The sequence below is a fragment of the Paenibacillus residui genome (genome assembly GCF_042677205.1).
Classification (GTDB): domain Bacteria; phylum Bacillota; class Bacilli; order Paenibacillales; family NBRC-103111; genus Paenibacillus_L; species Paenibacillus_L residui.
The window spans coordinates 57,672-115,342 of sequence record NZ_JBHTIU010000074.1 but is presented as its reverse complement, the minus strand read 5'-3'; the positions used below and the strand labels follow the sequence as shown (position 1 = coordinate 115,342).

Genomic DNA, 57,671 nt, shown 5'->3' with positions numbered 1-57,671 from the left:
TGGACGGAATGCGGGAAGCTGTGGAGAGAATCCGCCGCGCTTTGGACCGCAAGGAATGGATTCGTATTTATGGAGATTATGACGCCGACGGAGTCAGCAGCACTTCTCTGATGGTACAATTAATGAGACAGTTGGGGGCCGGCTTTGACTATTATATCCCCCATCGGATTCATGAAGGTTATGGCTTGAACAAGAATGCCCTGGATCAAGCCAAGGAAAGCGGAGTCGGGTTGATAATAACGGTGGATACCGGGATCAGCGCCTGGCCGGAGGTGGAGTATGCGGCTTCTCTTGGAATAGATGTGATCGTTACTGATCACCATGAACCGCCAGAGAAGCTTCCTCCTGCTTATTCGGTCATTAATCCGAAGAAACCGGGCTGCCCTTATCCCTATAAGCAATTGGCCGGGGTAGGGGTGGCGTTCAAGCTGGCTCATGCCCTGTTGGGCCGTTTGCCTCAGGAGCTGTTGGAGATGGCGGCCTTGGGCACGGTGGCCGATCTGATGCCTCTAACTGATGAGAACCGCGTCCTGGTGAAGCTGGGCATAGAATCTATGCGATCTACGACAAATCCGGGGTTGTCGGCGTTGATGGATGCGGCCGGTGTTGACAAAAAGGAGCTGTCAGCCGGCCATATCGCTTTCTCGTTGGCCCCCAGAATCAATGCCAGCGGAAGACTCGAAAGCGCCGACGATGCGGTGCGGTTACTAACGACGAATGACCGGGAAGAAGCTGACCGCCTGGCTTTCGAGTTGGATCAATTAAACAAGGAACGGCAAAGAATAGTGGAGGAGATGACGGCAGAGGCATTGGCCATGCTGGAGAACACTCCCGACTTGGCCGGACATAAAGTGTTGGTGGTCTGGAAGGAGAACTGGAATGCCGGGGTAATCGGTATTGTTGCTTCCAAGCTGCTGGAGAAATACTATCGTCCCACCATCGTACTGGGCATCGACCCCGAAACCGGCTTGGCCAAAGGCTCAGCTCGTTCCATAACCGGATTCGACCTATATAAGGCGTTAAGCTCCTGCTCGGAATTGTTTGAGCATTACGGAGGACACCAAGCGGCAGCGGGAATGACCATCGCGAGTGAACGTATTCCTGAGCTTAAGCTCAGGCTGGAGGCATACGCAGCAGACTGTCTGACCGAACAGGATCTGATTCCGGAGATTCAGGTCGATTTCCACTGCGGCCTGGAGGATGCGACGTTAGAAGGTATCACGCAGTTGGAAAGGATGGCCCCTTTCGGAATGGGCAATCCATCCCCACGGATAGTCATTAATGAATTGGAACTGCAGGATTGCAAGAAAATAGGGCGAGAGAAACAGCATTTGAAGCTGACTCTGGTACAGGAACAAAGGCAAGTGCCGGCCATCGAAGCGGTCGGTTTCGGCAAAGGCTCTTTAGCCGAAAGAATCGCCCCCTCTGCATTGATAGATATATTGGGGGAGTTGTCTGTCAACGAATGGAACGGTATCCGCAAACCCCAAATCATCATTCACGACTTACGGGTACCTGAGCCACAAGTATTTGATTGGAGAGGAATACGCAGCACAGATTCCCGATGGGCGGAATTGTTTGCGGAAGGGGCTGCGGAACCCGATCTCGGTTCTTGCCAACGGAAAAAGGCTGTTGTTATATTTGGTGAGGAAGAGCTTGCCGGACTCCCCCCGGAATGGAAATCCGGAAGCAGCATTTGGTGCTTTAAAGACACGGGTCAATGGACAGATATACATAATGATCTGAAGCATTCGTATTCTGAAATTACGGACTTGATTCTTTATTCTATGCCTCCGGGGCAGAACCAGCTGGAGCTGGCGCTGCGCGAAGCCGCAGGGGTACAGAGGATATACAGCGTATTTCAGGAACCGTCTCCCGGAAGGAGGACGATACCGGGAAGGGAGCAGTTTAAGCAGGTGTATGCAGTGCTAATGCAGCGTGCACAGTCACCGGTCGAAGAAAATGTTTTGGTGGATTATATTAGCAGAAGATCTGGGTTGCCGCGAAGTACAATACAGTTTATTATGAAAGTATTTGAGGAATTGAGCTTTGTCGAACGCGACGGAACCGGATACCGGTGCGTAGCTTCTCCGGCCAAGAGAGAACTGTCATCCTCCAGGCTCTACAGCAATTATATAGACCGGCAGCGGGTTGAGGAAATGCTGATGTATTCCTCCGCGAAGGAACTGAGCCGTTGGATTGTTTCACGATTGCCGCAACAAAAATCAAATAATAGATAACGGAGGAACAATATGGATTTCAAGCAGCATATTCGGGTGATTCCCGATTTCCCTCAGCCGGGCATTCGCTTCAAGGATATTACAACGTTGCTCAAGAACGGGCTGGCTTACAAAGAGGCGATTGATGCACTGAAAGAAAAGGTTAGCCGCTACGAGATAGATTATGTAGCCGGCCCTGAGGCGAGAGGTTTTGTTATAGGTGCGCCGTTGGCCTATGCTTTGGGGGTTGGTTTTGTGCCTATCCGCAAGAGCGGCAAACTGCCTGGAGACTGTATTGAAGCCAGTTATGCGCTGGAATATGGCAAAGACAAGCTGGCTATGCATCGGGATGCCATACAGCCCGGCAGCAAGGTGTTGATTGCTGACGATTTGCTGGCTACCGGCGGAACGTTATCTACAACCATTGATTTAATTCAGCAACTGGGTGGAGAAATCGTGGCAGGGGCCTTCCTAATCGAGCTTACGTATTTGAATGGAAGAGAGAAGCTTGGAGGTCTGGAAGTCATCTCTCTTGTCCAATATTAGTTTTCCCGGGAAATATTTAGTTAAAACCGCGATCATTGGGTCGCGGTTTTTCATTTGCCCGATTCGCCTAGATATAGTTGGGCAATCGGAGATCCATTACTGATTTTGACTCTGTATCAGTGGCATAAAGGAGTAAATGGAAATATGTGGTTAATTTTTTTCTTAGGGCGAATAACGAAAACTACCTTGAAAATCCATCTATTTTCATTTTCTGCTGGTGCTCTTGCAAGCGGAATGGCGCCTCTAACTGTATTTTGTACAGGTAGATTCAAGCGAATGGGCGAAAATGATCAAACTAACTGGAAAAAATACTGTTAAAATGGGCAACTTTGGGGGAAAAGGCTCTTTTTGCGCGAACTAACTGTAGGTTTTCCATTTAGTATTCATATTTCTCCCGAATATAGAAATCTAACTGTATGAAATCCATTTAGTTCAAATTTCACACTAATGATATTCATCTAACTTCAATTTTCACACTAATGAAGCAATCTAACTTTATTTACCCTGTTTTGTACTCTAACTATAATGAAACGCTCGCTTCTGATCGGTGAAAAAAATCACATTGTACACTGAAATGAAAGTATGCTGTTTCCATTTACATGAAAATTTCATTATTTGGCAGTGCCGGGGTTGATAATAAATGCCTTCTTGGAAAAAAAGAACCTTTTTGCCGGCTAAATGCTTATATACTAAATTTCTCAGCTTGAAATCGGCAGACAAGCCTTGATTTAATTGGACAAAGCAGACTTCGTGGAACTCAGCAAGGATAAACCAAATTTCTTTTTGAATTCGGCATGATTCTAGAGTTTGAGGATTTTCAGTTCCTGAAAGCGGGTTTGATTTCTTATTGCAGTTGATCGAGTGTTTGCTTTTGTTCTATCCTATGAGGACTCTCTTCTGTGTGGTAGCGGAAGCTCGACACTCTCACTTTACCAAGCGAAATGGTGATGTCTATTCAGTCACGTTTACTCAACCGTCACCTATAAACACCCGCTTGAGCCCCTGATCAACAGAAATGGTATAATAATTACGAAAATAGTTATGACAGACTGCGTCTAAGAGATTGAAAATGGTATTGTTGACGAGGCTGAGGGGATAAAACGAGATGAACATATTGTGGGTCGAAGATGAAGTTAAAATGATTGAAAGAGTTGTTCCCTTCTTAAGCCAGGAGGGGTGCCGGGTCACCCATGCGTTAAGTGCAGAGGCGGCATTAGAACTGCTTCGAAAACAATCGTTTGACCTGCTCTTGATCGACTGGATGCTGCCGGGTCTATCCGGAACGGATTTGTGCAGGGAAGTTCAACGAGAACGCAAAGTTCCGGTTATTATGCTGACGGCCAAAACGGATGAGTGGGATAAAGTGATTGCGCTTGAGATCGGGGCCGATGATTATATCACCAAACCGTTTGGAATGAGAGAACTGCTAGCCAGGATCAAAGCGGTTCTGCGGAGAACCGGCTCTGCCGGCGTTGCGGAAGACAAGGTATTGCGGAGCGGATCACTGACGATTGATCCTCTTCGGCATGAAGTGAAGAAGAATGACAGACTAATCTCGCTGACACCTACCGAATTTGAACTCCTGGTCACTTTAGCCGAACAGCCTGGACGGGTTTTCAGCCGGCTGCAATTGATCGATCAAACGTTGGGTGAGGTATATTACGGTTACGAACGGACTATTGATTCTCATATCCGCAATCTTCGCCGCAAAATTGAAGATGATCCTGCCCAGCCGCAATATATCGTTACGGTTTATGGGGTCGGCTACAAGTTCGGCGGAGGAGCTTATTCGTGATGCCGCTAAGGAGAACAAGCAGAAACGATAACACGATACCCCAAAGCGGCTCCCTTCTGACAGCGATGACCCTCGCGGCTTTCTGTGCTTTGAGCCTCTACGCCGTGACCGCCTGGATCCAGATCAAAACAGAGGATCCATATAAACGGCAGCAAACGGTACAGACAAGCACGTACCTTAGTTCGCTCTACGAGCTGTTTGGGGATTGGGATCAGGTGATAGCAAAGCTGGAAACGGCACGGCAGGAGGAGCTGCCAACCCCATTAAATGATATAGGCGGGCATCTGCACATATGGTCTGCAGAGAACGAATTGGTTTGGCCTGCCGATTCATTGAATTCGGATCCTATTGGGAGCGAAAGGCAAATTTTACTGTTAGACCGGGAAGTGATCGGATATTATCAACTGTCTTTTCCGGCCGGAATCGCCGGGAGTCCTCAATTGGTCTATTTTTCCGTTATTTTCGGCCTGTTGATTTTCGTGGTCAGCTACCTGATGCTGCGAAAAAAAGATGAGGCCCAAGCTCAATTACTCCACCGTCTATCCGATCAATTGACACCGTTGGCTCAAACGCACCCGGAACACGTGACAAGCCAGACCCGTAATTCCGGGAAAATCACAATGCAAATGATAGATGCTGAGATCGCCAAAATCTCGCAGCGGCTGTATCGTCTGGAGACGATCCGCAAATCGATGGTCGCGGATATTGCCCATGAATTGCGAACACCTTTATCTGTGATGCGAACGCAATTAGACCATAGTTTAACCCAGCAAATCCCTCTGGATATGACGCAGGCAGCTTTGCTGCAGGATGAAATCTATCGCATGAGCAAGCTGCTGTCCGACCTGCAACAGCTGGCTCTGGCGGAATCCGGCCATCTGCCGCTTTATCCGACCTGGTTTTCGCTGCGAAATATAATTCATGAGCTTATCGAATTATTCGCCATTGACGCAGAAGAAACAGGCGGGATCAAGATTGGCCTGCAGGGGGAAGGCAGCTTTCGCATCTATGCCGACGAAACTCGCTTCAGACAAATTTTGATCAATTTGATCGGCAATGCATTAAGGTATGCGCGCTCTTCGGTGCTGATCCGAGTATCCTTCGATGCATCGATGTGTACGATTGCTGTAACAGACGATGGGATGGGCATGGAGGAGGAAGAACTCCCGCACGTATTTGAACGCTTTTATCGGGGAACGATGAAACGCCGTGAAGCGTCGAACGGGTCGTCAACCGGGCTTGGACTAGGACTTCCGATCGTTAAGCAGCTTGTCGAGCTGCATAAAGGAACCATTACCGTCACGAGCAAATGGAATATCGGAACGACCTTTCGAATCCAAATTCCTATCTTCCATGACCCTGAAGCATGAGACTGCGATCTGCACAACATCTTCATATTTCCTCCATCACTCTTTCATAATGGTTTGTTACATTATGACTTACATTCAATAAAGAGGTGTGAAGATGATTCAAGCAAACCGACTCACAAAAACATTCGGCTCCGGCGGTTCGATGGTACGAGCCCTTAAAGAAGTGGATCTATCGATCGCCAGAGGGGAGATGATCAGCATTGTCGGACCGTCCGGCTGCGGTAAAACGACCCTGCTCCATGTCCTCTCCGGGATAGAGCTTCCGACAGAAGGAACCGTCCTTATCGACGGATTTGATCTGTATGGAGCAGCAGAAAAAGTGCGCTCCGCTTTCCGTCTGAACAAGACCGGATTCGTGTTTCAATCCTTTCACTTAATTCCGGTATTGAACGCTCTGGAGAATGTGGCGCTCCCGCTGATCGGACAGGGAGTGCCGACAAAGAAAGCGAACGAAAAAGCAAAAATCGCCCTTACTCAAGTCGGTCTCGGCGACAAGTTAAACGCTCGCCCAACCGAATTGTCAGGAGGGCAAAACCAGCGAATTGCCATTGCTCGTGCCATCGTTTCCGACCCGGTTGTCCTCTGGGCCGATGAGCCAACCGGTGCGCTCGACAGCGAGACCTCCGAACAAATTGTCGGGCTGCTGCGGCACATTAACGAAACGATGGGTACCACAATCGTCATGGTCACCCATGATAAAAGCATCGCTGCCCAATCGGACCGGACGATCCGGATGGAAAACGGACGCATCATCGACCACGGGGAAGCGGGGGCGGAACGATGAGAAGCATGCTGACTCCTTCCCTCGTGTGGCGTATGGCGTGGCGGAACCTGTGGACCCAGCCCCGGCATACGCTGCTGACCGTGCTGGGCGGCTGCATCGGAGCTGCATTGATCATGGCAGCCGTTGTCTTTTTTCAATCGTTTGATGAAAGTGGAAACCGCTGGCTGAAACAGCATTATGGTCCGATTGATTGGGAATTGAAGCCTCCGGCAGGAACCCCTCATTTCACGCAAGAGGAAGTGCAGGCGATCGCCGAACGGATACAGCCATACAATGTACAGCTGCTGCCTGCTGCTATTTTTGAAACAAGCGTCAGCAAAGTCGACGGTCAGTTGCAGCCCGTACAGACAGGTTTACGCTACTTGGCCATAGGAGTTGACTTTGCTCAAGCCGCTGAATTTGATCCCGATCATCCGCTTTGGGAGCTGTCCTTGTCTGCCGATCAAGTTATACTATCCGAAGCGATTGCGAAGCCACTCGGTCTCGTCGAGGGCGATACGGTGGCGATCCCTGATAAACGCGGAAACTCTCAGCTTTTTCAAGTGAAGAAAATCGTCAAAGAAGAAGGCATAACCGGTTATAGGGGCCTATTCGCTGCCGAAGGAACCCTCATTATGGGAATCCGCCAAGCCCGAAATTTAAGCGCAGCTCCTGACGGAGCCTTCACCTCTATCCTGGCTGGCCGGGAAGATTATACATTAGCAGAACAATCGGCCGTACGCTTTCCGACCCCGCTGCCGTTGTTCGATCTGCATGAGCAGAAAGTAGCGGATGAAAACCAGGTAAACAAAATGAAACAGCGGCATGGGGCTATTTTTATCATTTGCAGCCTAACCGCTATTTTGGCCGGAGCCTTGCTGATGATCCAAATTCTGCAAATGCTGGTCTATTCACGCAAGGAATCCTTAGCTCTGCTGCGTGCGCTCGGCTTTCAAAACAGACAAGTAAGAGCCATTTTTTTCATCGAAACGACATTAATCAACTTATTAAGTACGGGCGTAGGTATTGTGCTGGGAATACCGCTGGGCTTCGGCGTCATTCGTCTGTTTGAATGGTTTAATCAGGACCTGCTCTACGCCTATGGTGCAAACTCAATTCCTATTATGCCTTATGTATCTTTGGGCGGTATCGCCCTGTCTTGCGCTGCGGTTCTCGGGTTATTAACAGTTATCTCATTCGTCGCTTGTTACCGGATGGGCAAAATGAACATCGTGCTTGCTTTGCGGGGAGATCAAGATCCGGAGAAGACAGGCGGCGGACAGTGGATTCGCAAGGGGCTGCGGATCGTGCTGACGGTTTGTGCTGCGATTATTGTATTCAGCCACTTTATTCAATTTTTCAGCGGGAAAAGTTTGGAGATCATGACTACCAATACAGGATTTGTACCACACCGATCGTTGTCTGTCTTAGCGTTATGGTTTGGGGCTTCAGTATCGATGCTGTATTTGGTCGTTCAGGGTCTGCCCTATATCCAAAAAGGGCTAAAACCGCTTTTATCCCGGATCGGTATAGGAGATGCAGCTCAACTATTGGCGTTCCGTTATCCGGCAGGAAATTATCGGCGCACGTTCATTGTCACGCTGTTATTTAGCTGCTGTTTCATGATCCTGGTACTAATCTTGATCGTCACCCAGCACAACTATCGGGATATCAGCCAGAAATCGTATTCGATTCTCGGTTATCCTGCCTATATCAAGTACTATAGCGAGCAGGAGAAGCAGCAGATCTTAGCTGGTTTACAGCAGGATCCCGAATTGGCAGAGGCCGCTCAAAATCCGCCGGTGATGGAACCATATATGCTTGGATTCGAGCCGAACGATGTCTTTCTGGATTTACAGCAGTTGAATTTGACGGTGCCGAGCGAGGCCTTTCTCGCGCATGGGGCGCCCAAGCTGTCACAGCGTTCCCCGGCATTCGCTTCTGATGAAGAAGCCTGGGCGGCTGTGCTAAATAACCCCCAGGCCGTTATTCTGGATCATAAATACAGCTACGAGATGAGTACCGCCCTCTCAAGGAAGTTGAACGTGGGCGATCATCTAACGCTTAACGTGTACAATAAACCGGCAGAACCTAACACTCCTGATTTCGGAAAGCCTCGAAAAGTTGTCGATACGATCGACATCGACATTATTGGCTTCGCCGATACTTCTACGGGGATGGAATTTTATAATGTCATGTTTGTCCATCCGCAAATTTACGACCAATTGAAAGGCATGGATATCGTTGGGAGTATTTAAAGGAATCAGGGTATGTTCTGTTGTCTTTGCCCTCTAACGATCTTCGCGATCTGCGCAAAATCGAACAGCGCCTCGCCGCACAAGGGATCAAAAGCTTCTATTCGCCTGGGATTTCCAAGGCCGGAGAAGACATGAATATGATCCAAATGCTGTGGATTTTCATCGGATTTATGACCCTGGTGACTTTGAATATCGGTTTAGCCGGATTAGCCATCCTTCAATATCGCGCAGTTCAGGAGCGAGCCAAAACCATAGCGATGATGCGCTGTATCGGGCTCAGCATCCGACTGATTCGACAAATGCTGCTGCTGGAAGGAACAACGATCAGCTGGCTGGGTCTCTTGAATGGCTGCCTGTTCGGCTCCATCGGCGGTTATACGATCGTAAGATTGGCCGAATTGACTAAGCCGCCTACCTCGCCGGCCCTGTCATTTGATTATCCATGGGAGATCATCCTGCCCATTATCGGCACTTTAATGCTGATCGCTCTTCTGCTGAATCTGGCTCCTTCAAGAAAGATCACACGCCTATCTCCGGGGGATGCCATTCGTTCGGCGAGCGATTAACGGTCACTGTACCGGGATGATCAAGTGATTCCTCCCCGGTTTTGGAGAAGAAGCCAACGAAAAAAGAAAAACGGACAGGAGCCGCGTGCCCCTGTCCGTTCATTTAATAATAGCTTTGCTTAGTTGATTTATATTACTTTTCCTGGTCGTTAGACAGCTTCAGAACTTCCAGCAAGCGGAGGAATAAGCTTAGCAGTATGGCCACGATAGTAGCAAGCGCCATGCCCTTCAGCTCGAAATTCCCCCAGCGGAAGGCCGCTCCGCTGATTCCGATAACGAGAACGATTGTAGTCAGAATCAGATTGGCCGGCTTCGAATAATCGACCTTGGACTCGACCAGCATCCGGATACCCGATGCACCGATAACTCCGAACAGCAGCAGGGAAATGCCGCCCATGACCGGTTCGGGGATGGTCATGATCAGTGTGGACAGCTTGCCCGAGAAGGACAGGATGATGGCGAATACCGCCGCACCGCCGATGACAAATACGGAATAGACGCGGGTCAGGGCGAGAACGCCGATATTTTCCCCATACGTCGTATTCGGGGTAGATCCCACAAAACCGGAAATGATGGTGGAAATGCCGTTGCCGAGCAGAGACCGGTCAAGTCCCGGATCCTTCGTCAAATCTTTGCCTACGATGTTGCCGGTAACAATCAAGTGACCGATGTGCTCGGCGATAACGACCAGCGATACGGGCAGGATAACCGCTATGCTGGCCCAATCCCACTTGGGGGTATAAAATGTAGGCGCAGCAATCAAGCTTGCCTCATGCACTGTAGCGAAATCGACAAGGCCTAGCCGGTAGGCTACGATATAGCCGACGACGATTCCGATCAGAATCGGAATAATCTTCAGGAAGCCGCGAAAGAGTACGTTGCCGAGCACGGCGACCAGCAGCGTCACCATTGAAGCGGTAACCACCTTGGGATCGATGCTCCATGCGGATGATGGAATATCCTCGGGCTTGATCAACCCGGCCATCCGGGCGGCTGTCGGAACAAGCTCCAGACCGATAACGGCCACAATCGCACCCATTGCGGCAGGGGGGAAGACCACATCGATCCAGCCGGTACCGACCTTGCGAATGAGAAGGGCGACAAGCGAGAAGATGACTCCGGTGATAATGAAGCCCCCCAGCGCCATTTCGTAAGACCCGTTGTTCAGAACTACGAATACAGGGGACAGGAAAGCAAAGCTGGAGCCCAGATAGGCTGGAATTTGTCCCTTGCAAATGAACAGATACAGCAGAGTGCCTATTCCGTTCATCAATAGAATGGTAGCCGGATCGACCTTGAACAGGATCGGCACGAGCACCGTAGAGCCGAACATAGCAAACAGATGCTGAAGGCTCAAGGGAATGCTTTTCAACAGAGGCGGACGCTCGTCCACCCGGATCATGTGCTGCTGCAAGAAACTTCCTCCTTGTTTATATAATCTTTTTCGTTTCCTAAAAAAGCCCATCGACTATATTATCAGAAAGAAGTCGGAAAGACATCAGTTTTTTTACCACATTAGAAAGTTTAAGTTCATTAAAGCATTAAAATGGAACAACTTTCTAATTGGCATAAAAAGCTTCCTTTAAAACCGGGTTATTCGTCTTCGAAGAGGCTCCGTTAGGAGCTTTTTTTATCCGGTTAAATCCCGCTTATGTTTCTTGCTGACCGGCCCACTTCATAGCATTGGCGATAAGGCGGCCCATCGTCGGATGAGCCCATGTCTCCGCTGTATGGCCGGGGGTCAGGACACAGACCTTGCCTTGTCCGTGGCGATGAGCCCAGGCGGCGGGAGCCGCTTCCCCTTCCTCTGAGATAAGCTCCGCCAAAATCAGGGGATCTCCATCCATATCGATAAAATATTGCTCGTCATTTATCTCCCAATCACTGACTCCGGCCGTTACCGGATGGTTAGCGGATGGAGAGGATTTAACGAGCAGCTTGCGGGTGCCCGGCGGATGATGGGTAAACGTCCCCTTGACCAGCTTACGGTACGTTCCCTCCTTCGGATATTGAGCCAGCCCGGAATGGATGGCAATCAAGCCTCCGCCTGCCGCAACGTAATCGGCAAGCTCCTGCTGGCGTCCTTCCGGACACCAGAGCTTGTCCGTCCGCACGCCGTTCTCCACGAGCAGGGCATCGCGGCCAATCACAATTCCGTCATAAGATTTGAGACGGTCCCACGGGAACTCCTCCGCCCGAGTCAAAATTTCCAAATCATATTCGATAGAACGGGATATAGCCTCGAGGCTGTGACGGGATCGTTCCGCAGGATGATAACGGTCTTCCAGAAGAGCCAACCATTTGACCATAAGACAACCTTCCTTCCTAAATATCATTTGAGAGCCCGTTGCTGCTACCTTGATTTCCGATCAAAGCGAGCAAAGGGATTTATTGCACATTTTATTACCGAAGATAAGCCGTTTTTCCAATGACTCCCACCCATAATACTACAAATTATAGATGGCGGGAACCCAATTCAGATTCGCCCAACGGGGAGTCTGCGGTACGCTTTGGGAATGGCTCGACATGAAAAACGGGACGATTCGACACGTTTCTTGACGGGATGCCCTGTTGAGGTTCATAATGAATAAAAATGATCAAACGGAAAGGATTTAGGAATGGGGATCGAGCTGTTACTTGAGAAGGCATCAACCTATTTAAAAGAGAACGACCTGAACAAGATACAAGAGGCCTATCTGTTTGCCGAACAGGCTCATCACGGTCAGGTAAGAAAATCGGGAGAGCCTTATATTCTGCATCCGGTCGCAGTAGCCGAAATAGTGGTTAAAATGCAGATGGATGCCACCTCGATCATCGCTGCTCTGCTGCATGACGTTGTGGAAGATACCAGCGTTTCTTTAGACATGCTGCGCGAACGGTTCGGGGATACCTGCGCGATGCTGGTGGACGGCTTGACGAAGCTGGAGAAAATCCAATTTAAATCGAAGCAGGAGCAGCAGAATGAGAATTATCGGAAGATGTTCGTCGCGATGGCTCAGGATATTCGGGTCATTCTTATCAAACTGGCGGACAGGCTTCATAACATGCGGACTCTTAAGTTTCAATCGGAAGAAGCCCAGCGCCGGATTGCCGATGAGACTCTGGAAATTTTCTGCCCGATTGCCCACCGGTTAGGGATATCTGCGATCAAATGGGAGATGGAGGATATCGCTCTCCGTTATCTAAATCCTCAGCAGTACTACCGGATTGCAAATCTGATGCAGAAGAAGAGAACCGAGCGGGAGCAATATATTCAGGATGTTATTGTGAAAATAAAGGAAAAAGTGTCCGAAATGGGGATCGAAAGCGACATATCGGGCCGGCCCAAGCATATCTACAGCATTTATAAGAAGATGACCTCGAGAGGCAAGCAGTTCAATGAAATTTATGATCTGCTGGCCATTCGGGTGATTGTGGACAATATCAAGGACTGCTACGCCACCCTCGGGATTATTCATACTTTATGGAAGCCTATGCCCGGCAGGTTTAAAGACTACATTGCCATGCCTAAGGCCAACATGTACCAATCCCTGCATACGACCGTGATCGGACCCAAGGGGGAGCCGCTGGAAGTGCAGATTCGGACCTGGGAAATGCACCGCACATCCGAATATGGTATCGCCGCCCACTGGGCGTATAAGGAAGGCTCGGCGGTTCCGTCCGGCAGCTTCAGCAAGAAGATGAACTGGTTCCGTGAAATTCTCGAGCTGCAGAACGAAACGCGGGATGCTTCGGAGTTCATGGAGTCGTTGAAGATGGACTTCTTTACCGACCTTGTCTTCGTGTTCACGCCCAAGGGTGAGGTCATTGAGCTTCCGGCGGGCTCGGTACCGCTTGACTTCGCGTACAGAATTCATACGGAGGTCGGGAACCGGACGATCGGGGCGAAGATCAACGGACGGATCGTCCCGCTGGATTACAAGCTGAACAACGGCGATATCGTTGAAATTCTGACCTCCAAGCATTCGTACGGCCCCAGCCAGGATTGGCTCAAGATTGCTCAATCCTCTCATACGAAGAGCAAGATCAAGCAGTGGTTCAAGAAGGAGAAGCGGGAAGAGAACATCATTAAAGGCCGGGAAGCCATCGAACGGGAGTTAAAGCGCCTGGCCATCGATCCGGCCCAATGGATGACGGATGACAAGCTGCAGGAGGTCGCATCCAAGTTTAATTTTAACGATATAGAGGATATGCTGTCCGCGATCGGCTTCGGGGGAATTACCGCCGCGCAGATTGTTACCCGGCTGACGGAGAAGCTTCGCAAGGAAGAGATCCCTCCGCTGCAGCTGACTAACGAAGTCAAGGAAGTGAAGTCCGCTCCGGAGAAGAAGAGCCGTCCCACCCATGGAGTCCGGGTCAAAGGAGTGGACAACCTGCTGGTCCGCTTCGCCCGCTGCTGCAATCCCGTTCCGGGAGACGATATCGTCGGCTATATTACGCGCGGCCGCGGAGTGTCGGTGCATCGTTCGGACTGCAGCAATATTCCGGCACCGGACGGTGAGGAAGGCAACCGGATTATTGAGATTGAATGGGCGGATTCGATAGAAGCGAATTACAGTGTCGAAATCGAAATAACAGGACATGACCGGCCGGGCTTGCTCAATGAAGTGCTGCAGGCCGTGTCGGAGAGCAAGACGATGATGTCCGCCGTCTCCGGCCGCTCCGACAAGAACAAGATGGCGTTGATTCATATGACGATCCTGATCCGCAATATCGATCATCTACATTCTGTCGTCGAGAAGATTAAACGAATTCAGGACGTCTATTCCGTGCAAAGAATCATGCAGTCATAAGACGGTATTGACTGGAAACGAGGGATAGGGTTGAGGATTGTAGTACAACGCAGTAAAGAAGCGAGTGTGACCATTAACGGAAGCCTGACGGGGAGCATCGAGCAGGGGCTCGTGCTGCTGGTCGGGGTCACCCACGAGGATACGGAAGAGGATGCCCGCTACTTGGCGGATAAAGTGGCCGGCTTGAGAATATTTGAGGATGATGGCGGCAAGATGAACCTGTCTGTTCAAGAAATAGGGGGTCAAATCTTGTCGGTTTCGCAATTTACTCTATATGGAGATTGCCGCAAGGGCAAGCGGCCCAATTTCATGGCGGCGGCGAGGCCGGAACTGGCAGAACCGCTGTACCACCGGTTTAACGAGCTGTTAAGAGAACGGGGACTAACCGTTGCGACTGGGCGGTTCGGCGAAATGATGGATGTTCGTCTGGTGAATTGGGGCCCTGTCACTCTCATTCTGGAGAGCAAATAAAGAAGGAAAAGGATTCGATGTCATCCATAAGAGCCTCGATCAGGTTAAAGTTCGGGACGAGCAGAATGTTGCGTATAGGCGAGGAAGGCTCCTCTATTTGGCAGATTATTAGTTTCGACGGAGGGAAATAATAGCAGGTAGACACCTTGCCTAAAGGAGATGTAGACGTGCACCGATCCGTCAAGGAGGAAACCGTCCTGCTTTCCCAGCAAATTTCTGCTCCGGCCTCTTACCATGAAGCGATCGCTTCCCTGACCCTGGACGGGTCAACGGAGGGCAAGCACAGCTTCGAATCGGAACGGGACGCGATGAAGAGAGTTCCGCGCAAAATCATTCGCTAACGATTATAATGAGATAACATAATAGCCACGGACGGACTCTCAGTCTGTCCTTTTTTTGTGTCTGGGAGGAAGGATTCAATTAATATAGACGGAGGATGCATGAAGGAAACCGCGGGTTCCTACGGCCGCACTAAATCTGCCGGAAATGTTTTATTCGGCGGGCATCTTATGTTACACTCTACAATAGGCTAATCATGCTTACGGAAATACACCTCGGAGGTGCGCACTTGTTAAATATTGCGATTCATCGGATTGGATTCGATGATTTTTCGACTGAAATTTATCATATTACCCGCTTGTTTTTTGAACAGCCCAATGTTCAGTGGGAGCCGCAGGAGAAGGATGCGGAGTGGCAAGCGGTCATAGAAATGCGGAAGAAGGAAGACACCCGTGAAATCTATGTGAAGACGGATTTATCGGCGGCAGATGGGGGAGAAGCTTGGTCTCATGAGCATACGATGCCCATTCCCGATTCCGGAGAGCGAGGGATAGTGAAGCGGGCGATTCTCTATTCCCTGCTTCAGGTGCTGCAGGATGCCACCGGGCTGGAGCAGCCATGGGGAATTCTCACGGGGGTCCGCCCGACCAAATTAATGCACAACATGATGAATAAACAGGATATAGAAACCTGTAAGCAAATATTGAGAGAGCAGTATTTGATCACCGAACCCAAGGTGAAGCTGCTTGCGGATGTGGCAGAGCGGCAGCTGAAGGTCATTCCCGATCTGTTCCGGCTGGATAAAGAGATAAGTATCTACATAGGAATACCGTTCTGTCCCACCAAATGTGCCTATTGCACGTTTCCGGCTTATGATATTCGGGGAAACAACGGGTCTGTTCAAGGTTTTCTGGAAGGACTGCATTATGAAATCCGCGAGATGGGCCGGTGGCTTCAGCAAGCCGGTCTGGGCATTACGACGATTTATTGGGGCGGCGGAACACCGACGAGCATCGAGGCGGATGAGATGGACGCCTTGTTCCAGACGATTCAACAATCATTCCCCGGATTGGACAAGGTTCGGGAGCTGACGGTTGAAGCCGGACGTCCGGATACGATTACCCCGGAGAAGATTGAGGTCTTGCAAAAGTGGAAGGTGGACCGGATCAGCATTAACCCGCAGAGCTTCACGCAATCGACGCTGGATACCATCGGACGCCACCATACGGTAACCGAAACATTGGAGAAATTTAAGCTGGCCCGTCAAATGGGCATGAATAATATCAATATGGACTTGATTATCGGCCTGCCTAATGAAGGGATAGAGCAGTTTCAGCAAACGCTGGACGAAACCGCCAAGCTGATGCCCGAATCGCTGACGGTCCATACCTTGTCCTTTAAGCGGGCATCCAAAATGACCAAAAACCGCAGCGAGTATGAAGTGGCTGAACGGGATGAAATCGCCGAAATGATGCAGATGGCTGCGGATTGGACCGAGCGGAACGGTTACCAGCCCTACTATCTGTATCGCCAGAAAAATATATTGGGCAATTTGGAAAATGTCGGTTACTCCCTGGAAGGAAGGGAAAGCCTGTATAACATTGTGATGATGGAAGAACGGCAAACGATTCTCGGACTTGGCTGCGGTGCGGTAAGCAAAATCGTTTACCCGGGAACGGAAGAGGATACCCAGCAGAAGATTGAACGTTTTCCCAACCCGAAAGAGCCTGCCGCTTACATTCAAAATTACAAGGAATACGTGGACAAAAAAATAAAGCTGCTGAATCAGGCGTACTTGTCCGAAGCGGGAATTTGACATTCGTTCATCCTTAATAGATTAATATATGGGGGGTCTACAGTGAAGAATAAATGGATTTTACTGATGGCCACTGCTATTATCCTGCTTGCGGCGGGAAGCAGCTGGATTTATTATATGGAAAAGTACGGCGGCGGTATCCGCTTTACAGCAGGGAACAAGCCGCAGGAGCTGGAGAAGGTGGAGGTTGTTGCACAGCCTGCGGATGATTATGACGTGATCGTGGTAGGAACCGATCCGGAAGGAATCGCGGCGGCGGTTTCCGCTTCCCGCAATGGGCTGCGAACGCTTATGGTGGACGGTCATGACCGCGAAATACTGGGCGGTTTGATGACCCTTGGCTGGCTCAATAGTATTGATATGAATTATGACGTGGAGAATAAATCGATCGTCCCCGGTGCCAAGATGCCGGTTCTGAACAAAGGGATTTTCTCGGAATGGTATGAGAAGGTCGAGGGGGATTCGTTCGACGTCACTACGGCGGCTAACGCTTTTAATAAAATAGTTCAGGGAGAGAAGAACCTCGATGTGCATCTGAAGGCGCGGGCGATTGAACCGATTCTCGCCAAAGGCCAAGAGGATCACATGGTTGTAGAGGGGATATCGCTTACGCGTGAGGACGGAACCGTCCAGCAAATTAAGGCCAGAGCGGTCATCGATGCGACTCAGGATGGCGATTTTGCCGCTGCCGCGGGAGTTCCGTTCACGATTGGCCGGGAAGATTTGGGCGATATGAAGTCCAAGATGGCCGTTACTCTCGTCTTTCGTCTGGGGAATGTGGACGATGAGGTTTGGAAGCAGGTCCGCAAACGGCTCAGCAATGACAACGATCCAAATACCGGTGCTACGGACATGTCGGCCTGGGGCTATGTCGAGATGCAGAAGTACCCGGCAGTCAATAAAGAACGGATGAAGATGCGCGGATTAAATATAGGCCGCCAGAACGACGGCACTATTCTGATTAATGCTCTGCAAATTTTCGGGGTGGATCCGTTCGATCCCAAATCGCGGGAAGAAGCCTTCGTGCTGGCCAAGGAAGAAATTCCGCATGTAGTGGAGCATATGAAGGAGCTGTATCCGGAGTTTGCCAATGTAGAATTTCTCGATACCGCGCCGGAGCTTTATGTGAGAGAAAGCCGGCACATGAAAGGAATGTACCGTCTGACGATACTGGACTTGCTGGAAAACCGCGATCATTGGGACCGCATTGCTTTCGGTTCCTATGCCGTTGATATTCAGCGCACAAGTCCGGCGGATGACGGTGCGGTCGTTCTTGATCCGCCGAAATACGCCATTCCTTTCCGCAGCATTGTTCCCCAGAAGGTAGATAATCTGCTGGTGGTTGGCCGTTCCGCAAGCTTCGATACGCTTCCGCATGGAAGCGCCCGGGTCATTCCGACCGGGATGGCAACCGGTGAAGCGGCCGGGGCAGCCGTCAAAATTGCCATGGATGGAGAGATGACCTTCCGGGAGCTGGCTGAATCCAAGGAAGAGATCAAGAAGCTTCAGGATCTCATCAACAGCAAGGGGATGGATGTCAAGCCATATACTCCGAAGGTACATCCTTACATGGAGCATCCTGCCTATCCGGGATTGAAGGTAGCTGTCTATCTGGGTATTGCCAACGGGGGCTACAATAACGATTTCCGTCTCGATGACACATCCAATCCGCAGAGATTGGTTAATCAATGGAATATAGCCAAGCGGGTATATCCGAATTCGTTCAAAGGAGATGCATCTGCTGCTATCGCAGGTATGGAAGAAGCAGCCAAGCAGCCGTTAACTCTGGAGCAAGCTTGCTATACGATAGCTAAAGCAGTGGAGCTGGATGTTCCGAAGGAGCAGGCTCAGAGCGAGCTGATCGACAAGGGGCTGCTGAAGCAGTCGACGATAGACATGATTAAGGATCAGGGACAATTGACCAATGGAGAGACGTTCATGATGCTTAAGGATACTCTGGAACGGATAGTCGGTGTGAAGTTTTAGAGCTCGAGGCATTATTCTTTGCTCAACGCGCGCCTATTCGGTGCGCGTTGAGGCGTTTCATCACAGCGATCTGTCTTCTAACAGGCATAGGTCCGATAGATGTAATCAAACTGTAATGTTAGGTTCATGCCTTTGTAATAATAAATGTCTATACTTAGAACTGACCCCTTTTGTAACATATATAACTAATTCAACCTGCAGCCGATGCCGCAGGTTCTTTTCTTTTTGGCCGGTTTTTCTATTCCGCAGTTTTCCACAGCTCAGGGGATTCGGAGTCTTCTAAGAAGGGTCATTTGTTCCAAGATGACACATCCGTTCTGGGATGACTTGACAATCCTAAGCCGGCGCATTACAATCAATACTAAATCTTACGACCCTCCGGTGATCGGCGCCTACCGCAACTAAGGACTTTATCACTGGAGAATATCGAAATCCGTTGAAGGGACCCAGTAATTCAACCCCACCTCTGCAGAGAGGGAAGCCGATGGCTGCAAGCTTCCTGAGGATGATTGAATGAATAACCTCCCGGAGGACGGGCCGTGACCCCCACAGCATGAAGATGCGGGTGGAAGTAGCGGCTTCGCGTAGTCGGGCGTTAACCGGAGAAGTGCGGAGCTTTCGTTCCTCTTACTTGACGGTAAGGGAAGAATGCCCCGAATGTGGGTGGTACCACGGGTGATTTGTATATAATCCCTCGTCCCTGGCTGTTATGGCCGGAGACGGGGGATTTTTTGTAAATATAAGAAAGTATAAGTTTTCATCTATACCTGTTCTTATATTTCATCGGTAAACGCGCCCGTCCTAAGGACGGCGATAGCCGTTTATCCTTGCGGAATGCCCGATGTGTCCCGATCCGCACTGCCCGAGTCTCTATATGAAATGCAGAAGGAGGAAGCGAAATGAGTTTTCAGAAGCCGAAAGGCACACAGGATTTGCTGCCCGGCATTGTGGAAAAGTGGCAGTACATCGAAGCGAAAGCAAGAGATTTGTGTCGCCGCTATCATTATAAAGAAATCCGCACGCCGATTTTCGAGCATACGGAGCTGTTTCAGCGCGGCGTTGGCGAGACGACCGATATCGTGGAGAAGGAGATGTATACTTTCCTCGACAAAGGCGGCCGTCATATAGCGCTTCGGCCCGAAGGGACGGCGGGCGTTGTGAGAGCCTACGCGGAGAACAAGCTCTACGCGGAACCGGACGTTACCAAGCTGTATTATATCGGGCCGATGTTCCGCTACGAGCAGCCGCAGGCGGGTCGTTACCGCCAGCTCCACCAGTTCGGCGTGGAAGCGTTCGGCTCGACCGATCCTGCTCTGGATGCGGAGGTCATCGCGCTGGGCTACAGCTTCTACAAGGAAGTTGGCATTCGCGACGTGACGGTTGAGATCAATTCCGTGGGTACCCCGGAAATTCGGGCCCGGTTCCGTCAGACGCTCCTGAACTTCCTTGAGCCGATGCGCAGCGAGCTGTGTAAAGACTGCCAGAACCGGATGGAGAAGAATCCCCTTCGCGTGCTGGACTGCAAAGTCGACCAGCATCGGTTCGCCGGGGCTCCCGAGCTGATCGATCACCTGGACGAGGAATGCGCGGCACACTTTGAGGCCGTCAAGCAGAGCCTGTCCGCCATGAATATTCCGTATCGGATCAACCCGCGGCTTGTCCGCGGCCTCGATTACTATACTCACACCGCTTTCGAGTATAAGGCGGAAGGCATCGGAGCCATCGATACGATCGGCGGGGGCGGACGCTATAACGGGCTCGTCGGAGAGATAGGCGGTCAGGATCAGCCGGGTGTCGGCCTCGGGCTAGGCCTTGAGAGAACTCTGCTCGTACTGGAATCCCAGCAGGCGGACGTTCCCGGCGCACAGCCGATCGACGTTTATCTGGTGCCGATGGGAGACCGGGCGGAGCGTGAAGCGGTGAAGCTGTTGTTCGAGCTTCGTTCGGCCGGGATAGCTGCCGAGAAGGATTATTTGCAGCGGAAGATGAAGGCGCAGTTGAAGGCGGCAGATCGCTCGCAGGCCCGCTATGTGGCGATTCTGGGCGAGGATGAGCTGGAGCAGGGCGTCATAGCGTTGAAGGAAATGGCTACGGGGGAACAGCAGTCCGTACCGCTTGGCGAGCTGCTGTCCTTCCTGAAATCGGCCCTCGGTTAAAAATTCGCATAGTTTGGCTGCGATAAACAGGAATACATTTAGGTTTCGAGTGAAGAGAAGAACGATGAAATCCCCATACTTTTAGAGGAGGAAAGAAAGATATGTCCATGTTAAAAACGCATCATTGTGGTCAGCTTGGCAAAGCTCACGTAGGAGAGACCGTTCAATTAAACGGATGGGTCCAAAGAAGACGGGACCTGGGCGGGGTATTGTTCATCGACCTTCGTGACCGGACAGGTATTGTGCAGATCGTGTTCAACCCGGACTTTTCCGGAGAAGCGCTGGAGATCGCAGACCGGGCGCGCAACGAGTATGTTCTGGCCGTTCGCGGCAAGGTGGTCGAACGGGCGGAAGAGACGAAGAACGCGAACCTGGCTACCGGTGAAATCGAGGTTCAGGTGTCGGAGATTGAAATTTTAAACGCGGCCAAGAATCCTCCGTTCTTCATCGAGGATGGTATCGAAATCGACGAGGCGCTGCGCTTGAAATATCGTTATCTCGACCTGCGCCGCCCGGAAATGCAGCGGACGCTCATGCTGCGCTCCAAAGCGGCCAAAATTTTCCGCGATTTCCTGGACGAGAAGGAATTCGTCGAAGTGGAAACGCCGATCTTAACAAGAAGCACGCCGGAAGGTGCGCGCGACTATCTCGTGCCGAGCCGCGTACATCCGGGAGAATTTTTCGCCTTGCCCCAATCTCCGCAGATTTTCAAGCAGCTGCTGATGGTCGGGGGGCTGGAGCGCTATTATCAAATCGCGCGATGCTTCCGGGATGAAGATCTGCGCGCGGACCGCCAGCCGGAATTTACCCAGGTGGACATCGAGACTTCCTTCCTGTCTCCGGAGCAGCTTCAGGAGATGATGGAGGAGCTGATGGCGAAGCTGTTTAAGGAAACGATCGGAGTAGACATTCCGCGTCCGTTCCAAAGATTGACTTATGCCGATGCTATGGGCAAATACGGTTCCGACAAGCCGGACCTGCGCTTCGGCCTGGAGCTGGTCGAGGTGTCCGATATTGTGGCGGGCAGCGGCGTCAAAGTGTTCTCGACGGTGGTCGGCAACGGCGGTCAGGTCAAGGCGCTGAATGCCAAAGGGTGCGCCTCCTGGAGCCGTAAAGAGCTGGACGATCTGCAGCCGTTCGCCGCACGTTACGGTGGCAAAGGGCTTGCCTGGATTCAGGTGAAGGACGGCGACTGGAAAGGACCGATCGTTAAATTTTTTACCGAGGAAGAGAAAGCGGCCCTCACCGAGCGTCTGCAGGTGGAAGAAGGAGACCTGCTCGTATTCTCGGCAGATAAGCCTAAGGTGGTTGCGGATGTGCTCGGCAATCTGCGCCTGAAGCTGGGCAAGGATTTGGGGCTCATTGATGAGAGCCAGTTCAAATTTGCCTGGATCGTCGATTTCCCATTGCTTGGCTACGACGAAGAAGAGAAGCGCTATGTCGCTGAGCATCACCCGTTCACACGGCCGAAGGAAGAGGATATTCATTACTTCGATACCGATCCGGGCAAAATTCGGGCACAGGCCTATGACCTGGTCTTGAACGGATACGAAGTAGGCGGCGGATCAATGAGGATCTACAAGCGCGATATCCAAGAGAAAATGTTCGCTGCTCTCGGCTTTTCCAAGGAAGAGGCTTGGGATAAGTTCGGCTATTTGCTGGAGGCCTTTGAGTACGGTACTCCACCGCACGGAGGAATTGCATTCGGGCTGGACCGTCTGGTTATGCTGTTGGCCGGACGCTCCAATCTTCGCGAAACGATTGCATTCCCTAAGACGGCAAGCGCCACTTGTCTGCTGATGGACGCTCCCGGCGAGGTGGACAGCCAGCAATTGGAGCAGCTCTCCATTCGAGTTGCGGTGAAGCAGCCTTCCTCCTCCCAATAAAACTGTCTGATTAAGCCTGTCAAAAGGAGGAAAAGCAATGCTGAATCAATTTTCGAGGACGGAGCTCGCCATTGGCCCGGAAGGGCTGGACGTGATGAAAAGAAGCACCGTAGCTGTGCTCGGCGTCGGCGGCGTCGGCTCTTTCGCGGTAGAAGCCTTGGCCCGCACCGGCGTTGGCCGCATCGTTATGATCGACAAGGATGTTGTCGATATAACGAATGTCAACCGGCAGCTGCATGCGCTGCTGTCGACCGTCGGCCGTCAGAAGACGGAGCTGATGAAGGAAAGAATCCGGGATATCAATCCGGATTGCGATGCCGTAGCGCTGCAGATGTTCTACACTGAGGAAACATACGAGAAGCTGTTCGAGTATCCGCTAGATTATGTCATTGACGCTTCCGATACGATCAGCTATAAGATTCATCTGATCAAGCAGTGCCTGCAGCGTAAAATTCCGCTTATTTCCAGTATGGGAGCGGCGAACAAAATGGATCCGACCCGCTTTCAGGTGGCGGACATCTCGAAGACAACGATGGACCCGATGGCCCGGGTCATTCGCCAGAAGCTGAGGAAAGAAGGGATTACCAAGGGGGTTAAGGTGGTCTTCTCCACCGAAGAACCGGTAAGGCCGAGGGAAGATGTTACGAAGCAGATCGTACCGGAGAATGCGCCCGAAATCCGCAAAGCTAAACAGCCGCCGGCCAGCAACGCGTTCGTTCCGCCGGTGGCGGGATTAATTATGGTAAGCGTGGCGGTGCGTGATCTGCTTAAGTCAGCCGGTCTTTAAGATTGCTGCAGGAGGGGGAGAGCGACGCTTTCTGCTGAAGTTAAAGCGCCCCTCTCACCGGGCTTGGCCGCTCGGCTCGTTGGGCCCGATTAATGCCCCAATAATTTTGGGTCCGAGCCGGGGGGACAGGGACGGTCACCGGCAAAATATATGGTATAATAGAGCATGTCGACCGGTAACCGGCGGCATGTTCTTTTTTCAACATATAAGCGTATAAGTTTGACCTTATCCCTGTTCTTATATTTCATCGGTGCGCCTGTCCAAAAGGCGGTGACAGCCGTTTATCCTTGGTCGAGACAGCTTTTGGTAGGAAAACCTGCAACTTTGCATCTTTTGAACAGGTTGCTGGTTCGTTGGCAAAAATTGCTGCGAAAATACATGCTTTTGAGCTTCAAATTGAAGAAAATGCCTGTCATGAACTGAATTTCATGTATTTTTGCAGGCATTGCCCATACAACAGGCGATTCCAGTGAAGAAGGATGCACTTTTGCTTCTTTTGTGCAAAGGCCAGTATGCATAGCACCACACGAGGGACGTAGGCTTTCACTATGCAACGCATAGTTCGCCTTTCCGGCGCCGATTGTGAATGGACTCATAAGCTATGACGATCTACCACCAAGCGAGGGCCGTAGGCTTTCGCCAAGCAGCGCCATAATGTGCGCTCGAAATTATTTTTAACTGTAAGGGTGAAATCACATTGGACTTATTTGACCTAAATCCAACAACAGACCACCAGCCACTTGCCGAACGTATGCGCCCTCAGACGCTTGATGAATATTTTGGTCAGTCCCATATCTTAGCGCCAGGTAAAGTCCTGCGGAAGATTATTGAAACCGACAAAATCACAAGTATGATTTTACAGGGTCCTCCAAGTAGCGGTAAGACAAGTCTTGCTTATATTATCTCTCAGTCCACAAAAGCCAATTTCGTACGTTTAAATGCGGTTTCCTTAACCGTTGCAGAACTTCGTGAAGCCATAAGTACCGCTAAAGACAATTTAAAAATGTACGGTCAAAAAACCATTGTAATGATAGATGAAATTCACGCTATGAAAAGTAATGTTCAAATGGCATTGCTTCCACATGTAGAAGACGGGACTATCATTCTGATCGGACTGACCACCGAATCCATTGCTCACGATTTAATTCCGCCGCTGGTTTCCAGATGCCGTACTTTTACCTTAAAGGCATTAGACCACAATGATTTGAAAGAAATCATTGTTCGTGCGCTGAAAAGCAATAGAGGTTTGGAAAACAAATTTGAGATTACGGACGAAGCTTTGGAGTATTTGGCCGATGTGTGTAATGGGGATGTGCGGAGCGCTTTTAATGCACTGGAAATGGCTGCTTACTCCCTTTACGAAGGAAATCTTATTGAACTACAGCATATTCGTGAGGCATACGATTCCAGAGTGAATTCCATAACAACTACGGATTTTTATGATATTGTATCTGCTTTTTGCAAATCCTTGCGCGGTTCCCAAACGGATTCGGCTCTTTATTGGCTTGCCCGTATGCTGGACTCTGGTGTAGATCCGTTATACATTGCCCGAAGACTTGTTGTTCATGCATCAGAAGACGTCGGAATGGCAAATCCAAATGCTTTACAAATAGCGATAGCGGCGCAGCAAGCGGTTGAATTTGTCGGGATGCCCGAGGGACGTTTAGCGCTTGCTCACGCCACGGTTTACATTACGGAGAGTCCTAAGTCCAATAGTGTTTATAAAGGGCTTGCAAGCGCATTTCAGACGGTTAGAAATCATCGTGCTTATCCTGTTCCGGAAAACATCAGAGACGGCTCTAGAAGCTATATAAACCCGATTGATAATCCCAACTCCAAAATGCAGTACTTGCCGCCTGAAATTCAGAACGAAAAGTTTTACTTCCCGCAAAATTCAGGAACCGAATCAAAAATTTATGCTCGATATTACGACAAAGAAAACAGAAAGTAATGCCTCCTTGCGGGGGCATTTTTCATTTCCAAGAAACACTGGGCGGTAAACTTGTTCAAGAGGCAATCGAGTTATTAGTCAAAAGTCGTTAATCATAAGGAGAAATTAAGGGTCTAAAATACAATCGACTTTTAGATCTGAATGAAGTGGTGGGCTATGCCTTGTAAAAGAACCTAATCATTATGTGCAACGACAGCATTTTCCCGACGCACTCAAAGAGCAGCCATTTTTTATAGCCGACGAACAGGGAATGGAAGAAAAAATGAGGATAAACCAGAAAAACGAAAAAACCGAAAGACATTCCTTTGAAAAGGATGTTTTTTAGGTTTTTTTGCTTTTTTTTGGGCCGGTAACAATGACAATCCGCCCAAGTAAGCTTATAATAAAGAGTGGGGCAAAATAAGGTCGGCGCATCATTCTAAGGGGGAGCCGCGCCTTGTCATACAAACATAGGGAAAACAAGGCGTACATAAAAGTACTTTAACGATGACAATATTTTTGCCGTTCTTGGTAAACAATCAGGAAAGACCGTTAAACGGGAACGAGATGCTAGCGAGAAGGTGATATTCATTTGTTATCGACAGACAATGCGATTTTACTGGTTGCCATCCTGTTACTAATAGGGGTCATCACTACCAAATTTTCCGCACGATTCGGGCTGCCTTCGCTGGTTTTGTTCTTTGTCGTCGGAATGGTCATCAATAAGTTTATTTACTTTGATAATGCCGCGGTTACTCAGCTATTCGGAGTTCTGGCCCTGATCGTGATCCTGTTCGAGGGAGGGCTCCAAACGAAGTGGAGCAATATGCGCAGGGTGCTGGTCCCTTCCTTGTCATTGGCCACCTTCGGCGTCTTCTTAACAACGATCGTCTTCGGCGCTTTCGCCATTCTGATTCTCGATTTGGATTTGATCGAAGGAATGCTGCTTGGAGCTATTGTCGGATCTACGGATGCGGCTGCCGTTTTTGCCGCCCTCGGCACTCGCAACATCAAACAGAAGCTGTCCTCAACACTGGAGGCAGAGTCGGGCACGAACGATCCGATGGCGGTATTTCTTACCGTATCGCTTATTCAGCTTTATCAATCGCCGGACTCCAATTTCTGGATTCTGCTGGTCAATTTGTTCTGGCAGATGGGCGTAGGCTTGCTCATGGGGCTGCTGCTGGGGAAGGTTGCCGTTTGGTGCATCAACAAAATTAATTTGGATTCCTCCGGATTATATCCGGTCTTGTCCGTTGCCTTCGCTATATTTACTTACAGCACGACGGATTTGATCAACGGAAGCGGGCTTCTTGCGGTATACGTGATGGGAGTTCTGGTCGGAAATTCGGATTTGACCTACCGCCACTCGATTTTCCGGTTTAATGAAGGCTTCGCCTGGATGATGCAGATATCCATGTTTATTCTGATGGGACTTCTTGTCTTTCCGTCGGAGTTGATCGGCATTGCATGGCAGGGCTTGGCCTTATCCGCTCTATTGATGTTCGTAGCGAGACCGGTCGGTGTTTTCCTCAGCATGATATTCATGAAGTTCTCCTTTAAGGAAAAAATATTGATTTCCTGGTGCGGACTCCGGGGAGCGGTGCCGATTGTACTGGCGACTTATCCGCTGCTGGCCGGGATGGAAAACGGGTATTTATATTTTAATATGGTATTCTTCATCGTATTGACCTCCGCCCTTATCCAGGGCTGGACCATTACTCCCTTGGCCAATTGGCTCGGCCTGACGGGAGACAAGAAGCCGACTGCCCCCCACAGCTTGGAACTGGTCTCGATCGGTAAGACGAATACGGAAATTATCGAGGTGCAAATCGAAGACCAGGCGAATGTCGTCGGTTCGGAAATCCGGAACCTGGCCCTGCCGGAGGATACTTTGATAACGGCGGTGATCCGCGGGGAGAAGATGATCACTCCAAGGGGAACTACCCGGTTATGCGGAGGAGATATACTATACGTACTGGTGTCCAAGGCTAAAACAGAAGATGTCAAAAATCTGTTTATCGCCATGAAGCCCGGGGAAGAGGATGATTTTGCGGAACCGGAAGGAGAACGTCCTTCAAGGAAAGCGGACGAAAGCGAGGCCGGAGGCAGTAAGGGGACTCATTCGGCATCGGAGGCTTCTCCTTCTCCAGACGGGACCGCCCCGGAAGATCGACAAGAAGAAAGCGGGGGGCCTGAGTGGAAGGCAGAGATTTCGGGTCAGACGGAATCCGGGACCCCGCCTAATCATTCGAAACACCACGAGCAACGCGAACAAAACGGAAACAAGGAGAAATAAGTTCAATAAAAAAAGCAGCGGAAACGGTGAAGCACCGAATCCGCTGCTTTTTGTTTAAGAAGGTATAAGTTTCACCTTATACCTTCTTAATATTTCACCGGTAAACGCACCTGTCCAAAGGGCGGCGATAGCCTTTTATCCTTGTCTGGCATAAAATCAGGCCATCAGCCCTAAACGAGATCCGTTTCCGGTTCATCCATCCGTTCCGTGCGGTCGATAATGCCGCCGCCCAAGCATAGCTCTCCGTCATAGAATACTACGGCTTGTCCGGGGGTAACGGCTTTCTGCGGCTGGTCGAATTCGACCCGGCAGGTGCCTTCTCCCGTCATGCTTACTCTTACCCCCTGATCCTGCTGCCGGTAGCGGAATTTGGCGGTGCAGCGGAGCGTTCCTACAGGCGGCTGGCCATCGATCCAGCTCACATCCGTAGCTTCAAGCGCGGTGGAGTATAGCCGCGGGTGAGTGTCGCCCTGAACGACGTACAGAATATTGCGGTTCAGATCCTTGTCCGCGACAAACCACGGTTCCCCGGTGCCGGACCCGCCAATCCCCAGGCCCTGGCGTTGGCCGAGGGTATAGTACATGAGCCCGTCATGCTTACCTTTGTATTCCCCGTCCAGCGTAAGGATATCTCCGGATTGGGCCGGCAGGTAATGACTCAGAAATTCCTTGAAATTTCTTTCTCCAATAAAGCAAACCCCCGTGCTATCCTTCTTCTTGGCGGTGGCGAGTCCTGCCGCTGCGGCCAACTCCCTGACTTTCGGTTTAGGCAAATGTCCGATTGGAAACATCGCTTTGGATAGCTGATACTGGTTCAACGCGTTGAGGAAGTAGGTTTGATCCTTGTTGGCATCAAGGCCGCGGAGGAGACGATATTTTCCTTCATGGAAATCGACCCGAGCATAATGCCCGGTAGCGATATAATCGGCTCCGAGTTCCAACGCTTTCTGTAAAAACTCGCCAAACTTGATTTCCCGGTTACACATAACATCCGGATTAGGGGTTCTCCCTTTGCGGTATTCATCCAGGAAATAAGAAAACACTTTATCGTAATATTGCTTCTCGAAATTAACGGTATAGCAAGGTATGCCGATTTGGGCGCATACTTTGCGCACGTCTTCGGCGTCCTCTTCCGCCGTACAATACCCGAATTCGTCGGTATCGTCCCAGTTTTTCATGAAGATGCCGATCACTTCGTACCCCTGCTCCTTCAGAAGAAGGGCGGCTACTGATGAGTCGACTCCTCCAGACATTCCAAGGACGACTCTCGTCTTTTCAATCGGCTTGTCCATTGATTTAATCCCTCGCTTTGTTTTACTGACTGCTGTATTATTGTAACACATTTTAGCCTGATAACCGCTATTGTGAAAATAAGAACCTTTATAATTTTCATGAAAAAGTCATGGTTTTCATTCCCGTAGAAGCAATTCTGTGTTAACATATAGTTAATGTAGAATATGATACTCAAGATCTACAGAAAGATGGCGGTCATATCGGTTTTTATCCGACTTTTGCCATCCATTTTAGCATGAATTGTCTTTATTTTGGTTAAGCTTGATAACAATAATTCGCCTTGAATTACAAGTCGCAATACGATACAAATGAGGTGCTGATTTGAAGATCTCGACTAAAGGACGCTACGGGCTGACTATTATGATGGAATTGGCCAATCGTTACGGTGAAGGCCCCACTTCCTTAAAAAGCATTGCAGAGAAGCATCAATTATCGGAGCATTATTTGGAACAACTGATAGCTCCCCTGCGCAACGCCGGTCTGGTTAAGAGCGTGCGCGGAGCTTACGGCGGTTATATCTTATCCAAGCCTGCCGAGGAGATTACTTCGGGAGACATTATTCGTGTTCTTGAAGGCCCGATCAGTCCCGTTGATTTCACCGAGGAAGACGATCCGGCCAAGCGAGACCTATGGATTCGCATCCGTGACAGTATTGCGGAGGTATTGGATTCCACTACCTTGGCATCCCTGATAACTTTTAAAGACGAGGGCAGGAGCGACAGCTATATGTTCTACATTTAGTGCCTTGCCGTCGACTGCCGATGTTTGGCCCGGCGGTCCATGAGATTTGCCCGAATCCGGTGTTATAACATACTCCTTGGCCTCTTCATCCAACATTTGGATAGCTGCTCCCCGGCTCCGAGCCTGGCAGCGCCCCGTATTCCACATGACTCGCAGAGAGAACACATCCCATGTTTAGGAGAAGACGATGAAACGTATTTATCTCGATCATGCAGCCACGACCCCCTTGCATCCCGAAGTGCTGGAAGCTATGATGCCATATTTGACGGATATATTCGGGAATGCCTCCAGTGTCCACTCCTTCGGGCGTGAAGCCCATTGGGCCTTGAACGATGCGAGAGAAAGGATCGCTTCGATGCTAGGCTGTGAAGCCAACCAATGGATATGGACGAGCGGAGGGACAGAGAGCGATAATTTGGCTGTCCTCGGCACTGTAGCAGCCGCGAAGGGCAAGCGTCATATCATCTCGAGCGAGATAGAGCATCATGCCGTACTTCATGCCTGCCGGCATTTGGAACAGCATGGCTGCGAAGTGACCTACCTTCCGGTTGATGCAACGGGAAGAGTGCGCGTGGAGGACGTTGAACGTTCGATAAGACCCGACACCGCATTGATCAGTGTCATGTACGGAAATAACGAGGTGGGTACGCTGCAGCCGATCCGCGAGATTGGCGAAATAGCCCGGCAGCATGGAATAGTGTTCCATACCGATGCCGTCCAGGCGCTCGGACTGGAAAAGCTTAATCTTTCGGAGCTTCCCGTAGATTTGGTCAGCTTCTCCGCACACAAAATCGAAGGCCCCAAAGGCATCGGAGGATTATACTGTTCTCCCCGAGTGCGGCTCGCTCCCCAATCCTATGGAGGGCTGCAGGAACGTAAACGCCGCGCGGGAACCGAAAATGTTGCGGGAGCTGTCGGCTTCGCCGCAGCGGCAGTCAGAGCCGTCTCGGCCCTGGAGCAGAAGCAGGCGCAGATGACGGCATTCCGCCGAACAATGATCGAAGGCTTGACCAGAGAACTTGGTTCCGATGGCTTTATTGTTAATGGCCATCCGAACTTGACACTGCCTCATATTCTCAATGTCAGTTTCCCGGGAGTTTCGACCGAAACCCTTCTAATGAACCTCGATTTGGAAGGGATCGCTGCGGCCAGCGGTTCCGCCTGCAATTCGGGAGCTCTGGAGATCTCCCATGTCCTGCAAGCGATGAAGCTTCCCTCTCCGGTTACCCAATCGGCAGTTCGTTTCAGCTTCGGGCCCGGCAACACAATCGAAGACATCGAACGGGCCGCCTCCATAACTGCAACCATCGTTAACAGAATCCGTAATAATAACAGTTAGCCTTGAACCTGACATACGTCCCAAGGTCGGCCTTCAGCCGTTTAGAGTGATGATTGAAGCACCGCCTTGGGGCAGCTCTATACCCGGGTTTGTCCTCTTTTTGCACGGTCAGAATAAGCATGGCCCAATTGACAAACAATTTTGTAAGGACATGCAGCCTTATTATTGAATTTGGCAATTTGATCGGTCGAAAGGAGAGACAAGTCTTTTGCGCAGAGCTAAAGATATGCTGGGTCTGCCCGTTATTGATGTGCGGACCGGAAAACAGCTTGGATCCGTTAAGGATTTATGGATCGATTCCGAATGGCAGGTGCAGGCGATCCTGCTCGATAACAAGTCCTGGTTCTCGAGCCCAAGGTTCATCTTATGGGAAGATATCAACTCTTTCGGGGAAGACGCCGTTACCGTGACTGATGAAGCTGTGATCCGCTCGGAGGAGGACATCACCGGAGCATGGGTTCTGCTCACGGGATCGGGGCAAATTATGGGCTTGCCTCTTCTGACGGTTAACGGGCAGCAATTGGGACGGGTGGAGGATGTTTATTTTTCTCAAAATATGGATAAAAGAATAATAGGATTTGAATTATCGGAAGGCTTCCTGGCCGATGTCAAGGACGGCCGCAAATGGCTGCCCGCTCCTGAGCAAGCAACGATGGGACAAGATGTTATCATGGTCCCTGTAAGCTGTAAAGATTCGTTGGAAGATATTTTATACGAGGAATAGGGTGAAAGAGATGCTGCGATGTCCTAATTGCAACTCCAAGGATATAGGGAAAATCGGTTCGCACCAGTTCTATTGCTGGGGCTGCTTCATTGAGCTGACGGTGAATGGAGACAAGATGTCCGTATATCAGGTGGAAGAAGACGGTACACTTAGTTCTTTGGATGATTTGTTTTTTGAAGAGCCTGCTCCGCAAGAAATTCATGCTAATTAATTTTGTTTGCTGAGCCGTATCATGCATCCGGTTTTTTACGAAACGGAACCGAGGTTTCTGTTTCCTGAAAAGCCGGATGCTTTTGCATGGCAGGGTTTAAGCTCTCTACCCGGGTTAAATTGCCTGACTGCTACATATACTATTGTAGGAGCTAGTCCGTTTTTGGAGAAACGGATGAAACGGGGTGAGAACGGGTGGAGCCTTTTTACAAAAATAAATGGTTCGGATTTTTTTTGTTCGTGCTTGCCGGATTGTTGATTCTGTATATGCTTATATTGGTCCGGCCTATTATTGTTTGGGGATATAGACTGATTAGCACTATTTTGGCCCCTTTTATTATTGCCTTGATTATTTCTTATGTTCTGAACCCGATCGTCACGCTGCTTAATCAGAGGAAGGTTCCGCGGACGGTAGCGGTTCTGTTGATTTATGCGGTGTTCATCACTTCGCTCAGCGTCATTATGCTTAATTTGATTCCGGTCTTTGTGACCCAATTGGCGGAGTTAAACGAGCATATTCCACAGATGACGATGCAGGCGGAAAGTCTGATGATCACTTTAAACGATCACCCGCTGTTGCCCGACAGTATCCGCGAAGGAATTTATAATTCGATAGAGCGATGGGAGAAGGGGATTTCAACCGCTATTTCGGATTACATAGACCGGATCGGCAGCACGATAAATACGCTGTTTATAGCTTTTATCGTTCCGTTCATCGCATTCTATATATTGAAGGACTTTAAATTAATCGAAAGAGGAGTCATCACCATCGTTCCCAAATCATACCGGAAGCCAACGGTCAAGCTGCTACGTGATATTGACCAAGCATTGGGCAATTATATTCGCGGGCAGTTTATTGTTTGTGTAATTGTAGGGCTGCTGGCCTATATCGGCTACTGGCTGATCGATATGCCCTATCCTTTGCTTATGGCCAGTCTGGTCAGTATATTCAATATTATTCCTTATCTGGGGCCGTTCTTCGGAGCTGCCCCGGCCATCATTATGGCGGCTACCGTTTCCTGGAAAATGGTGTTGTATGTCATTATCGTAAACACTCTCGTTCAAATTTTGGAGGGAAATGTAGTCTCACCCCAAGTGGTTGGGCGGACCCTGCATATGCATCCGCTAACGATTATTTTTGCACTGCTGGTAGGGGGAGAGCTGGCGGGAATTATCGGGCTCATTCTGGCCGTGCCGTTCTTCGCGGTCATGAAGGTGATCGTTCAGCATATTTTCATTTATTATGTTCACCGCAAGCCTACCGGTTAGGATCTATGCCAATAAGAACCGGCAGGGAATGGACGCATACGGATCGAAGAGACCGGGCCATGACAAATGTTGACATGGGCACGGAATAACCGCTATAATTTGGGGCATAAGTAATAGTTAAATAGCGGATAAAGCGAGGATGAATTCCAAGAAGTCATAGCCCTCCCTCAGAGAAGAGGTTCCTGTCGAAGGACAGGCTGCGAGAACCTCCGGGATGAAGAATGACGGATGCTGTTTTCGGAGTGTGGATAAACACCACCGGGGAGACCCGTTACATCTCACTAGAGGAGATTGCATGGGGACGATCATGTCCGCAAGGCAATAACCAGGGTGGTACCGCGATTAGAATCGTCCCTGAATGAAGGGGCGTTTTTTGTTTTACCGCATTAGAAAGTATAAGTGTATTGAATCATGAAGTTGGTAAAGACGATTAACTGTAATTTATGCAGGTAATTTCAAGCGAATGGTGGAAAGCGATTAAAGTAAATGGAAAAACTGCATTTAGAATCGAGGTTTTTGGCCGAAAACGCCTTTTTTGCACAAACTAGCTGTAGTTTTTCCACTTAGTTTCCGTCTTTTGCTCCAGAGGAGCAATCTAGCTGTATAAAATCCAGTTAAACATCCAAGTCGGAAAAGCGTCACCAGTTCGTCAAGCGGCATCATCAGAAGCGGTGGAAAATTTGATTTTCCCATTGTTCGCCCTAACCGGAACGGACCCCAACGGAGTTTTTTAATATTGATATATTGATAATGGAGGAAGGTATGGATGAAAGCTAGTGAAATTCGTCAAAAATGGCTTGATTTTTTTGCGGAGAAAGGACATAAAATCGAACCGAGCTCCCCGCTCGTTCCCCATAACGATCCATCCTTGCTGTGGATTAACGCCGGGATGGCCCCGCTCAAGCCTTATTTCGACGGCCGTGTGAAGCCGGAGAATCCGCGGATAGCGAATGCGCAGAAATGTATCCGCACGAACGATATCGAAAATGTGGGCAAGACCCGCAGACACCATACGTTTTTTGAGATGCTGGGGAACTTCTCGATAGGCGATTATTTTAAGGTAGAAGCGATAACGTGGGCATGGGAGTTTCTGACCGATCCCAAGTGGATAGGCTTTGACCCGGAACGTCTATCCGTAACCGTATATCCGGAGGACCAGGAAGCTTTCGATCTGTGGAAGAATAAAATCGGCTTGCCGGAAGAACGGATTTACAAGGTAGAGGACAATTTCTGGGATATAGGAGAAGGCCCTTGCGGTCCATGTACCGAGATTTTCTACGACCGCGGCGATGCTTACGGCGATCTCAGCGACCCGGAATGCTGGCCCGGCGGAGAGAATGAGCGCTTCCTGGAAGTATGGAACCTTGTATTCTCCCAGTTCAATCACAATAAGGACGGCAGCTACACTCCTCTGCCGAATAAAAATATCGATACCGGCGCCGGATTGGAGCGGTTCGCTTCCATCCTGCAAAATGTCGATTCCAATTTTGACACCGACCTGTTCGTGCCGATCATCGAGCAAATCAGCGAGATTGCCGGCGTCCGTTATAAGGATAACGAGGAACAGGATGTTGCACTGAAGGTGATAGCGGATCACATTCGGACGGTCGTGTTCGCTGTCGGGGATGGTGTCCTGCCTTCCAACGAGGGCCGGGGTTATGTTATCCGCAGGCTGCTGCGCCGCGCAGTCCGTTATGGTAAAGTACTGGGAATCAATCAGCCTTTCCTCTACCGTCTTGTGCCCGTTGTCGGGAAGGTCATGGGCGTGTATTACAACGAAGTGACGGACAAGGCCGAGTTCATAGACAAAGTCATTCGTACGGAGGAAGAGCGGTTCCACGAAACGTTATCCGACGGTCTGGCGATTCTTGCCGGTCTGACCGACAAGGCCAAGCAGGACGGATCGGGCCGGATTGGCGGTGCGGATGCGTTCAAGCTGTACGATACTTACGGCTTCCCGCTCGATTTGACCGAGGACTTCGCTCAGGAGCACGGACTGGATGTCGACCGCGAAGGATTCGAGCAGGCGATGGAGGCTCAGCGGGAGCGGGCACGGGCTGCCCGTCAGGACAACGACAGCATGAAGGTTCAAGGCGGTCCGCTGGCCGATTTCACGGATAAAAGCGAGTTTGTTGGTTATAATGAGTTGGTAACAACTGCTAAAGTGATTGCGATCGTAAGAGAAGGGCAAATGGCGGAAGAGGCAAACGAAGGCGATATCTGTCAGGTCGTTCTGGACCGGACGCCATTCTATGCCGAGTCAGGGGGACAGATTAGCGACACGGGAATGCTGACGGGAGCACAGGCGAAGGCCAAGGTCGAGGACGTAAGCAAAGCCCCGCATGGACAGCATGTTATGACGGTCAAGGTGGAGCAAGGAACTCTGCGCGCCGGGGATACGGTAGAAGCTGTCGTAGACCGGATCAAGCGCGATGATATCATTAAGAATCACACAGCGACCCACCTGCTGCACCAAGCTTTGAAGGATGTGCTCGGCGAGCATGTCAATCAGGCCGGCTCCCTGGTCGCTCCGGAACGTCTGCGCTTCGACTTCTCCCATTTTGGCGGAATCAGCCCTGAGGAACTGCAGGACATCGAGGTTCGGGTTAACCGGCAAATATGGAACCGGACCGGCCTGGACATCTCCCTCATGCCGATCGCGGAAGCTAAAGCGATGGGGGCTATGGCTCTATTCGGAGAGAAGTATGGCGACATTGTGCGGGTCGTCCGGATCGGGGATTACAGCATTGAGCTGTGCGGAGGCTGCCACGTAGGGAGCACGGCGGAAATCGGGTTGTTCAAGATTGTGAGCGAAAGCGGAATAGGGTCCGGTGTACGCCGGGTAGAGGCGGTAACCGGCCGTTATGCTTATGAATATTTGGAGCAGCAGCTTGATCTTCTTAGACAATCCGCAGCGATGCTGAAGTCGGGGATTAGCGATGTCCCCCGCAGGATCGACTCCATGCTCGGCCAGGTTCGTGAGCTGAATAAGGAGATAGAGTCCCTGCGCGGCAAGCTGAGCCACCTTGAGGCGGGCAGTTTGACGGATCGGCTGCAGGAGGTCGATGGTGTGCCTGTATTGGCCTCTAGAGTGGATGCAGGGGATATGGATTCTCTACGGACAATCGTTGATGAATTGAAGACGAAACTGGAATCCGGTATTATCGTGCTGGGCGCGGCTGTAGACGGCAAGGTGAATCTTGTCGCAGCCGTAACTCCTGATCTGGTGGGGAAAGGCTACCACGCCGGCAAGATTGTCAAGGAAGCGGCGGCGATCTGCGGCGGAGGCGGAGGCGGCCGTCCCGACATGGCTCAGGCGGGAGGGAAAGATCCGTCCAAGCTGGAGGAAGCCATAAGACAAGTTCCCGAGCTAATCAAGCGTATGGCTTAATGGGCAATTTAGCCCATAAGGGCATCACGATAGGGGATTCTGAGAAAATTTGTCTGTTAAAAGAGGAATTATCGACACAGGCAGAGAATATATCAGTTAGATGAAAGGTTGTCGGCCATTGCAGACCTCCGGCGCAGGACGATCGGTCCTGCGTTAGAGGTGCGCAGGCGGGTTAGGCGCTGGCATCGGACTAATAAGGAATAGGGTATGAAGCAGGTTTTGCCTAACGGGCAGAACTCTCAAGGAGGTGCGGTCATGAATTCCATGGATAAAACAATGAAGTTTAATGTCAAAGCCGACGGGATTGAGACATCGCCGGAAGAGGTTATGATTGCCGTATACGACGCTCTGCAGGAAAAAGGCTACAACCCGATCAACCAGATCGTGGGATACTTGCTGTCCGGAGATCCGGCTTATATCCCTAGACATAATAACGCCAGGAGCCTGATCCGCAAACGGGAACGAGATGAATTGATTGAGGAATTGGTTCGATATTATTTGCAGGGAAAGAAGCGCAAATAATAAAATATCGAAGGAAATGTCTTTTTTCGATTAGCAAGACGGGAGACTAGTTGATGAAATGGATGGGTTTGGACTACGGAGACAGGACCATCGGCGTTGCTTTGAGCGATGAGTTAGGCTGGACGGCCCAAGGCCTGGAGGTTATCCGCCGCACGAACAAAGCCGCCGATTTGGCAAGGCTGGGAGAAATTATCCGCGAGCATGGTGTGGAGGAAATTGTCGTCGGCCTGCCGAAAAATATGAACAACACAATCGGTCCTCGCGGGGAGCTGAGTATGGAATTTGCGCAATTATTGCAAACTAAATTTGGACTCCCCGTTCACCTTTGGGATGAACGATTGACGACCGTGTCTGCTGAAAGAGCATTGCTGGAGGCAGACGTCAGTCGTAAAAAAAGGAGGCAAGTCATCGACAAGATGGCCGCCTCCCTAATATTGCAAGGCTATTTGGATTCTAATAAGAGAAGGTGAGGTTGTACAATGGCGAACGATGAGATGCATTTGGACGAACCGGAAATCATCTACATTCCAGATGAAGAAGGAAACGAGGAAGAATTTGAGGTCATCATGAAATTTGAAGTCGACGGCTCGGACAAAAAGTATATGATGGTCGTTCCCGTGGAAGCCGATGACGATGAGACCGATGAGGTGTATGCTTTCCGTTATGAGGAAGACGGTGACGATTTGAAGCTGTATACGATCGACGATGAAGAAGAGTGGAACATCGTTGAAGAGACCTTCAATACACTCATGGATGAGATGGAAGACGACGATGAAGACGATGATGATGGCGATAAAGAGGCCAATGATCGGTAATGCCAATCTACCAATTGAAAGACGCTAAGCCCATTGATGTATTGAAGACAACCTTCGGTGATGAAGTGGTGTTGGAGGATGAGGAATCCTCGCGTACTTACGTGCTTCTCGCTGAATTTTCTCTCGGGCCGAATGAATATGCTGTCCTGGCGCCGGCCGAACCGCAGAAGGATGAGGCGGAATCGGTGTTTCGTATTACCCGTAATGCTGCAGGAGCCCCTGAATTGGAAACGATTCTGGATGATGAAGAATGGGAAACCGTATCCGAAATCTATGATGAAATGACTGCAGACTTCGACTAGCGGGCGGGTAGAACATTTTTTTAGAATATGCTAGGATAAAAAGGGCGGCGGAAGCCGCTCTTTTTCTGATTTATAAGTTCCGGGGCTCCCCGCAAAGTACTGTATAAACCTTAATCGAAGCAAAGTCAGGAAGAGCGACCGCGTTTAGAGGAAGGTTTAGACGCCGACTCCGTTGGAGTGCGGACGGAATACGCTTCGAAGGCATACGTCACTTTGTGGGGTTATTTAATGATGCATTTATGGGGGATCTGCAAACGATTTATGGTCCTCTGAACAAAATGCTATGGATTTTATTTTGACGGATTATGGGAGGGTTTTAGTGAACGATCAATTAAAGAACGATAGAAATCATGGTGCCGCTCTCGGCAAAAAAAGGCGTTGGCCTGCAGTGCTTCTTATTTTCTTCTTGCTGCTGGCCGTCCTGGTTACTTTGATTGCCCTATATATTGTCAATGGCATGAAGCCGACAGCCTCCAACGGCGAAACCGCGCGCGTTACTATCCAGCCGGGATCGGGCTCCAAGCAAATTGCCGAAATGCTGGAGCAGGAGGGAATCATACGGAATCAGTGGGTATTTATAGGTTATTTGAGATATAAGAAGGAAGGGCTGCGGTTCCAGGCCGGAGAATATGAAATGAGTCCCGGGATGACCTTCGATCAGATTATCGCGAAGTTAAATTCGGGGGATATCGTTAAGGAAGAGATGATGCGTTTTACCATTCCGGAGGGCTTCACCATTCGACAAATCGCGGAGCGATTGAGTGAGCAAGGTTTTGTTGATGCGGAGGAATTTATTCAAATCGCGCAGGATCCGTCCGCAGTCCAATCCCCTTGGCTCGATTCGCTTCCCGAAGATCCAAATGTGAAGTATCGGCTGGAAGGATATTTGTTCCCCGAAACCTATGAGCTTAAGCTGGACAGCACCCCCAAGGATATTATTGTACGTATGGTAGACGAATGGAACCGGAAGCTGGCTAAGCTGCCTCCTGATTGGCAGAACGTCATGAAGGAACGCGGATTATCCTTCCATCAATTGCTTACTCTCGCGTCGCTAATCGAACGGGAGGTAGCCGTGGAGGACGAGCGTCCTTTGGTGGCCGGAGTCATTTATAATCGGATTCAGCAAGGGATGAAGCTGCAAATCGACGCTACGGTCCAGTACGCGCTGGACAAGCCTAAAGAAAGGCTGTACTACAAGGATTTAGAGGTGGACAGTCCCTATAATACCTATGAGAATGCAGGATTGCCGCCTGGGCCGATCGCCAGCCCCAGCTTGTCTTCTATTGAAGCTGCGCTGTATCCGCAGGAAACGAAGTACTTGTACTATGTGACTAAAAAGGATGGCTCCCAGCGCCATCTGTTCGCCGAAACCTATTCCGAGCATTTGAAGAATAAGGAAGAGAGCGAGAAGCAGTAATTCTTGAACAATAAGTTGAAGCCAGGAAGATGGCTAATTCGTTGGAACGGCAGGAGGGAAAGACAATGACCAAACCGGAGCTGCTGGTTACGGCAGGAACACTGGAGGAAATGGAGAGATTGATCGATGCAGGGGCCGACGCGGTGCAGCTTGGCGAGCAGAGATACGGAATGCGGCTGCCGGGAGACTTCGATCTTCCGATGCTGGAGCAAGCTGTCCGATTGGCCCATTCCAAGCAAGCCAAGGTCTATGTGGTGGCCAACAACATAATGAACAATGACGTATTGCCGGAATTGCCGGCCTACGTTAAGGAAGTCGCCCGGATCGGAGCGGACGCTCTAGTATTCGGAGATCCGGCCGTCTTGATGGCTCTGAAGCAGGCCGGTGTCGAAATGCCCCTGCACTGGAATCCGGAAATGACGGCGACCAACTATGTGACGGCCAACTATTGGGCGGGCAAAGGGGCTACCCGTGTCATTCTTGCCCGGGAGTTGAATCTGGAGGAAGTTTTGGCGGTCAAGCAAAATGTGAAGATGGAGGTTCAGGTTCAGGTTCACGGGATGACGAACATTTTCCATTCGAAGCGGGAAATGGTCTCCAATTACCGGAAGCATCAGGGGCTGGCTCCAAATCCGTCTGACCACGGCAAGGATCAGGGATTATTCCTTATCGAGGTGGAACGGCAGGAGGAGAAATACCCCGTGTATGAGGATTGCAACGGTACCCACATTATGAGCTCCGATGACATCTGTATGCTGGAGGATTTACACGAGCTTCTGGCTGCCGGCATCGATAGCTTCAAGATAGAAGGCTTGCTCAAGCCTCTGGAATATAACGTAACGGCCGTTAGAGCCTACCGGCAGGCGATTGATGCTTATGCGGCTGATCCGTCCGCTTATGAATTTAATCCGGAGTGGCTGGAAGCGATAGAGAAGATTCAGCCGGCCGGCAGGGAGCTTTCTTTCGGATTTTTCTACAAAGAACAGGTTTATTGAGGTGATATGATGTCAGTGCAATTGGAAACGTCTGAAGGACAAAAGCGGACGCTTGCCCGACCGGAGCTGCTGGCGCCGGCAGGCAATTTGGAGAAGCTGAAATTTGCGGTTCATTACGGTGCGGATGCGGTTTATATAGGCGGACAGAAATACGGGCTTCGTTCGAATGCGGACAATTTTACATTCGAGGAAATGCGGGAAGGCGTCCAGTTTGCCTCCCGCTACGGGGCCAAAGTGTTCGTGGCTACGAATATTTATGCCCATAATGAGGACTTGGAGGGACTGGAGGATTATTTGCGGACTCTCCAAGACATAGGTATTGCCGCCATTATTGTCGCTGATCCGGCAATTATCGAAACTTGCCGCCGGGTGGCGCCGAAGCTGGAAATTCATCTGAGCACACAGCAGTCGACCATGAACTGGCAGGCGGTACAATTTTGGAAGGACAACGGGGTCGACCGGGTTGTTCTGGCGCGGGAAGTCAGCATGGCCGAAATTAAAGAAATCAAAAAACAGGTGGACATCGAAATTGAAACCTTCATCCACGGGGCCATGTGCAGCTCTTATTCCGGCCGCTGTGTGCTGTCCAACCATTTTACCGACCGGGATTCGAACCGCGGGGGCTGCTGCCAATCCTGCCGCTGGAAATACGATTTGTTTGTAGGCAGCGAGGACTCCCCTTTATTTGAACCGGAGGATGACAAATTTACAATGGGGTCCAAGGATCTGTGCATGCTTGAATATATTCCCGAGATGATCGAGTCCGGGGTGGAGAGCTTCAAGATCGAAGGAAGAATGAAGAGCATCCATTACGTAGCTACCGTTGTGAACGTTTATCGCCAGGCGATAGACAGCTATCTGGCGGATCCCGAGCGGTATGAGCTTAAGCAGGAATGGCTGGATGAAATTCACAAGGCCGCGAACCGGCCGTTGAATACGGGATTTTTCTTCGATGCCCCGGATCATGAGGATCATATTTTCGGGCCTGAAGAGAAGCTGATTCCATATGAATTCGCCGGCATGGTTATGGAATATGATGAGAGCACCGGTATGGCCGTAATCCAGCAAAGGAATCATTTCAAGCCGGGGCAGGAGGTTGAATTCTTCGGCCCGAACGGCACGGCTTTCAAGCAAATCATCGGCGAGATTTGGGACGAGGAAGGTCAACCGCTGACTGCGGCCCGGCATCCTTTGCAGATTGTAAAGCTTAAAGTGGACAGCCCGGTTCAACCTTTGGATATGATGCGGAAAAAAATGGACGGTTAATTTTTAAAAAAGACTAAAAAAAATGGGTCGAAATGCCGAGAAAATAGTCATCAAGACTTAAATAGGATGGTGGCTGTCTTTGAAACTTTCGAAAAACCCATTTAAGAAGCTGTTTTCACGCAACCAAAGACCTATTTCTCAAGATGGTCGCTCTTTTTCCTGGAAAAATATAAAGCTGAAAAGCCCGGGCAAATCCGTAGGAATGAAGCTGTTTCTCATTTTCTTCTTCAGCATTCTGGTGCCGGTAGTGTCACTAGGTATATTTTCCTATAACTTGTCCAAAGACATTATCGAGAACAAAGTGTCCCAGGCAAGCGAGCAGACCGTTGAGCAGGCGACGGATAAGCTGGATCTGATCTTTCAGAATATTATGGATGTGACGACCCAGCTTTTTGCCGACAGTGAATTTTTGAGAAATTTGCAGATGATCAACGTTCAATCCACTGAAGACTACACCACTTATGATTTAATCAACAAGATTCAGCAGCGCTTGAATACGCTTATCAATTCCAACAACATGATGTACGGAATTTATTTGATTCCGACGGGAGAAGGCCGGATGCTGGGCAGCGGGTCCCTCAGCACAATTAACAGGGCCGAAATCGTAAATGAAGAATGGTTTAAGGAAACGATCGAAGGCGGCGGAGTTCCCGTATGGCTGCCCACCAAGAGATACGGATATGTAGGCGGGGATACCGTCTTCGGCATATCGAGGCTGCTCTCCAAAGAATACGTCATTCTCGCTGAAATCCGTGTCAACGTACTGAACTCCGGCATAGCGAACATTGCAACTGCCGGAGGGGAAGCGGTTATCGTGGATAACCAGAACCGGTTGGTCAGCGTCGAGGATATTGATCAAATCGGAGAGGTATTCGAGATTGATACGACGGACAACAACTCGGCATATGCAAGCTCCGTGTCCAAGAAAGAGGTTTATAACGGGGAAGAGCATTTAATCGTCTATAAGAAGATGAATGCTACCGGCTGGGCTGTTGTTACCAACTCCCCGTTGGCCGGGCTGGTCAAAGACACGAACCAAATATCGAACATTACTCTAATTATGGTCATCGTTTCGGTAGTGGTTGCTGTCCTGATCGGAATGTATGTCGTTCGGATGATCGGCAAACCTCTGTCTCATCTGCGGGATCTCATGAGTCAAGGGGCACAAGGGAACTTGACTGTGAGAATCAAGCATTCCGGTAAAGACGAGATCGGCGAGGTTTCGACAAGCTTCAACCAAATGATGGAGCAGATTACTCGTCTTGTTCAACAGACGAACCAGTCTGCCGCCGATGTATTGGATACGGCCCGCGTCCTTCTCCATTCCTCGAAGCAGACAGCGACCTCCGCAAGAGAGATCGCTATCGCAACGGAGGAAATTGCTAACGGTGCTTCGAGCCTGGCCATGGAAGCGGAGAAGGGGAACGGTCTTACTCAGGAGATCGGCATTCAGATGAAGCAAGTGGTGGCCGCCAATGTCGAGATGGGATCTGCTGCGGCTGAGGTTCATCAGGCAAGCGAGCAGGGAACGGCTTACATGGGTGAACTGACCAACAAGACGAACCTTACGGAGAAGATGACCCGCTCCATGGTCGAGAAGGTGGACAAGCTTAAGGAAAGCACCAGCTCCATTCGAAAAATATTGGATGTGCTTCAGAACTTGACGAGACAGACCAACATTCTCTCGTTGAACGCTACGATTGAAGCGGCACGGGCCGGCGCGGCAGGCAAAGGATTCATGGTTGTCGCCGACGAAATCCGCAAGCTGGCGGATCAGTCCAAGCAGTCTATTGAAGTCGTAGGAGAGATTACGGAGAAAATCCAAGGCGAAATAGATGAAACGGTGTCTGTTCTGTCCGAGGCTTATCCGGTGTTCCAGGAGCAGATAGAATCGGTTAAAGATGCGGAGCTGATCTTCCAGAAGGTGCAGGAGCAGATGGGAGCATTCGTGGAGCAATTATCCGCAGTAACCGACTCCATCCAGACGCTGGAGGAATCACAGGTTGTTCTGCATGAAGCTATGACGAATGTCAGCGCCGTTTCCGAAGAATCCTCCGCTACTTCTGAAGAAGTGGCATCTCTAAGCAATGAACAGCTTAATGTCAGCGATGAGCTGGTCAAGCTCTCTGAAAAGCTTGAAGAGCTGTCTAACTCGTTGAAAGATTCGCTGTCTAAGTTTACAATATAAAAGTAGGAAGAACTTCCTGTTCCTTATCCAAGGAGCAGGTTTTTTTCTACGGGCATATCCGCTGACCGGGAGCGGAAGCATTGGTTCAAATATATAGAAAGGTATAAGTTTCGCCTTATTACCTGTTCTTATATTTCATCGGTTAACGCGCCTGTCCAAAGGTCGGCGACAGCCGTTTCCTTGGGGCAGTCAAAGAACATCAAAGGAAGTGTGGATCACAAAGTGAAGTATCCCGTTTATAAATGGTTTACCATTCTGCTGCCGACTCTGATTATCGGAGGATTCGAATTTATCCGCCACGAATTCCTGCTGGATGTTCTTACGATGGAAGCCGGTAACGTTTATATTACCGTCATGACTCTGATTCTGTTCTATCTGTTCGCGACCTGGATGTTCCGGCATATTGAAATGACGAACAAGAGACTGGCGGAAGAACAGGCGAAACGGGCCGTCTACGAAGAAAGAGAACGGCTGGCTACGGAGCTGCACGATAATATCGCGCAAACGTTATTTTTTCTCAACGTAAAGCTGCAGAAGGGCCAGCTTGAGGAAGCGCGGTCCATGATTTCCGGGATTAATAATGATTTGCGTCAGGCGATCTTTAATCTGCGGTCTTTGCCGGAAGAAGGGGTTATCTTCGAAGATCGGGTAGAGAAATGGCTCGATGAATGGAGTATGGTGACCGGGGTGGAGGTTCGCTTGAAAATGGAGCTAAACGGCCATCGGTTTACTTCCGCTGAAGAGGTTTTGTTATTTGGAATAATCCAGGAAGCGTTTACGAATATCCGCAAGCATGCGCGGGCCAGCCTCGCTGAAGCGCAGTTGGTCGTACAAAAAGAAGGCTGGGTGCTTAAAATTGCGGATGATGGAATCGGCATTATGCCGAATAATGATCAGGATAGAAGATATGGACTCTCGATGATCAAGCAGCGCGCGGAACAATTAGGAGCCGTTCTTCATATCGGCAACGGAGCGAAAGCAGGGACGGAGCTAACCGTAGCCTGCAAGAAAGGAGGCCACCTGCAGTGAATAAATATCGGGTGCTCATAGCGGATGATCATCCGTTAGCGAGGCAGGCGGTAAGAACTTTGCTGGAGGATGATCCGGCATTCGACATCGTAGGTGAGGCAACCAACGGAATCGAGGCCGTGGAAGCTTGCGAACGGCTCCGGCCGAACGTGGTGCTTATGGACATCCATATGCCGGAGATGAACGGTCTAGAGGCGACTCGGAGAATTAAGGCGCAGGATCCTGCCATTAAAATTGTTATCCTGAGCGTATCCGACGCCGCCGCAGACTTGTTCACGGCCATACAGTTCGGGGCCCAGGGATATTTATTGAAAAATATGGACCCGGGGGATTGGGCCGATTATTTGCATGCTTTGCTGGAGGAGGATACCGAAACCGCCCGCCGAATGGCTGATAGATTATATTATCAATTTAAGGCGGTGAAACCGTCTCAAGGCCCTCCGCCGAGCCTGTTAACCCCAAGGGAGAAGGAAATTCTCGCTTACATTGCCGAAGGCGACACGAACAAGCAAATCGCCGACAAACTGGTGATTGCCGAGAACACGGTTAAGAATCATGTGAAGAATGTGCTGGAGAAGCTCAGTCTGGACAACCGCGTTCAGTTGGCCGCCTACGCCGTCAGCCACCGGATTTCCCGTTCGGGTGATGAATAAGTTGACCTCCGTAAGCTGACGGCAGCGAGGCGGTCATTGACCGGCCTCCTTATTCCTCCTGTTCCACTGCATGGATAAACGGTTTATTCGGTAAATAGTGCAGCGTCTTGATAAATCGTATGGTTCTCGTCTTTACCCTCATAACAATGGAATGCGTCTCTGCGCGCTGTCCGGGCAAATAGGATACCCCGCCCAGAAATTCGCCGGGAGTAATCCCCGTGGCAGCGAAGATAACGTCTTCCTCGCCAATCATATCCTTCATGGTCAGGATTTGGACGGGATCCTTCAGCCCCATTTGAATGCAGCGCTCATATTCCTGCTCTCCGGAAGGCTTCAGCCTTCCCTGCAGCTCACCCCCCAGGCAGCTTAACGCAGCGGCGGCAAGCACTCCTTCAGGGGCGCCGCCCGATCCGAGATACAGATCGATACCGGATTCCGGGAAGGCGGGAGCCATCGCTCCGGCAACATCGCCGTCGCTCAGGCATTTAATTCTTACTCCTACCTGGCGCAGCGTGTTCATAATTTCCTGATGGCGGGGTCGGTCAAGAATCATTACGGTCAAATCGGACAGCGGCTTGTTCAGTGTTGAGGAAGCGGTGCGCAGAGTGGCCTCGATAGGGTCATCGAGACTTACCTTACCGGCAAGCGCAGGCCCTACCGCAAGCTTGTCCATGTACATATCGGGAGCATGCAGCAGATTGCCCTTCCCTGCAACAGCAATGACGGCAAGCGCATTGTTCAGGCCTTTCGCCACCAGCTCCGTTCCTTCTAACGGATCGACGGCGACGTCCACCTCCGGTCCTTGAAGATTACCGACACGTTCTCCAATATAAAGCATTGGCGCCTCATCCATTTCCCCTTCGCCGATGACGACCGTCCCCCGTATGGAAACCGAGTCGAGCATCGTTCTCATCGCTTCGGTGGCTGCGGCGTCTGCGTTTATTTTATCTCCACGTCCCATCCAGCGGGCAGATGCCAGCGCGGCCAGTTCCGTTACCCTCACGATTTCCAATGCCAATTCTCTCTCCATCGTTCTCTCTCCCTTGTTGTCAATTATGTAATGCATCATAAATAATTTTATGATATATCATATATATGTGCAATTATTTTATTTTGCTTTATTAAATTACGAATTAGGATGGCTTTTATCCGGTCCATTGGTTTCGTATGGCTGAAGGAAATAGGTGAATTACCAATAATGACAAGGGAGAAAAAATAATTGACCGGAGTTTACTTTGTTCACGACAAACGATATATTTAGTTTATTGGCAGCAATATGACGTTATAATAGGGATTGTTAAAGGAAATCATTCGCAGGGAAACCTGCTTAGATGTCAGGAGGGAGCCGTCATCGAATTATCTACCCGACAGTTGGAGATCGTGGAGCTGGTCCGGCGGCATGCACCGATTACAGGCGAGCAGATCGCCGAGGCGCTTGGTTTGAGCAGACCGACCATCCGCTCTGATCTGTCGCTGCTCGTCATGCTTGGATATTTGGATGCCAAGCCTAAGGTCGGTTATTTTCTCGGGACATTCGCCGCGGAAACGTCGCGAACTTATGCCCGCACTCTGGGATTGAAAGTAAGAGATGTTCAGGCGGTGGCGGTCGTTGTGCAGCATACCAGTACGGTTCAGGATGCGGTGGTCACTCTGTTTACAGAGGACGTAGGCGGGCTTGCCGTACTGGATGACAACGGCCGGCTGGCCGGGGTTGTTTCCAGGAAAGATCTGCTCAAGGTGACTCTCGGCAATGCGGCCGCCGCTTCTATGCCCATCAGCCTTGTTATGACAAGGGAACCGAATATCGTCACCGTTACTCCGGAAGATACGGTGCTGGATGCGGCCCGCAAGCTGATTTCTCATGAGGTGGACATGCTGCCGGTCGTGTCCGAGGAAGAGCATCCGGATGGTAAGGAAGTTGTGGGCCGGATTACGAAAACGACCATAACTAAAGTATTCATGGGGATGGCGGGAGAGTAGAACCATTCAATTACGGACAATGGTACGGACCAGGTCCGCGGCAGGGAGGAAATATCATTGAACGAGAGTAAAAGCTACACAGTCTATATTTGCTCCGATTCCGTCGGCGAGACGGCCGAAGCGGTTGCGAGGGCCACGATTCGGCAGTTTGACTCGCAATCTGTACGACTTCGCAGGTTCGGCCATATTCAGACTGAGGATGAGATTAGGGCGGTAATGGAGGAAGCGGCGAGCACAGGCGGTTTCGTGGTCTACACGCTGGTACAGCCGGAATTAAGAGAGATGCTGCGGGCCGAGGCGATTCGTCTCGGAATAAGAGCCGTTGACATTATGGGGCCTATGATGCAGGCGTATATCGATACGTTCAACGGTTCGCCCAAGCGCAAGCCCGGTTTGCTGCATGAAATGAACGACGATTATTTCCGTTACATTGAAGCGATCGAATTTTCCGTACGATGTGACGATGGCAAGGACACGCATTCATTAACCCATGCGGATGTGGTGCTGATCGGAGTGTCCCGGACTTCCAAAACTCCGCTCAGCATCTTCCTGGCATACAAGGGCTACAAAACGGCGAATATTCCGCTCGTCCCGGAAATCAAGCCGCCGAGGGAGCTCTATCATGTCAACCGGAAGAAAATCATCGGATTGACTATGGAGCCGGAGCATCTGCTGAAAATCCGCACGGAAAGGCTGCAAGCCGTCGGGCTTCCCTTTGGAGCCAAGTATGCCTCTATGGAAAGAATCTGGGATGAACTGGAGCACGCGGCCCGCGTGATGGAACAACTGGGCTGTCCCGTTATCGATGTGACGGCCAAAGCCATTGAAGAGACAGCCGGTTTGATAATGAAGCGCTTTTGAGGTTTTAATGGAATGGAAGGGGAGGCCCGGGTCTTGTTGACCTTAGAGGCAGCCCTTTTTTCATAAACTGAGGCTTCGGGGATTCCATCGCTTCTCCGGGATACGGAAAGAATGCCCAGTTTGCTTTGCGCTTCTGACTGTTATCCCCTTTGCTCAGAAATGTCCCCGTAACCCGGGTTCCATCCGACTGACTTCATCCATCTGTATTGTTTCAAACCGTGAATAAGCCCGGCGCTTCTTCTTGAACACACCTGACTGAAGGGGATAGTGCCCGGAAGGGAGCTGCGAGAGGGATTACGGCCCACAACGTGAAAGATCCTGAACGAAAGGGATAATGGTCGGTATCTATTTTTTCAGGGAAATTATCTCTTAGGGATAACAAGATAGGTTTTATGTCATCAAGATAAGGGACTAAACTGATATTGTGTTGACGGAAGCAAAATTTGGTTAAAAAAATCTGGGTACTTTTACCTTGAAAAGGCGTACTTTGTGAAAAGTTGAACGTTTTCATAGAAAAAATAGGAATAAAGTGGTGCTTTTGTAGTCTTTTTAGCCAGAGAGAGGGAAAGCAAGATATGTTAACAGTTCAACAAGAAATGAAAATTATTTGCTTTTAACGTATGTTAAGATTTGATTGTCGAAAGCGTTCACAAATAAATGGGCGGGCTTCCGGTTAACCTATGTTGTGAAGGAGGGACGGATCTTGAAAAGCTACACCCACTTACCTACCAACCGGGCGCTTTCCAAAGACAAAATTTATATCCGCAACCGCGAATCGGGCATTCAAACGTCCTGGCCGCTGCACTCTCATGAAGGCTATGAAATCTATTATTTTATTGAGGGAGTGGCCAGCTATATTATTGGGGACAATATTTTTCAACTGCTGCCGGGAGATATGCTGATTTTTGAAGGGCAGACTCTCCATCGCGTCAATCCGGATACTGAAGTGCCGTATGTTCGCAGCTACATCAACTTTTTGCCGTCCTATCTCGAATCGTTGGTGCCTGCGGACCTTCTTGATAAATTGTTAACCCCTTTCAATAATGTCAACGGCAAGTTGATTCGCTGGGGGGCGGAAGAGAAGGAAGAGATTGAGTCTATTTTTACCCAAATCGTTTGGGAAAGGGAGAAGGAGAAGACCGGGCATCGGTTCATGGTCCAGGCCTATCTGGCCCAATTGCTGACGCATATTTACCGCAAATCCAGAGAGATGGACCCGGCCCTCGTCGTTCCTAATGCTACGCAGAAGGAAATGTACGTGCATCGGATCCTCCGTTTCATCAACGATCATTATCAGGAAAATCTGTCACTGGATCAGATTGCCGGCTCCCTGCACCTGAACAAATATTATATGTGCCACTGCTTCAAGGAAGTGACCGGTTATACGATCAATGTCTATCTCTCCAAGAGAAGACTGGATGAAGCCAAGAAAATGCTGAGGACGACCGATCTGCCTATCGGACAAATATCCGACCAGATCGGATTCAACAGCCCGATCCATTTCAGCAGGCTGTTCAAGCAGCATTTGGGCGTCAGTCCTCAAGCGTACCGGAATATGAATACGAATCCCGATTATTAAATTATTATCCCGTTAATGCCGATTCATTACGGTGTAAGCCACAGCCGTTCTTTGGTCGGAATGGCTGGTCTTAAATAATTATTATTTTAAAAAGGGAGTTGTCATGATGAGAAAAACATGGAAACAAGCTGCAGTCCTTCTTATGTCTGTCATTCTCGCGTTTTCTCTTGCGGCATGCGGCGGCGGGTCTAAAGAAGATTCTACCGGAGGCGGCAAGAAAGTTTCCCTTGATTTCGTTTGGTTTACGGACGGAGTAGAGGGAGAGGTCATGAAAGGGCTGATTAAAGAGTACGAGGCGCAGAACGAAAACGTTAAAATCAATTTGATCGAAGTAGCCTATAAAGATTTGGGAACCAAGCTGAAAACGATGATTTCCGGCGGTAAACCACCCGCATTAAGCCGTGTATCGGATACCGGAATGTTTGCCAACCAGGCTCTGGATTTAACGGAATATCTCGGAACAGCGGATGAGTTTTCTTCCCAGTTTATCGATTCCATCAAGCCGTATTACATTGTCGATAACAAAGTCATCGCTGCACCGATGGATGTGACGGCGAACGGAATGATCTATAACAAGACGCTGTTTGACAAAGCGGGTGTTCAGGTGCCGTCTTCCCCGGATGATGTATGGACCTGGGATGAATTCGCAGAAGCTCTTAAGCAAGTCCAGGAAAAAGGCGGAGCGAAATACGGAATGGTCGTTGACGTAACTCCGCATCGCTGGTCCACCATGCTGTATCAATTTGGCGGCAGCGTGTTCAATGAAGACGGTACCAAGACGCTTATTAATGATGAGAATGCCGTCAAAACTTTGGAATACTTTAAAAAGCTTCACGCGGACGGAATCATGCCGGATTCGGTATGGATCGGCGGCGAAAATCCGAACAACCTGTTCCGCACAGGCCAGGTAGGGGTTCATCTGGCTGGAAACTGGATGCTGAGCAACTATAAGGATATTAATAATTTCGAATGGGGCGTCACCTATATGCCCAAACAAGAAATACGATCTTCGGTTCCCGGCGGTAAATACTTGATGGCATTCCAAAATTCCGGAGTGGAGAAAGAAGCGGCAGAATTCATCAAGTTTCTGACCTCCAAGGATATCAACAGCAAGTACAATCAGGAATCTCTGTTCATCAGCCCGCGCAAAGACAGTGCGAAGCTGGATTATGAATTCGGCAAGGAATTCTTCGAGATCTTCTCCGAAGAATTGGCGGCTACCACTCCCAAAGCGGCTAATGACTGGTCCAGACAAGATGTCATCACGAAGTTTACGGACGATTTGAAAACCAATATCATCGAGTCGTTAACCGGCAAGCTTACTCCTCAGGAGGCGTTGGACAAAGTAGCCGAGAAAGCTGCGAAAGCTATCGAAGGGAAGTAAGCGGTATAAGGAAAACATAGAGTGGCTGCACTGGAGGCAGCCTCTCCTGTTTTATCCCATTAGGAAAGGAGCTTGAGCTATGGCGGATAGCATCACCGGCGGCTCTAACGAATACAGAGCGCCTAAAAACCCAAAGTGGAAAAAAACGATCGCTCCCTATTTGTTTGTCCTGCCGAACTTAGTGATATTTACAGTGTTCATCGTCGTTCCTGCCTTATTCGGGCTTATTTATTCGTTTACCGATTACGACGGGATTAACAAGATGAACTTCATCGGACTGGAAAACTATATTTATATTTTCCAGGATTCCGAATTTTGGTCGGCTCTTCGCCGGACTGCGGTCTATGCCGTTTTTGTCGTGCCTTTGCTGTTTGCGGCCGCACTAGGAATCGCCATTCTGCTTATTCAGCAGGTGAAGGGAAAGGGAATTTTCCGTGCGATTATTTATTGGCCGACGATGATTTCCTTCATTATTGTCGGTCTCACCTGGAAATGGATTCTCGGCGGCAGTTTCGGGATTGCGAACTATGTCCTCGAATCGATGGGAATGTCGCCTATCGGCTGGCTGACCGATCCTTTCTATGCGAATGCATCGGTTATCGTGGCCACGCTGTGGTCCAGAGTAGGATTTTTCATGGTTATCTTCATTGCGGGTCTTCAAAGCATTCCGCAGGATTACTATGAAGCGGCCAAGATGGACGGAGCGGGCAAAATTCGTTCCTTCCTCAGCATTACTATGCCGCTGCTGAAGCCGACGAGCCTGCTTGTTCTGATGCTGTCCCTGATTGATGCGTTCAAGGCTTATCCGCTTATGTTCGCGCTTACCGGCGGCGGACCGGGACGCGAAACGACTTATGTCGTTCAGCATATCTACCAAACCGGATTTACGGCCCAGGAGCTTGGCTTGGCCAGTGCCATGTCGGTCGTGCTGTTTATCATTATCGCTATTTTCACAGTGTTTCAGTTTAAACTCGGGAAAGGAGGGGCGATCGACTGATGAAAGGGGCAAACAAAGCATTCGTTTACACTGCGCTCATCATCATTTCCCTGCTGTTTCTGTTTCCTGTCCTGTGGGTGGTGCTGTCTTCATTTAAGAACAATAACGACTTATACGCCTGGCCGCCTCAAATCTTTCCCAGCGTGTTTACTCTGGAGAACTACAAGGCAGCCTTCGATAAGGGAAATTTCGGCGTTTATTTCATGAACTCGGCTTTTGTCACCGTCGTTTCCACCGTTTTGCTGCTGCTGGTTAACTCCATGGCCGGATTCGCTCTGGCCAAGTATAGATTTAAAGGGGATACGCTGATTCTGGTCGGTTTTATCTCTACGCTGATGATTCCGCTCGAGGTCATCATGATTCCGATCTTCTCGGTCATCAGTAAGCTGGGATTGTACAACTCCTTATGGGGAATTATTATTCCTCCGGCGGCTACGCCTACAGGGGTGTTCCTCATCCGTCAGTATCTGCTGTCCGTGCCTAATGATCTGCTTGAAGCGGCAAGAATGGACGGAGCCTCGGAGTGGAAAATTTACCGGAGCATTATCCTACCTATTGCCAAACCGATTCTCGCTGTGTTGACGATCTTCTCCTTCATGTGGAGATGGGATGATTTCTTATGGCCGTTAATCGTTATCAGCGATCCGAAGAAATACACTATCCAGCTGGCGCTGTCCAACTTTATCGGTGAATATAACGTAGACTGGAGCAGCCTGCTGGCGATGTCTGTCATTACAATGATTCCGGTGCTGATCGTTTTCCTTATTTTCCAGAAGCAATTAGTGCAGGGAATCGTCACTACAGGAATGAAAGGTTGATTAAAGGTTATGGAGAATGAAGCCCGCTATAAGCCTCTTCGCCTTAAGCATCAAAGCATCAATCGATGGCGGATCGGCCAGACAATAGAGCAAAGAGTTCGTTTTGAACCGATGACGATGGATGGAGATATTAATGCTTGGCTGCTGGAGGGGTTTGCGATCCATGAAAATCCCTGCAGGAAAGAATTCGTAACCAAGCGGAGAGAAAATACTCCCGAACCGCCCGGCAGAATGGAAGGGGGCGCGGGTACCGGCGGCGGTGCAGATTCGGAGCCATCGGAGCTGTACTTCCCTTGGGGCAATCCCAGGGTGGAAAGATCCGGTTTCTGGATGGTGCCTACTCATCTGTCCACGTACGCCGTGACGCAGATTCACTCTCCACGCGCCCATAAATCGAAGCTGAAGCTGATTACTTGTGGTTCTATCACTTTGTGGATAAACGGCAAGCTGGTGGACGATTTCACTCCGTTTACCCGAAATCATGAGGCGGAGAAAGAAATCGAAGTCGAGTGGATGGAAGGAATCCATACAGTGGCGGTTTGTTTCGAAGATTTGGCCGAAAGAGACACGCAGTATTACTTCCGGCTCGATTACATGGGGACAGAGGACATAGATATCGTTCTTCCTCTCGGCGGCGATGTGAAGGAGGAAGAGGTACGGCAGCTGGAGAACGCTTTGTCTGAAGCTTATTTCTCGAGAGATACGGTTTTCTCGGGTCCGGTTGTGCTGAATATCCGAAACCCGCTTAATCGGGAAATTCCGTTCCGGCTCCGGTTCGGCAGCGACATCTTCGGGGATCTGCAGAGCAAGGATGCGGTTCTGCCGGCCCGGGCGGAAGCGATGGAATTGGGCCAGGCGGAAGATTTCGGGATGGGCTATAAATATATCGAGCTGTCTGCCCGCATCGGCTCTCTGTCCATTAAGAAACGGTTAGGGGTGCAAATTTATCCGGAGTCCGCTCTGGAATTTATGACGGAAGGCGATATTCGCGCACGTAAGGATGCCGCTCTGAAGACCATTGCCCAATATGGCGAACCGAATATTCATACGGCGCTGGCCTTGCTCAAGACAGACGGGTCGGTGGAAGCGGCGGAAGCGATGATTCGTGTAGGAATGGAAGGCATTAATTCCCGTGCAGACTGCAGTGACTTCTTCCTGGTTTCGTTATTCCGTATTTGGCAGGATTACAGGGACAGCGGCTTGTTCTCCGAAGCATTCTGGGAAGAGATGCGGGAATGCATTCTGAATTTCCGCTACTGGATGGATGAGCCCGGGGATGATGTGATGTGGTTCTTCAGCGAGAACCATGCCCTGTTATTCCATACTTGTGAACTTCTGGCAGGACAATTATTTCCTGAGGGGCATTTTACGAACAGCGGGGAAACGGGGGCACAGCATCAGGCAAAAGCGGAAAGCAGGCTTAAGGAATGGTTCGAGCGGTTTATGGCTGAAGGGTTGGCGGAATGGAATTCGAGCGCCTATTTTCCTATCGACGCGGTGGGCTTCATCCAATTGCATGATTTGGCACAGTCTTCGGAAATTCGCCGGATGGCGAAGGAGGCTCTGGACCTGCTCTATTATTACATGACACTCAATTCGCATCGCGGGGTGCTGGCTTCTACTTATGGCAGAAGCTACGAGAAGGAATTGAAGGGTCACTATATTGTAGGAACCTCATCCATGTGCTGGATCGGTTATGGAATCGGGTATTTGAACAATTACTCATTCAGCAACGTTTCCCTGTGTCTGTCCGAATATGCTCCCCCGGAGGCCTACCGGAAATATTTAACCCTGGGTAAGGACGAGCGCTTTATCTTCCGCTTTGAACAGGGGATCGGAGGATACGCCAAGCTGTATAACTATAAAACCGGTCGATACAGCTTGTCCTCCATAGCCGATTTTAAACCGGGTCAGCCAGGCTATCAGGAGCACGTCATGCACTTGACTTTCGGACCTGAAGCTAATCTGTGGGTGAATCATCCCGGAGAATTGGCCGTTCACGGATCAGGCCGGCCGAGCAATTGGGCAGGCAACGGCTATTTGCCGAAGGCGGGACAGTATAAGGGACTGGGCATTCTTCTGTATCAAATTAATCCGAAGCATGACGTTCACTTCACTCATGCTTATTTTCCGACCGGTATTTTCGATGAATATGCGGAAAGAAACGGATGGTATTTTGCTAGAAGTGGAGACAGCTATGCGGCCATCTATGCGGCTAATGGCCTGAGGCTTCAGCAGCATGGTCCGGACCGGGGCAAGGAGCTGCTCTCCGACGGCTTGAATAATGCCTGGATTATCCGGGTGTCCGATCAGGACGAGAGCGGCAGCTTCGAGCAGTTTATTGAGCGTATCGCCGGCATCGCGATAACTGCGGAGGGCGGACAGCATCTGGCGCTTAACGACCCCGACTATGGAAAAGTCGAACTGCAATGGGATCGTCCGATTATAGTCAATGGCGAGGAACAGCTTATCGAAGGGTTTGGAATACAAGGAAAGCTGGAGTATTTGTGATCGGTTAGGGGAGGGAGAGTAATGACTGTGAATAGAGAGCAAGTAATGGCAGCCATTCACAAGGTTTCGGAAGCCATGAAAACTATGAAAAACGACAGCATGGAAGAGCAGTATCCTATCGGACTGATCGATATTCATTTATGGGAATGGCCTCAGGGCGTGGGACTTTACGGCATGTATCAATACTACGAGGAAACGAAGGACGAAGCCACCTTTCAATTTCTGGCGGACTGGTACCGCGCTCGGATCCGGGAAGGATTGCCGGAGAAGAATGTCAATACCTGCTCGCCGTTAATTACGTTGATTTCGATATGCGAGCAGACAGGGGATCCTCAATTTGAGGCGGTGTGCGATGAATGGAGCCGCTGGATTATGGACGGGCTGATCCGGACCGGAGACGGGGCGTTCCAGCATATGATTACGGGTGATCCCAACGACGGGCAGATTCTGATCGACACCCTTTTTATGACCGTGCTGTTCCTGGCGAAGGCGGGCGTTTATTTCAAGCGCCCCGAATATGTGGAGGAAGCCAAGAGGCAGTTCCTGATTCATATCAAATATTTGTACGACAAAACTACAGGCTTGTTCTATCACGGCTGGGATTTCAACGGCAAACATAATTACGGGGCGGTCCGCTGGGGCAGAGGCAATGGCTGGTACACCTGCGGGGTAGTCGATTTCATCGATATGATCGGACTGGAAGGCGGAATCAAGGATTATTTGCTTGATACGATGCGTGCCCAGGTAGCCGCGCTGATCCGGCTTCAGGATGAGTCCGGATTGTGGCCGACGGTTCTGGACGATCCGTCCTCTTATTTGGAAACCTCCTGCACAGCCGCGTTCGGCTATGGCATTTTGAAGGGAGTCCGCAAAGGATATTTGGATTCGTCCTGCTTGTCCAGCGGCATCCGGGCGCTCGAAGCGGTAATGGGACAGATTGACGCTAACGGTGTCGTCGGGCAGGTTTCGTATGGAACTCCTGTCGGCAACGACGTGCAATTTTACAAGGATATTCCGATCAGTCCCATGACTTATGGACAGGCTCTTTCGCTGCTCATTCTGATGGAAGGCTTGAAGCTATCCTGATCCAAATGGTAAACATGATTCGTAAAATATGGAAGGAGCATATCAGCATGATTACGCTAACCGGCTTTGCCGATGAAATTTCTGCAGATCTAAAAGAACAACTGGATTGCCTTCAATCCGAAGGAATCCGTTATCTTGAATTTCGCGGGGTATGGAATAAAAACGTCCTCGATTTGACGGACGAGGAATTGGCTCAAGTTAAGGAAATGCTGGATGAACGGGGAGTACAAATTTCCGCTATCGGCTCCCCGATCGGCAAAATTAAAATTACCGATCCTTTCGAGCCTCATATTGAGAAGTTTCATAGGGCGGTGCAGGCTGCCAAGTACTTTGGCACCCGCTATATCCGAATCTTCTCCTTCTTTATACCGGAGAACGAAG

Annotated in this window: 46 protein-coding genes (2 of these 46 cut by a window edge); 42 read left to right on the top strand and 4 right to left on the bottom strand. The window is 50.0% G+C overall.

All coding sequences use genetic code 11. The features are described from left to right. The 7 genes from recJ to ACFQ03_RS18730 form a co-directional block, all read left to right on the top strand. Nucleotides 1–2,240: the 3' portion of a single-stranded-DNA-specific exonuclease RecJ gene (gene recJ / locus ACFQ03_RS18760; protein ID WP_379290100.1), read on the top strand. 187 nt of this gene lie to the left of the window's left edge; only the last 2,240 of its 2,427 coding nucleotides appear in the window; the start codon falls outside the window, past its left edge; the stop codon is at nt 2,238–2,240. A gap of 12 nt (nt 2,241–2,252) precedes the next feature. Beyond that, nucleotides 2,253–2,765 (top strand): adenine phosphoribosyltransferase, encoded by a 513-nt coding sequence (locus ACFQ03_RS18755; RefSeq protein ID WP_379290098.1) that lies wholly within the window; start codon nt 2,253–2,255, stop codon nt 2,763–2,765. 1,105 nt (nt 2,766–3,870) lie between these two features. After that, the gene (locus ACFQ03_RS18750; protein WP_379290096.1) at nt 3,871–4,560 is read left to right on the top strand and encodes a response regulator; all 690 of its coding nucleotides are present in this window, start codon (nt 3,871–3,873) and stop codon (nt 4,558–4,560) included. Further along, nucleotides 4,560–5,930 (top strand): sensor histidine kinase, encoded by a 1,371-nt coding sequence (locus ACFQ03_RS18745; RefSeq protein WP_379290187.1) that lies wholly within the window; start codon nt 4,560–4,562, stop codon nt 5,928–5,930. Before ACFQ03_RS18750 ends, ACFQ03_RS18745 begins: the two co-directional genes overlap by 1 nt. Nucleotides 5,931–6,024: 94 nt before the next feature. Beyond that, a complete protein-coding gene (locus ACFQ03_RS18740; protein WP_379290094.1) occupies nt 6,025–6,714 on the top strand; it encodes an ABC transporter ATP-binding protein in 690 nt (229 codons plus the stop codon). Next, nucleotides 6,711–8,951, top strand: coding sequence for an ABC transporter permease (locus ACFQ03_RS18735; protein ID WP_379290092.1), 2,241 nt, complete (start codon nt 6,711–6,713; stop codon nt 8,949–8,951). Before ACFQ03_RS18740 ends, ACFQ03_RS18735 begins: the two co-directional genes overlap by 4 nt. Nucleotides 8,952–8,971: 20 nt before the next feature. Next, the gene (locus ACFQ03_RS18730) at nt 8,972–9,517 is read left to right on the top strand and encodes an ABC transporter permease (RefSeq protein WP_379290090.1); all 546 of its coding nucleotides are present in this window, start codon (nt 8,972–8,974) and stop codon (nt 9,515–9,517) included. A gap of 133 nt (nt 9,518–9,650) precedes the next feature. On the opposite strand, the gene uraA is transcribed toward ACFQ03_RS18730, so the two are convergent. Beyond that, nucleotides 9,651–10,919: a uracil permease gene (uraA, locus tag ACFQ03_RS18725; RefSeq protein WP_379290185.1), complete on the bottom strand. Its 1,269-nt coding sequence runs from the start codon at nt 10,917–10,919 to the stop codon at nt 9,651–9,653. Between the two features lie 247 nt (nt 10,920–11,166). Continuing rightward, nucleotides 11,167–11,826 (bottom strand): ThuA domain-containing protein, encoded by a 660-nt coding sequence (locus ACFQ03_RS18720; protein ID WP_379290088.1) that lies wholly within the window; start codon nt 11,824–11,826, stop codon nt 11,167–11,169. A gap of 309 nt (nt 11,827–12,135) precedes the next feature. Between ACFQ03_RS18720 and ACFQ03_RS18715 the strand changes: the two genes are divergently transcribed. The 10 genes from ACFQ03_RS18715 to ACFQ03_RS18670 all read left to right on the top strand — a co-directional run bounded on the left by ACFQ03_RS18715 (nt 12,136) and on the right by ACFQ03_RS18670 (nt 27,920). Then, nucleotides 12,136–14,310 carry a RelA/SpoT family protein gene (locus ACFQ03_RS18715; protein WP_144936054.1) on the top strand — a complete coding sequence of 725 codons (2,175 nt, stop codon included), beginning with the start codon at nt 12,136–12,138 and terminating at the stop codon, nt 14,308–14,310. A 30-nt stretch (nt 14,311–14,340) separates the two neighbouring features. Beyond that, a complete protein-coding gene (gene dtd / locus ACFQ03_RS18710) occupies nt 14,341–14,781 on the top strand; it encodes a D-aminoacyl-tRNA deacylase (RefSeq protein WP_144936057.1) in 441 nt (146 codons plus the stop codon). A gap of 167 nt (nt 14,782–14,948) precedes the next feature. Continuing rightward, the gene (locus tag ACFQ03_RS18705) at nt 14,949–15,122 is read left to right on the top strand and encodes a hypothetical protein (RefSeq protein WP_186328324.1); all 174 of its coding nucleotides are present in this window, start codon (nt 14,949–14,951) and stop codon (nt 15,120–15,122) included. 227 nt (nt 15,123–15,349) lie between these two features. Beyond that, nucleotides 15,350–16,876, top strand: a complete 1,527-nt coding sequence (locus ACFQ03_RS18700; protein ID WP_379290085.1) for a coproporphyrinogen III oxidase — start codon at nt 15,350–15,352, stop codon at nt 16,874–16,876. Between the two features lie 66 nt (nt 16,877–16,942). Then, complete coding sequence (locus ACFQ03_RS18695) at nt 16,943–18,862, top strand: FAD-dependent oxidoreductase (protein ID WP_144936109.1); 1,920 nt, start codon at nt 16,943–16,945, stop codon at nt 18,860–18,862. A gap of 899 nt (nt 18,863–19,761) precedes the next feature. Further along, nucleotides 19,762–21,018, top strand: a complete 1,257-nt coding sequence (gene hisS / locus ACFQ03_RS18690; RefSeq protein WP_379290083.1) for a histidine--tRNA ligase — start codon at nt 19,762–19,764, stop codon at nt 21,016–21,018. 107 nt (nt 21,019–21,125) lie between these two features. After that, nucleotides 21,126–22,904, top strand: coding sequence for an aspartate--tRNA ligase (aspS, locus tag ACFQ03_RS18685; RefSeq protein ID WP_186328327.1), 1,779 nt, complete (start codon nt 21,126–21,128; stop codon nt 22,902–22,904). A gap of 37 nt (nt 22,905–22,941) precedes the next feature. Then, nucleotides 22,942–23,691 (top strand): tRNA threonylcarbamoyladenosine dehydratase, encoded by a 750-nt coding sequence (locus ACFQ03_RS18680; RefSeq protein WP_144936066.1) that lies wholly within the window; start codon nt 22,942–22,944, stop codon nt 23,689–23,691. 697 nt (nt 23,692–24,388) lie between these two features. After that, the gene (locus ACFQ03_RS18675; protein WP_144936069.1) at nt 24,389–25,642 is read left to right on the top strand and encodes a replication-associated recombination protein A; all 1,254 of its coding nucleotides are present in this window, start codon (nt 24,389–24,391) and stop codon (nt 25,640–25,642) included. Between the two features lie 571 nt (nt 25,643–26,213). Beyond that, nucleotides 26,214–27,920, top strand: a complete 1,707-nt coding sequence (locus ACFQ03_RS18670; protein WP_144936072.1) for a potassium/proton antiporter — start codon at nt 26,214–26,216, stop codon at nt 27,918–27,920. A gap of 170 nt (nt 27,921–28,090) precedes the next feature. Here ACFQ03_RS18670 and mnmA read toward each other — a convergent pair whose 3' ends face one another. After that, nucleotides 28,091–29,263: a tRNA 2-thiouridine(34) synthase MnmA gene (gene mnmA, locus ACFQ03_RS18665; protein ID WP_144936074.1), complete on the bottom strand. Its 1,173-nt coding sequence runs from the start codon at nt 29,261–29,263 to the stop codon at nt 28,091–28,093. A 271-nt stretch (nt 29,264–29,534) separates the two neighbouring features. Between mnmA and cymR the strand changes: the two genes are divergently transcribed. From cymR to ACFQ03_RS18585, 16 genes are all read left to right on the top strand, one after another. After that, the gene (gene cymR / locus ACFQ03_RS18660; protein WP_144936077.1) at nt 29,535–29,954 is read left to right on the top strand and encodes a cysteine metabolism transcriptional regulator CymR; all 420 of its coding nucleotides are present in this window, start codon (nt 29,535–29,537) and stop codon (nt 29,952–29,954) included. A 187-nt stretch (nt 29,955–30,141) separates the two neighbouring features. Continuing rightward, nucleotides 30,142–31,293 (top strand): cysteine desulfurase family protein, encoded by a 1,152-nt coding sequence (locus ACFQ03_RS18655; RefSeq protein WP_144936080.1) that lies wholly within the window; start codon nt 30,142–30,144, stop codon nt 31,291–31,293. 208 nt (nt 31,294–31,501) lie between these two features. Next, nucleotides 31,502–32,017 (top strand): PRC-barrel domain-containing protein, encoded by a 516-nt coding sequence (locus ACFQ03_RS18650; RefSeq protein ID WP_379290079.1) that lies wholly within the window; start codon nt 31,502–31,504, stop codon nt 32,015–32,017. A 10-nt stretch (nt 32,018–32,027) separates the two neighbouring features. Continuing rightward, entirely contained in the window at nt 32,028–32,228 is a 201-nt protein-coding gene (locus tag ACFQ03_RS18645) for a hypothetical protein (protein ID WP_144936112.1), read from the top strand. Nucleotides 32,229–32,422: 194 nt separating this feature from the next. Then, a complete protein-coding gene (locus tag ACFQ03_RS18640; protein WP_186328325.1) occupies nt 32,423–33,496 on the top strand; it encodes an AI-2E family transporter in 1,074 nt (357 codons plus the stop codon). Between the two features lie 766 nt (nt 33,497–34,262). Continuing rightward, complete coding sequence (gene alaS / locus ACFQ03_RS18635; RefSeq protein ID WP_379290076.1) at nt 34,263–36,887, top strand: alanine--tRNA ligase; 2,625 nt, start codon at nt 34,263–34,265, stop codon at nt 36,885–36,887. 255 nt (nt 36,888–37,142) lie between these two features. After that, nucleotides 37,143–37,409 (top strand): IreB family regulatory phosphoprotein, encoded by a 267-nt coding sequence (locus tag ACFQ03_RS18630; protein WP_144936089.1) that lies wholly within the window; start codon nt 37,143–37,145, stop codon nt 37,407–37,409. Between the two features lie 53 nt (nt 37,410–37,462). Continuing rightward, nucleotides 37,463–37,879 carry a Holliday junction resolvase RuvX gene (gene ruvX / locus ACFQ03_RS18625; protein ID WP_144936092.1) on the top strand — a complete coding sequence of 139 codons (417 nt, stop codon included), beginning with the start codon at nt 37,463–37,465 and terminating at the stop codon, nt 37,877–37,879. Between the two features lie 9 nt (nt 37,880–37,888). Further along, nucleotides 37,889–38,224, top strand: a complete 336-nt coding sequence (locus ACFQ03_RS18620; RefSeq protein ID WP_379290073.1) for a DUF1292 domain-containing protein — start codon at nt 37,889–37,891, stop codon at nt 38,222–38,224. Beyond that, a complete protein-coding gene (locus ACFQ03_RS18615) occupies nt 38,224–38,526 on the top strand; it encodes a DUF1292 domain-containing protein (protein ID WP_379290071.1) in 303 nt (100 codons plus the stop codon). Before ACFQ03_RS18620 ends, ACFQ03_RS18615 begins: the two co-directional genes overlap by 1 nt. A 388-nt stretch (nt 38,527–38,914) precedes the next feature. Continuing rightward, nucleotides 38,915–39,943: an endolytic transglycosylase MltG gene (mltG, locus tag ACFQ03_RS18610; protein ID WP_144933870.1), complete on the top strand. Its 1,029-nt coding sequence runs from the start codon at nt 38,915–38,917 to the stop codon at nt 39,941–39,943. Between the two features lie 65 nt (nt 39,944–40,008). After that, the gene (locus tag ACFQ03_RS18605; protein WP_144933872.1) at nt 40,009–40,938 is read left to right on the top strand and encodes a peptidase U32 family protein; all 930 of its coding nucleotides are present in this window, start codon (nt 40,009–40,011) and stop codon (nt 40,936–40,938) included. Nucleotides 40,939–40,947: 9 nt separating this feature from the next. Further along, nucleotides 40,948–42,204, top strand: a complete 1,257-nt coding sequence (locus ACFQ03_RS18600) for a peptidase U32 family protein (RefSeq protein ID WP_144933874.1) — start codon at nt 40,948–40,950, stop codon at nt 42,202–42,204. 79 nt (nt 42,205–42,283) lie between these two features. After that, nucleotides 42,284–44,392, top strand: a complete 2,109-nt coding sequence (locus tag ACFQ03_RS18595; RefSeq protein WP_379290068.1) for a methyl-accepting chemotaxis protein — start codon at nt 42,284–42,286, stop codon at nt 44,390–44,392. 222 nt (nt 44,393–44,614) lie between these two features. Continuing rightward, nucleotides 44,615–45,421 (top strand): sensor histidine kinase, encoded by an 807-nt coding sequence (locus ACFQ03_RS18590; RefSeq protein ID WP_191964284.1) that lies wholly within the window; start codon nt 44,615–44,617, stop codon nt 45,419–45,421. Continuing rightward, nucleotides 45,418–46,074: a response regulator gene (locus tag ACFQ03_RS18585; RefSeq protein WP_144933878.1), complete on the top strand. Its 657-nt coding sequence runs from the start codon at nt 45,418–45,420 to the stop codon at nt 46,072–46,074. Before ACFQ03_RS18590 ends, ACFQ03_RS18585 begins: the two co-directional genes overlap by 4 nt. 49 nt (nt 46,075–46,123) lie before the next feature. On the opposite strand, the gene glpX is transcribed toward ACFQ03_RS18585, so the two are convergent. Continuing rightward, a complete protein-coding gene (gene glpX, locus ACFQ03_RS18580; RefSeq protein WP_144933880.1) occupies nt 46,124–47,104 on the bottom strand; it encodes a class II fructose-bisphosphatase in 981 nt (326 codons plus the stop codon). Nucleotides 47,105–47,397: 293 nt separating this feature from the next. On the opposite strand from glpX, the gene ACFQ03_RS18575 reads away from it, so the two are divergent. The 9 genes from ACFQ03_RS18575 to ACFQ03_RS18535 all read left to right on the top strand — a co-directional run. After that, nucleotides 47,398–48,054: a helix-turn-helix transcriptional regulator gene (locus ACFQ03_RS18575; RefSeq protein WP_144933882.1), complete on the top strand. Its 657-nt coding sequence runs from the start codon at nt 47,398–47,400 to the stop codon at nt 48,052–48,054. A 57-nt stretch (nt 48,055–48,111) separates the two neighbouring features. Beyond that, nucleotides 48,112–48,915: a pyruvate, water dikinase regulatory protein gene (locus ACFQ03_RS18570; protein WP_144933884.1), complete on the top strand. Its 804-nt coding sequence runs from the start codon at nt 48,112–48,114 to the stop codon at nt 48,913–48,915. Nucleotides 48,916–49,618: 703 nt separating this feature from the next. Beyond that, on the top strand, nt 49,619–50,494 hold the full coding sequence (locus ACFQ03_RS18565) for a helix-turn-helix transcriptional regulator (protein WP_144933886.1): 876 nt from the start codon (nt 49,619–49,621) through the stop codon (nt 50,492–50,494). A gap of 106 nt (nt 50,495–50,600) precedes the next feature. Beyond that, nucleotides 50,601–51,878 (top strand): ABC transporter substrate-binding protein, encoded by a 1,278-nt coding sequence (locus ACFQ03_RS18560; protein ID WP_150959173.1) that lies wholly within the window; start codon nt 50,601–50,603, stop codon nt 51,876–51,878. A gap of 79 nt (nt 51,879–51,957) precedes the next feature. After that, on the top strand, nt 51,958–52,875 hold the full coding sequence (locus ACFQ03_RS18555) for a carbohydrate ABC transporter permease (protein ID WP_150959174.1): 918 nt from the start codon (nt 51,958–51,960) through the stop codon (nt 52,873–52,875). Continuing rightward, nucleotides 52,875–53,693 (top strand): carbohydrate ABC transporter permease, encoded by an 819-nt coding sequence (locus ACFQ03_RS18550; protein ID WP_144933892.1) that lies wholly within the window; start codon nt 52,875–52,877, stop codon nt 53,691–53,693. Before ACFQ03_RS18555 ends, ACFQ03_RS18550 begins: the two co-directional genes overlap by 1 nt. Before the next feature lie 9 nt (nt 53,694–53,702). Beyond that, nucleotides 53,703–56,204, top strand: coding sequence for a hypothetical protein (locus tag ACFQ03_RS18545; protein WP_379290063.1), 2,502 nt, complete (start codon nt 53,703–53,705; stop codon nt 56,202–56,204). Nucleotides 56,205–56,225: 21 nt separating this feature from the next. After that, entirely contained in the window at nt 56,226–57,290 is a 1,065-nt protein-coding gene (gene bglB, locus ACFQ03_RS18540) for a beta-galactosidase BglB (protein WP_379290061.1), read from the top strand. 47 nt (nt 57,291–57,337) lie between these two features. Beyond that, nucleotides 57,338–57,671: the start of a sugar phosphate isomerase/epimerase family protein gene (locus ACFQ03_RS18535; RefSeq protein WP_150959177.1), read on the top strand. 494 nt of this gene lie beyond the right edge of the window; 334 of the gene's 828 nt are visible here — the first part of the coding sequence; the start codon lies at nt 57,338–57,340; its stop codon lies beyond the right edge, outside the window.

Excerpts from the sequence above, each read along its gene's own strand:
- ACFQ03_RS18750 (WP_379290096.1), top strand. The coding sequence starts at position 3,871 with ATGAACATATTGTGGGTCGAAGATGAAGTTAAAATGATTGAAAGAGTT.
- ACFQ03_RS18755 (WP_379290098.1), top strand. The coding sequence starts at position 2,253 with ATGGATTTCAAGCAGCATATTCGGGTGATTCCCGATTTCCCTCAGCCG.
- ACFQ03_RS18735 (WP_379290092.1), top strand. The coding sequence starts at position 6,711 with ATGAGAAGCATGCTGACTCCTTCCCTCGTGTGGCGTATGGCGTGGCGG.
- mnmA (WP_144936074.1), bottom strand. The coding sequence starts at position 29,263 with ATGTGTTACAATAATACAGCAGTCAGTAAAACAAAGCGAGGGATTAAA.
- hisS (WP_379290083.1), top strand. The coding sequence starts at position 19,762 with ATGAGTTTTCAGAAGCCGAAAGGCACACAGGATTTGCTGCCCGGCATT.
- ACFQ03_RS18545 (WP_379290063.1), top strand. The coding sequence starts at position 53,703 with ATGGAGAATGAAGCCCGCTATAAGCCTCTTCGCCTTAAGCATCAAAGC.
- ACFQ03_RS18550 (WP_144933892.1), top strand. The coding sequence starts at position 52,875 with ATGAAAGGGGCAAACAAAGCATTCGTTTACACTGCGCTCATCATCATT.
- glpX (WP_144933880.1), bottom strand. The coding sequence starts at position 47,104 with ATGGAGAGAGAATTGGCATTGGAAATCGTGAGGGTAACGGAACTGGCC.
- ACFQ03_RS18715 (WP_144936054.1), top strand. The coding sequence starts at position 12,136 with ATGGGGATCGAGCTGTTACTTGAGAAGGCATCAACCTATTTAAAAGAG.
- ACFQ03_RS18560 (WP_150959173.1), top strand. The coding sequence starts at position 50,601 with ATGAGAAAAACATGGAAACAAGCTGCAGTCCTTCTTATGTCTGTCATT.
- ACFQ03_RS18740 (WP_379290094.1), top strand. The coding sequence starts at position 6,025 with ATGATTCAAGCAAACCGACTCACAAAAACATTCGGCTCCGGCGGTTCG.
- ACFQ03_RS18695 (WP_144936109.1), top strand. The coding sequence starts at position 16,943 with ATGGCCACTGCTATTATCCTGCTTGCGGCGGGAAGCAGCTGGATTTAT.
- ACFQ03_RS18745 (WP_379290187.1), top strand. The coding sequence starts at position 4,560 with ATGCCGCTAAGGAGAACAAGCAGAAACGATAACACGATACCCCAAAGC.
- ruvX (WP_144936092.1), top strand. The coding sequence starts at position 37,463 with ATGAAATGGATGGGTTTGGACTACGGAGACAGGACCATCGGCGTTGCT.
- ACFQ03_RS18645 (WP_144936112.1), top strand. The coding sequence starts at position 32,028 with ATGCTGCGATGTCCTAATTGCAACTCCAAGGATATAGGGAAAATCGGT.
- ACFQ03_RS18620 (WP_379290073.1), top strand. The coding sequence starts at position 37,889 with ATGGCGAACGATGAGATGCATTTGGACGAACCGGAAATCATCTACATT.
- uraA (WP_379290185.1), bottom strand. The coding sequence starts at position 10,919 with ATGATCCGGGTGGACGAGCGTCCGCCTCTGTTGAAAAGCATTCCCTTG.
- ACFQ03_RS18615 (WP_379290071.1), top strand. The coding sequence starts at position 38,224 with ATGCCAATCTACCAATTGAAAGACGCTAAGCCCATTGATGTATTGAAG.
- ACFQ03_RS18555 (WP_150959174.1), top strand. The coding sequence starts at position 51,958 with ATGGCGGATAGCATCACCGGCGGCTCTAACGAATACAGAGCGCCTAAA.
- ACFQ03_RS18605 (WP_144933872.1), top strand. The coding sequence starts at position 40,009 with ATGACCAAACCGGAGCTGCTGGTTACGGCAGGAACACTGGAGGAAATG.
- ACFQ03_RS18680 (WP_144936066.1), top strand. The coding sequence starts at position 22,942 with ATGCTGAATCAATTTTCGAGGACGGAGCTCGCCATTGGCCCGGAAGGG.
- ACFQ03_RS18630 (WP_144936089.1), top strand. The coding sequence starts at position 37,143 with ATGAATTCCATGGATAAAACAATGAAGTTTAATGTCAAAGCCGACGGG.
- bglB (WP_379290061.1), top strand. The coding sequence starts at position 56,226 with ATGACTGTGAATAGAGAGCAAGTAATGGCAGCCATTCACAAGGTTTCG.
- aspS (WP_186328327.1), top strand. The coding sequence starts at position 21,126 with ATGTTAAAAACGCATCATTGTGGTCAGCTTGGCAAAGCTCACGTAGGA.
- ACFQ03_RS18600 (WP_144933874.1), top strand. The coding sequence starts at position 40,948 with ATGTCAGTGCAATTGGAAACGTCTGAAGGACAAAAGCGGACGCTTGCC.
- ACFQ03_RS18720 (WP_379290088.1), bottom strand. The coding sequence starts at position 11,826 with ATGGTCAAATGGTTGGCTCTTCTGGAAGACCGTTATCATCCTGCGGAA.
- alaS (WP_379290076.1), top strand. The coding sequence starts at position 34,263 with ATGAAAGCTAGTGAAATTCGTCAAAAATGGCTTGATTTTTTTGCGGAG.
- ACFQ03_RS18655 (WP_144936080.1), top strand. The coding sequence starts at position 30,142 with ATGAAACGTATTTATCTCGATCATGCAGCCACGACCCCCTTGCATCCC.